At 53.9% G+C, this 57,671-nt stretch carries 54 protein-coding genes and 1 riboswitch; of the genes, 21 read left to right on the forward strand and 33 right to left on the reverse strand.

Annotated features, from left to right (window positions below):
- Positions 1-130: 130 nt before the first annotated feature.
- Positions 131-424 (reverse strand): 50S ribosomal protein L28, encoded by a 294-nt coding sequence (rpmB, locus tag J4E05_RS08100; protein WP_085588677.1) that lies wholly within the window; start codon positions 422-424, stop codon positions 131-133.
- 652 nt (positions 425-1,076) lie between these two features.
- Here rpmB and J4E05_RS08105 point away from each other — a divergent pair.
- Complete coding sequence (locus J4E05_RS08105) at positions 1,077-1,265, forward strand: hypothetical protein (RefSeq protein WP_085588675.1); 189 nt, start codon at positions 1,077-1,079, stop codon at positions 1,263-1,265.
- Between the two features lie 122 nt (positions 1,266-1,387).
- Here the strand turns inward: J4E05_RS08105 and J4E05_RS08110 are convergent, their stop codons facing one another.
- Together J4E05_RS08110 and J4E05_RS08115 are read right to left on the reverse strand one after the other, a co-directional pair.
- On the reverse strand, positions 1,388-2,002 hold the full coding sequence (locus J4E05_RS08110; RefSeq protein ID WP_349594141.1) for a glutathione binding-like protein: 615 nt from the start codon (positions 2,000-2,002) through the stop codon (positions 1,388-1,390).
- A gap of 195 nt (positions 2,003-2,197) precedes the next feature.
- A complete protein-coding gene (locus tag J4E05_RS08115; RefSeq protein WP_349594144.1) occupies positions 2,198-2,797 on the reverse strand; it encodes a short chain dehydrogenase in 600 nt (199 codons plus the stop codon).
- 106 nt (positions 2,798-2,903) lie between these two features.
- Between J4E05_RS08115 and J4E05_RS08120 the strand changes: the two genes are divergently transcribed.
- Positions 2,904-3,833 carry a LysR family transcriptional regulator gene (locus J4E05_RS08120; RefSeq protein ID WP_349594146.1) on the forward strand — a complete coding sequence of 310 codons (930 nt, stop codon included), beginning with the start codon at positions 2,904-2,906 and terminating at the stop codon, positions 3,831-3,833.
- Here the strand turns inward: J4E05_RS08120 and gluQRS are convergent.
- The 4 genes from gluQRS to J4E05_RS08140 form a co-directional block, all read right to left on the reverse strand.
- Positions 3,825-4,664 carry a tRNA glutamyl-Q(34) synthetase GluQRS gene (gluQRS, locus tag J4E05_RS08125; RefSeq protein WP_349594149.1) on the reverse strand — a complete coding sequence of 280 codons (840 nt, stop codon included), beginning with the start codon at positions 4,662-4,664 and terminating at the stop codon, positions 3,825-3,827. The genes J4E05_RS08120 and gluQRS overlap by 9 nt on opposite strands.
- Positions 4,665-4,687: 23 nt before the next feature.
- Positions 4,688-6,604 carry a cobaltochelatase subunit CobT gene (cobT, locus tag J4E05_RS08130; RefSeq protein ID WP_085588665.1) on the reverse strand — a complete coding sequence of 639 codons (1,917 nt, stop codon included), beginning with the start codon at positions 6,602-6,604 and terminating at the stop codon, positions 4,688-4,690.
- Between the two features lie 78 nt (positions 6,605-6,682).
- Positions 6,683-7,690, reverse strand: coding sequence for a cobaltochelatase subunit CobS (gene cobS / locus J4E05_RS08135; RefSeq protein ID WP_085588663.1), 1,008 nt, complete (start codon positions 7,688-7,690; stop codon positions 6,683-6,685).
- Between the two features lie 194 nt (positions 7,691-7,884).
- A complete protein-coding gene (locus tag J4E05_RS08140; protein WP_085588661.1) occupies positions 7,885-8,532 on the reverse strand; it encodes a DnaJ domain-containing protein in 648 nt (215 codons plus the stop codon).
- 171 nt (positions 8,533-8,703) lie between these two features.
- Here J4E05_RS08140 and J4E05_RS08145 point away from each other — a divergent pair, with 171 nt between their 5' ends.
- Positions 8,704-8,988, forward strand: coding sequence for a BolA family protein (locus tag J4E05_RS08145; protein WP_085588659.1), 285 nt, complete (start codon positions 8,704-8,706; stop codon positions 8,986-8,988).
- A gap of 95 nt (positions 8,989-9,083) precedes the next feature.
- Here the strand turns inward: J4E05_RS08145 and J4E05_RS08150 are convergent, their stop codons facing one another.
- The 6 genes from J4E05_RS08150 to J4E05_RS08175 all read right to left on the reverse strand — a co-directional run bounded on the left by J4E05_RS08150 (position 9,084) and on the right by J4E05_RS08175 (position 15,421).
- Complete coding sequence (locus J4E05_RS08150; protein WP_349594154.1) at positions 9,084-10,388, reverse strand: transporter substrate-binding domain-containing protein; 1,305 nt, start codon at positions 10,386-10,388, stop codon at positions 9,084-9,086.
- Between the two features lie 422 nt (positions 10,389-10,810).
- Positions 10,811-11,401, reverse strand: coding sequence for a DUF2889 domain-containing protein (locus J4E05_RS08155; protein WP_349594157.1), 591 nt, complete (start codon positions 11,399-11,401; stop codon positions 10,811-10,813).
- A 144-nt stretch (positions 11,402-11,545) separates the two neighbouring features.
- Positions 11,546-11,995: a CBS domain-containing protein gene (locus tag J4E05_RS08160; protein ID WP_085588653.1), complete on the reverse strand. Its 450-nt coding sequence runs from the start codon at positions 11,993-11,995 to the stop codon at positions 11,546-11,548.
- Positions 11,996-12,234: 239 nt separating this feature from the next.
- On the reverse strand, positions 12,235-13,509 hold the full coding sequence (locus J4E05_RS08165; protein WP_349594160.1) for an HlyC/CorC family transporter: 1,275 nt from the start codon (positions 13,507-13,509) through the stop codon (positions 12,235-12,237).
- Positions 13,510-13,670: 161 nt separating this feature from the next.
- Positions 13,671-14,789 carry a 3-dehydroquinate synthase gene (gene aroB, locus J4E05_RS08170; RefSeq protein ID WP_349594163.1) on the reverse strand — a complete coding sequence of 373 codons (1,119 nt, stop codon included), beginning with the start codon at positions 14,787-14,789 and terminating at the stop codon, positions 13,671-13,673.
- Positions 14,786-15,421, reverse strand: coding sequence for a shikimate kinase (locus J4E05_RS08175; protein ID WP_246832851.1), 636 nt, complete (start codon positions 15,419-15,421; stop codon positions 14,786-14,788). Before J4E05_RS08175 ends, aroB begins: the two co-directional genes overlap by 4 nt.
- A 394-nt stretch (positions 15,422-15,815) precedes the next feature.
- Here J4E05_RS08175 and J4E05_RS08180 point away from each other — a divergent pair, with 394 nt between their 5' ends.
- The 4 genes from J4E05_RS08180 to J4E05_RS08195 all read left to right on the forward strand — a co-directional run bounded on the left by J4E05_RS08180 (position 15,816) and on the right by J4E05_RS08195 (position 21,440).
- Positions 15,816-17,825: an antifreeze glycopeptide gene (locus tag J4E05_RS08180; protein ID WP_349594166.1), complete on the forward strand. Its 2,010-nt coding sequence runs from the start codon at positions 15,816-15,818 to the stop codon at positions 17,823-17,825.
- A gap of 22 nt (positions 17,826-17,847) precedes the next feature.
- Complete coding sequence (gene xerD, locus J4E05_RS08185) at positions 17,848-18,786, forward strand: site-specific tyrosine recombinase XerD (RefSeq protein ID WP_349594169.1); 939 nt, start codon at positions 17,848-17,850, stop codon at positions 18,784-18,786.
- A gap of 232 nt (positions 18,787-19,018) precedes the next feature.
- Positions 19,019-20,878, forward strand: a complete 1,860-nt coding sequence (locus J4E05_RS08190; protein ID WP_246832849.1) for a GGDEF domain-containing protein — start codon at positions 19,019-19,021, stop codon at positions 20,876-20,878.
- Between the two features lie 205 nt (positions 20,879-21,083).
- Positions 21,084-21,440 (forward strand): hypothetical protein, encoded by a 357-nt coding sequence (locus J4E05_RS08195; RefSeq protein WP_349594171.1) that lies wholly within the window; start codon positions 21,084-21,086, stop codon positions 21,438-21,440.
- A gap of 106 nt (positions 21,441-21,546) precedes the next feature.
- Here J4E05_RS08195 and J4E05_RS08200 read toward each other — a convergent pair whose 3' ends face one another.
- The 5 genes from J4E05_RS08200 to J4E05_RS08220 all read right to left on the reverse strand — a co-directional run bounded on the left by J4E05_RS08200 (position 21,547) and on the right by J4E05_RS08220 (position 25,245).
- Positions 21,547-22,197, reverse strand: coding sequence for a DUF459 domain-containing protein (locus tag J4E05_RS08200; RefSeq protein WP_349594174.1), 651 nt, complete (start codon positions 22,195-22,197; stop codon positions 21,547-21,549).
- Positions 22,194-23,528 (reverse strand): CCA tRNA nucleotidyltransferase, encoded by a 1,335-nt coding sequence (locus J4E05_RS08205; protein WP_349594177.1) that lies wholly within the window; start codon positions 23,526-23,528, stop codon positions 22,194-22,196. The genes J4E05_RS08200 and J4E05_RS08205 overlap by 4 nt, the downstream gene beginning before the upstream one ends.
- 54 nt (positions 23,529-23,582) lie before the next feature.
- Complete coding sequence (locus tag J4E05_RS08210) at positions 23,583-23,876, reverse strand: hypothetical protein (protein WP_085588638.1); 294 nt, start codon at positions 23,874-23,876, stop codon at positions 23,583-23,585.
- Positions 23,877-23,956: 80 nt separating this feature from the next.
- The gene (locus tag J4E05_RS08215) at positions 23,957-24,613 is read right to left on the reverse strand and encodes a CoA pyrophosphatase (RefSeq protein ID WP_349594179.1); all 657 of its coding nucleotides are present in this window, start codon (positions 24,611-24,613) and stop codon (positions 23,957-23,959) included.
- On the reverse strand, positions 24,610-25,245 hold the full coding sequence (locus J4E05_RS08220) for a DUF1285 domain-containing protein (protein WP_349594181.1): 636 nt from the start codon (positions 25,243-25,245) through the stop codon (positions 24,610-24,612). The genes J4E05_RS08215 and J4E05_RS08220 overlap by 4 nt, the downstream gene beginning before the upstream one ends.
- A 389-nt stretch (positions 25,246-25,634) precedes the next feature.
- Here J4E05_RS08220 and J4E05_RS08225 point away from each other — a divergent pair, with 389 nt between their 5' ends.
- From J4E05_RS08225 to J4E05_RS08240, 4 genes are read left to right on the forward strand one after another with little or no spacing between them, the layout of a single operon-like run.
- Positions 25,635-26,678, forward strand: a complete 1,044-nt coding sequence (locus J4E05_RS08225; RefSeq protein WP_349594183.1) for an AAA family ATPase — start codon at positions 25,635-25,637, stop codon at positions 26,676-26,678.
- Positions 26,678-27,619, forward strand: coding sequence for a DUF58 domain-containing protein (locus J4E05_RS08230; protein ID WP_349594186.1), 942 nt, complete (start codon positions 26,678-26,680; stop codon positions 27,617-27,619). The genes J4E05_RS08225 and J4E05_RS08230 overlap by 1 nt, the downstream gene beginning before the upstream one ends.
- Positions 27,616-30,459 (forward strand): DUF4159 domain-containing protein, encoded by a 2,844-nt coding sequence (locus J4E05_RS08235; RefSeq protein WP_349594189.1) that lies wholly within the window; start codon positions 27,616-27,618, stop codon positions 30,457-30,459. Before J4E05_RS08230 ends, J4E05_RS08235 begins: the two co-directional genes overlap by 4 nt.
- On the forward strand, positions 30,456-32,528 hold the full coding sequence (locus J4E05_RS08240; protein ID WP_349594192.1) for a hypothetical protein: 2,073 nt from the start codon (positions 30,456-30,458) through the stop codon (positions 32,526-32,528). The genes J4E05_RS08235 and J4E05_RS08240 overlap by 4 nt, the downstream gene beginning before the upstream one ends.
- Before the next feature lie 45 nt (positions 32,529-32,573).
- On the opposite strand, the gene J4E05_RS08245 is transcribed toward J4E05_RS08240, so the two are convergent.
- On the reverse strand, positions 32,574-33,527 hold the full coding sequence (locus J4E05_RS08245; RefSeq protein WP_085588624.1) for a LysR family transcriptional regulator: 954 nt from the start codon (positions 33,525-33,527) through the stop codon (positions 32,574-32,576).
- Positions 33,528-33,701: 174 nt separating this feature from the next.
- On the opposite strand from J4E05_RS08245, the gene J4E05_RS08250 reads away from it, so the two are divergent.
- Together J4E05_RS08250 and J4E05_RS08255 are read left to right on the forward strand one after the other, a co-directional pair.
- The gene (locus J4E05_RS08250) at positions 33,702-34,667 is read left to right on the forward strand and encodes a glutathione S-transferase family protein (protein ID WP_349594195.1); all 966 of its coding nucleotides are present in this window, start codon (positions 33,702-33,704) and stop codon (positions 34,665-34,667) included.
- A gap of 98 nt (positions 34,668-34,765) precedes the next feature.
- Complete coding sequence (locus J4E05_RS08255; RefSeq protein ID WP_349594198.1) at positions 34,766-35,524, forward strand: class I SAM-dependent methyltransferase; 759 nt, start codon at positions 34,766-34,768, stop codon at positions 35,522-35,524.
- Between the two features lie 74 nt (positions 35,525-35,598).
- On the opposite strand, the gene J4E05_RS08260 is transcribed toward J4E05_RS08255, so the two are convergent.
- From J4E05_RS08260 to J4E05_RS08295, 8 genes are all read right to left on the reverse strand, one after another.
- The gene (locus tag J4E05_RS08260) at positions 35,599-36,102 is read right to left on the reverse strand and encodes a F0F1 ATP synthase subunit B family protein (protein ID WP_085588618.1); all 504 of its coding nucleotides are present in this window, start codon (positions 36,100-36,102) and stop codon (positions 35,599-35,601) included.
- Positions 36,103-36,107: 5 nt separating this feature from the next.
- Positions 36,108-36,593, reverse strand: coding sequence for a F0F1 ATP synthase subunit B family protein (locus J4E05_RS08265; RefSeq protein WP_085588616.1), 486 nt, complete (start codon positions 36,591-36,593; stop codon positions 36,108-36,110).
- 75 nt (positions 36,594-36,668) lie between these two features.
- Complete coding sequence (locus J4E05_RS08270; RefSeq protein WP_073953291.1) at positions 36,669-36,893, reverse strand: ATP synthase subunit C family protein; 225 nt, start codon at positions 36,891-36,893, stop codon at positions 36,669-36,671.
- A gap of 61 nt (positions 36,894-36,954) precedes the next feature.
- The gene (locus J4E05_RS08275) at positions 36,955-37,677 is read right to left on the reverse strand and encodes a F0F1 ATP synthase subunit A (RefSeq protein ID WP_085588614.1); all 723 of its coding nucleotides are present in this window, start codon (positions 37,675-37,677) and stop codon (positions 36,955-36,957) included.
- 33 nt (positions 37,678-37,710) lie between these two features.
- Complete coding sequence (locus tag J4E05_RS08280) at positions 37,711-38,067, reverse strand: AtpZ/AtpI family protein (protein ID WP_245835220.1); 357 nt, start codon at positions 38,065-38,067, stop codon at positions 37,711-37,713.
- 295 nt (positions 38,068-38,362) lie between these two features.
- Positions 38,363-41,896, reverse strand: a complete 3,534-nt coding sequence (smc, locus tag J4E05_RS08285) for a chromosome segregation protein SMC (RefSeq protein WP_349594203.1) — start codon at positions 41,894-41,896, stop codon at positions 38,363-38,365.
- Between the two features lie 203 nt (positions 41,897-42,099).
- The gene (locus tag J4E05_RS08290) at positions 42,100-42,696 is read right to left on the reverse strand and encodes a DsbA family protein (RefSeq protein ID WP_246832848.1); all 597 of its coding nucleotides are present in this window, start codon (positions 42,694-42,696) and stop codon (positions 42,100-42,102) included.
- Positions 42,697-42,932: 236 nt separating this feature from the next.
- Complete coding sequence (locus J4E05_RS08295; protein ID WP_085588782.1) at positions 42,933-43,532, reverse strand: DUF721 domain-containing protein; 600 nt, start codon at positions 43,530-43,532, stop codon at positions 42,933-42,935.
- 76 nt (positions 43,533-43,608) lie between these two features.
- On the opposite strand from J4E05_RS08295, the gene mutY reads away from it, so the two are divergent.
- On the forward strand, positions 43,609-44,679 hold the full coding sequence (mutY, locus tag J4E05_RS08300) for an A/G-specific adenine glycosylase (RefSeq protein WP_349594208.1): 1,071 nt from the start codon (positions 43,609-43,611) through the stop codon (positions 44,677-44,679).
- A gap of 115 nt (positions 44,680-44,794) precedes the next feature.
- Here mutY and J4E05_RS08305 read toward each other — a convergent pair whose 3' ends face one another.
- Together J4E05_RS08305 and J4E05_RS08310 are read right to left on the reverse strand one after the other, a co-directional pair.
- Entirely contained in the window at positions 44,795-44,998 is a 204-nt protein-coding gene (locus tag J4E05_RS08305) for a hypothetical protein (protein WP_085588610.1), read from the reverse strand.
- Positions 44,999-45,143: 145 nt separating this feature from the next.
- A complete protein-coding gene (locus J4E05_RS08310; protein ID WP_139835481.1) occupies positions 45,144-46,244 on the reverse strand; it encodes a site-specific DNA-methyltransferase in 1,101 nt (366 codons plus the stop codon).
- A gap of 338 nt (positions 46,245-46,582) precedes the next feature.
- On the opposite strand from J4E05_RS08310, the gene J4E05_RS08315 reads away from it, so the two are divergent.
- Both J4E05_RS08315 and J4E05_RS08320 read left to right on the forward strand, forming a co-directional pair.
- A complete protein-coding gene (locus J4E05_RS08315) occupies positions 46,583-47,188 on the forward strand; it encodes a flavin reductase family protein (protein WP_349594212.1) in 606 nt (201 codons plus the stop codon).
- Positions 47,189-47,280: 92 nt separating this feature from the next.
- Positions 47,281-48,243: an SAM-dependent methyltransferase gene (locus J4E05_RS08320; protein WP_349594215.1), complete on the forward strand. Its 963-nt coding sequence runs from the start codon at positions 47,281-47,283 to the stop codon at positions 48,241-48,243.
- Positions 48,244-48,343: 100 nt separating this feature from the next.
- On the opposite strand, the gene J4E05_RS08325 is transcribed toward J4E05_RS08320, so the two are convergent.
- Positions 48,344-48,781 carry a GFA family protein gene (locus J4E05_RS08325; RefSeq protein WP_085588605.1) on the reverse strand — a complete coding sequence of 146 codons (438 nt, stop codon included), beginning with the start codon at positions 48,779-48,781 and terminating at the stop codon, positions 48,344-48,346.
- Between the two features lie 245 nt (positions 48,782-49,026).
- Between J4E05_RS08325 and nadB the strand changes: the two genes are divergently transcribed.
- Both nadB and J4E05_RS08335 read left to right on the forward strand, forming a co-directional pair.
- Entirely contained in the window at positions 49,027-50,673 is a 1,647-nt protein-coding gene (gene nadB, locus J4E05_RS08330; protein ID WP_349594219.1) for an L-aspartate oxidase, read from the forward strand.
- 27 nt (positions 50,674-50,700) lie between these two features.
- Positions 50,701-51,195, forward strand: coding sequence for an MOSC domain-containing protein (locus J4E05_RS08335; RefSeq protein ID WP_349594222.1), 495 nt, complete (start codon positions 50,701-50,703; stop codon positions 51,193-51,195).
- A 16-nt stretch (positions 51,196-51,211) separates the two neighbouring features.
- On the opposite strand, the gene J4E05_RS08340 is transcribed toward J4E05_RS08335, so the two are convergent.
- From J4E05_RS08340 to J4E05_RS08350, 3 genes are all read right to left on the reverse strand, one after another.
- Positions 51,212-51,868 carry a DUF4269 domain-containing protein gene (locus J4E05_RS08340; protein WP_349594224.1) on the reverse strand — a complete coding sequence of 219 codons (657 nt, stop codon included), beginning with the start codon at positions 51,866-51,868 and terminating at the stop codon, positions 51,212-51,214.
- A gap of 122 nt (positions 51,869-51,990) precedes the next feature.
- Positions 51,991-53,859 (reverse strand): ABCB family ABC transporter ATP-binding protein/permease, encoded by a 1,869-nt coding sequence (locus J4E05_RS08345; protein ID WP_085588599.1) that lies wholly within the window; start codon positions 53,857-53,859, stop codon positions 51,991-51,993.
- A 244-nt stretch (positions 53,860-54,103) separates the two neighbouring features.
- Positions 54,104-54,784: an energy-coupling factor ABC transporter permease gene (locus J4E05_RS08350; protein WP_349594227.1), complete on the reverse strand. Its 681-nt coding sequence runs from the start codon at positions 54,782-54,784 to the stop codon at positions 54,104-54,106.
- Between the two features lie 56 nt (positions 54,785-54,840).
- Positions 54,841-55,058: riboswitch (cobalamin riboswitch) on the reverse strand.
- 206 nt (positions 55,059-55,264) lie between these two features.
- Between J4E05_RS08350 and J4E05_RS08355 the strand changes: the two genes are divergently transcribed.
- Genes J4E05_RS08355 through rsfS form a run of 3 tightly spaced genes read left to right on the forward strand, consistent with a single transcriptional unit; the run spans position 55,265 to position 57,604 of the window.
- Positions 55,265-56,551, forward strand: coding sequence for a glutamate-5-semialdehyde dehydrogenase (locus tag J4E05_RS08355; protein ID WP_349594229.1), 1,287 nt, complete (start codon positions 55,265-55,267; stop codon positions 56,549-56,551).
- On the forward strand, positions 56,551-57,159 hold the full coding sequence (locus J4E05_RS08360; protein WP_085588594.1) for a nicotinate-nucleotide adenylyltransferase: 609 nt from the start codon (positions 56,551-56,553) through the stop codon (positions 57,157-57,159). The genes J4E05_RS08355 and J4E05_RS08360 overlap by 1 nt, the downstream gene beginning before the upstream one ends.
- A 55-nt stretch (positions 57,160-57,214) precedes the next feature.
- Entirely contained in the window at positions 57,215-57,604 is a 390-nt protein-coding gene (gene rsfS, locus J4E05_RS08365; RefSeq protein WP_085588592.1) for a ribosome silencing factor, read from the forward strand.
- Positions 57,605-57,671 lie beyond the last annotated feature (67 nt).

Genomic DNA, 57,671 nt, shown 5'->3' on the forward strand with positions numbered 1-57,671 from the left:
ATGCCGATATCCTGAAACGCAAAACAGCCGGAACACAGGGTTCCGGCTGTTGGCGGCCTTTCGGCAAATTTCAAAAAAGCAAAAGGCCCGTCAGAAACGGGCCTTCATACTTTATCAAAGCAAGGTTGCCTTAGGCAGCTTTTGCTTCAGCAGCTTTAACGATCTGACGCTTAACTTTAAGCAAATCAACATCCAGCTTTGTATTCGCGGTGCCGATCAGATATGCATCCAGGCCACCACGTTTTTCGATGGTGCGGATTGCATTGGTGGTCAGACGCATGCGAACCGAACGGCCGAGCGCTTCGCTCAGCAGCGAGGTCTGCTGCAAGTTCGGAAGAAAACGACGTTTGGTACGATTGTGGGCGTGGCTCACATTCATGCCGACCAAAACGCCTTTGCCGGATACCGGGCAGCGACGTGCCATGACCTGATCTCCTGGTCTAAAATTTCGCAAAAGGACGCTTGGCCTGAACATGCAGGCCCGCGCTTGGAGCCGGGTTAATACTGCCTCAAACCAGTGCCGTCAAGCCTCTTCCACGTATTTCGTCGACATTCGCACCGGAAATATTTGTTTGCGTGCCAGATTGCATTTTTTGGCCCTTTTGGCCGCATTTTGCCCTGCCCGACACGGATTATTCCCGTCATTCTTCGCAAAATCGGGGCATTATTTTTTTTAGCCAGCCCCCAGAACCGCAATTTTATTTGGTCCTGAACCGGGATTCGCAAAACCACAACATTATGATTCACCCGTCCCGGCAAAATACGGCGCGGTTTATGTTTCCAAAGGGCGGCTTATACACGCAAGCAAAGACACCTCATATATATAACGCCCGCCAGCCGGTCAGATGCCTTCTTAAAATTCCTGACACATCTTCACGACGGAGGGTCTGAAACCCGATTGGCACCTTTACATATATTAAGCTGCCAATCCCTTCATCAGGACAAAGACCAGGCAACCAGCCCGCTGCACGGCGTATTGATCCTTGTCAAAACAGTTTTTCATCACCAGTGCTAAGGTAATGCAGATTTTAAGGAGCCTGTCCGCGACAGGCCCGCGCTTGGGGAGCAATGCTTACATGAAAACCGATTCCAAAGTTGCCTTGCCGTTAATCGGCATTTTGCTGGTCGCCGTTATCGGCCTGGTACTGTATCTGAGCGGTTTTGTTCTGGCCGCCCTTGGCATTTCCATTGCCTCGGCATGGATTTACGTAGCCCTGGCGCTGGTTCCGGTTGCGTTTCTGGTGTTGCTGGATTTCAGCCGTTAAACCAGCACCCACGCAATCAACCCATTATAAAGCAGCCTGCCGACTTCCCGGCAGGCTGCTTTTTTATGCAAAAAATCGACAAAGCGGGGAAAAACCCCGTAAAGGCAACATTGCAGAACCGTTTATTCTGCAAGCAAGCCTTCAGCCCGCAAAGCCGCCAAAACAGAAGGGCGGCTGCGCATTCGGTCGCTAAAATCACCGACATGGGGCCAGCGGAATATATTTAGCCCCGATATTCCTGCCCAATTGATGGCAACAAACAAATAGGCATCAGCAACGCTAAACGCGCGGCCCAGTAAATATTTACGGCCATCGGAAAAAAGCGTTTCGTATTTTTCAAATTCAACTGCCAACCTGGCAAGGGCGGCATCGCGCGCGACAATATCGGTTGTTTTTTGATGCAACGGCGCAAACTGAACATGCAATTCGCGTTCAATTTCGGCCAGCAACACATCCATTTCCGCACGACGGGGGGACCCTGGCTCCGGTGAAATGCCGGTTTGCCAAAAAGTATCCGCCACATACGACAATGCAGCTGCGCAATCGGTAATCAGGCGCTGATCGGGAAGTTTAAGGGTCGGTACATTGCCATCAGGATTGATGGAAAGGAAGTTCTCGCCGGTCTCGGTCTTGTTGTTTTTAGGATTAATCCTGACGAGGTTAAAATGCTCCCCCGTTTCTCGCAGTGATATATGAGTCGAGAGTGAGCAAGCCCCCGGCATGTAATACAATATCATCTTGGCACGTCTCTTGGCTTTATACGCGACAACCTGTCCCCCAACAGCCGCCAACTATCGCGCTATAAATGGAATACCAGATGATAAACGCAAGGGTTAGATCCGAAACCACGGCAATTTTACGAAAAAAAACGCGCCCAAAGCCATTTGGGGCGCATTTTCTTCCGATTTAACCAGCTTCACCAACCGCTATCACTAAAAAATCTCGAAAACCTGGCCGGTCTGAAGCCCCTCAACCGACTTTGCATAACCAAGGGCAGCACGTGCCGCAGGAACCGGGTTGTGCCCCCGGAAAAACGGCCCGTACCCTTCCATCGCCTCGCTAATCACACCGGGGCTAACCGCATTTATCCGCAAGCCCGGTTTCATTTCAATCGCCGCTGCGCGAACAAAACTTTCCACCGCACCATTCACCATCGAAGCCGAACTTCCATACCGAATCGGATCTTTGGTCAAAACACCGGTTGTCAGGGTAAATGACGCGGTATCGGCGACATAATCACGCCCGATCAACACCAGGTTTACCTGCCCCATCAGTTTGTCATTAATGCCAATGCGGTATTTTTCATCATCCATTTCGGCAAAATCACCGAAATGCACTTTGCCCGCCGTCGACACAACGGCATCCACGGCACCTACCTTTTTAAAGGCATCCCGGATGCTGGCCGTGTCACAAATATCGATCTGGATATCGCCGCTGGTGCGCCCGGCCGTAATAATATCGTGGCGCGCGCCCAGTTCGGTCGCAACGGCTTTGCCAATCGTGCCCGAGGCACCGACAAGAAGAACCTTCATCGTGCTAATCCTTTTATCTGTTAAAAGACGATGACGAAACCTTCTCACATGTTTATTGGATCGATAATCTGGCAATTTTCAAACACATTGTTTATATAATTAAACAATGAAACAGTATCTAACTGAAATGCACAGCTTTGCCGCCGTTATCGAATATGGCGGGTTTACAGCAGCAGCAAAGGTTTTAAAGGTATCGAAAGGCCTGATCAGCCAGCATGTCACCCGGCTTGAAGAAGCATTGGGAACACAATTGCTGTTTCGCACCACCCGCAAGCTGGAACTGACGGAAACCGGCACAGCCTTTTTAGTTTACTGTCAGCGCCTGGGCGAAAATGCCGAGGCCGGTTTTGAAGCGGTTGAAAGCCTGCGCAAAAACCCGACCGGCACCGTTCGCATCACCGTGCCAGTATCATTTGGCGAGATTTTCCTAAACGACATCATCACCACATTTCAAACCCGCCATTCCGATATCACCATCGAACTGGAGCTGGAAAACCGCTATCGCGATTTAAAATCGGACCCGGTCGATATGGCGATCCGGGCAGGTTTAGCCAGCGACCCCGACCAGGTTGCCATTCCTTTGGGGCAATTATCCGAACTGGTCTGTGCCAGCCCGGCCTATTGGCAAATGACACCGCCCGTCACAACGCCAAACGACCTGCGAAACCATAATTGCATCAATAATTTCCATTACTGCACAGACAATCGATGGCTGTTTTTTGGCGAAGACGGCCCACAATCCATTCTTGTTCGCGGCACCTTGCGCCTTAACCACTATCCCCTTATCCGTAATGCGGCCTGTCAGGGCCTGGGGGTGGCCCGCCTGCCACGCTATATCGCCATGCAGGAAATTAGCGCAGGCAGGCTGGAAACACGCTTAAACGCCTATACATCGCCGCAAAGCCCCATCAGCCTTGTTTATCCCTATCAGGGGGCATTGCCGCTTAAAAACCGCCTGCTGATTGATTTTATCCGCGACTGGTTTTATGCCCGGCCTGATTTGCTGGAAACCGGTAAACGTGCCAGCTTAAAATGACTCAATCCTGGTCAATATATCGGCAACAGAAATACCCCGCTCGCGCATGGATCGCAGGGTTTCGGATTTATCGCGTTTGGCAAACCGTTTGCCATCCGGCCCGGCCAACAATTTATGGTGGTGGTATTCGGGCACGTCATAGCCCAGCAATTCCTGTAACAGGCGGTGCAGGTGGCTGGCAAAAAACAGATCCTCGCCGCGTGTGACCAGCGAAATGCCCTGCAAATGGTCGTCCAGTGTCACCGACACATGATAACTGGTCGGTGTATCCTTGCGGGCCAGGACCACATCGCCAAAAATTTCCGGTGTCGCCACCTGGCGACCTGCGGCGCGGTCATGCCAGTATAACCGCTTACCCACCTGTTTTATGGCCCGCCCCATATCAAGGCGCAGGGCATAGGAATCCCCGGCAGCTATTCGATCCGCACGTTCCGACACACTTAAATGGCGACAGGTGCCTGGGTAAAGTGCCCCATCCGGCCCATGCGGGGCATTGCCAATCCGGGCGATTTCCGCCTGAATTTCCTTACGCGTACAAAAACACGGATAAAGTAAATCCCGATCCGTCAAACGGTCCAGCACCGCCTGATAATCGTTGAAATGTGCGGATTGAACCCGTACCGGCGTTTCCCAGCTCAGGCCCAGCCAGGCAAGGTCTTGATAAATAGCCTCAATATATTCCGGGCGGGCGCGGGTTTGGTCGATATCCTCGATCCGCAATAAAAACCGGCCCTTATCTCCGGCTTTGCGGGCGGCAAACAGGGCCGATGCCGCATGGCCCAAATGCAAATATCCGGTCGGGCTGGGGGCAAAACGGGTGATCTCACCCATTTTACCAGCCCCGTATATTTGTATTACCAGCGATCCTTGTCGCCATGTCCCTTATCCTTGGCCGTATCGGCCGCCACATGGCGCAGCGGGCGTTTGGGGCCACGTTTGGGTTTTTCATCAAACAGATCGGAAAGTTCGCGCAGCATGGTGCCGCCCAGTTCTTCCGGGTCGTTAATCGTCACGGCGTGCTGATAATAGCGCGTTACGTCATGGCCAATACCAATCGCCAGCAATTCCACCGGCGACCGGGTTTGAATCCAGTTGATCACTTCACGCAAATGCCGTTCCAGATAGTTGCCCGAATTCACCGACAGTGTTGAATCATCAACCGGCGCACCATCGGAAATCACCATCAGGATGCGGCGTTGTTCATTGCGCGCCAGCAAGCGTTCATGCGCCCATAACAGGGCTTCACCGTCGATATTTTCCTTTAGCAACCCTTCGCGCAGCATCAAACCAAGGTTTTTGCGTGCCCGGCGCCACGGCGTATCGGCGGCTTTGTAAATAATATGGCGCAAATCGTTCAAGCGGCCCGGTTTGGGTGGTTTGCCCGCCTCAACCCACGCCTCGCGCGATTGCCCGCCTTTCCATTGCCGGGTAGTAAAGCCCAAAATTTCGACCTTCACCCCGCAACGTTCCAGTGTGCGTGCCAGAATATCGGCTGACAGGGCGGCAATGGTAATTGGCCGGCCGCGCATGGAACCGGAATTGTCGATCAGCAGAGTGACGACGGTATCGCGGAAATCGGTATCATGTTCGAGCTTGAACGACAGGGGTGTGGAAGGCATGGCAACGATACGCGCCAGTTTGGCCGCATCAAGAATACCTTCTTCAAGGTCAAAGTCCCATCCCCGGTTTTGCTGTGCCATCAGGCGGCGTTGCAACCGGTTGGCAATGCGCGAAACAACGCTTTGCAAGGCCGCCAACTGCTTGTCCAGCATCGCGCGCAACCGGGCCAGCTCCATGCTTTCGCACAGTTCATCGGCAAAAACGATTTCGTCATATTCGCGCGAGAACGGCTCGTATCCGCGCTCTACCGGTTCGTTGCGGCCATCAAATTCCGGCTGTTCGCCCGGCCCGGCAGGCTGTTCTTCCTGCGATTGTGCCTCAAGCTGCTGGTCGTCAACATCGCCCTCGCCCGCTTCAGCATCGTCAGCGCCGCTTTCCTGCTGCTGATCATCACCGTTCGGGTCGGTTTCGTCGCTGTCGCCCTGCTCGCCGCCCTGGCTTTCCTGTTCGTCATCCGGGGCGTCATCGCCATCTTGCTGGTCCTGATCATCGCCTTCTTCTTCGGGCGGCTCTTCAAGCAAGTCGTCTTCTAACGACAAATGATCCAGCAAACGGCGCATCCCGCGCGAAAACGCTTCCTGATCGTCTAGCATATTACGCAAATCAGAAAGGTCGCTGCCGGCCTTTTCCTCGATCTCGGCGCGCCACAAATCGATCAGGTTCCGGGCGGAATCCGGGGCTTTTTCACCGGTGAACATTTCACGCGCCAACATGCCAATCGCGTCGGCAAAGGGGGCATCTTCACGCGCGGTCAGGCGATGAAAGTTTTTCGCCTTGCAATCGGCATCTTCATGGGCGCGCAGGTTTTTGCGCACACCGGGAAAATAACGCGAGCCAACGGCTTCATAACGGGCGGTTTCCAGGGCTTCGTAAACGGCCTGGGCCTCGGCACTTTCGGGCATGCGTTTTTGATGCAGGGCCGCATCATGATGACGCAACTTTAACGCCCAGCCATCGGCAACACCGCGCAAATCGGCCACTTCATCCTTGGGCAGGGCCTGTTTGGGCATGGGCAGGCGAACATGTTCGCCATAACCACCCGGGCGCCCGCCTTTGACAAAGCCGACCTCCAGATCATTGCGACCGGCCAGCGCGCGAAATGTCGCCGCCGTGCCGCGCAGAAATCCGGAAAGCGCCTCGTCGTTTTTCATCGCTTGCAGTCTCGTATTACTGGGGTTTCGGGCGTTGCATCACAGCTGGCAACGAACCTGAAGTCAGGGATGGTGCGTTTAACGCACCATCACATTGATTGCACTTTGCGGCAGTTCCTCGCCAAAGCAACGCTGGTAATATTCGGCCAGAATAGGCCGCTCTACCTCGTCACAGCGATTAAGGAAGGTCACGCGAAACGCATAGGCCACATCGTTGAAAATTTCAGCGTTTTCAGCCAGCGTAATCACGGTACGCGGGCTCATCACTGTTGAAATATCACCCGAGACAAACCCCTGACGGGTCAGGTTGGCAAGGGCCACCATCGCCTCGATCTTGCTGCGACCTTCGGGATTGTCAAAGCTGGCAACCTTGGCAGCAACAATGTTGGTTTCATCGGCAACCGACAGATAATTCAGCGTCGCAATGATCGACCAGCGGTCCATCTGGGCCTGGTTGATCTGCTGGGTGCCATGATAAAGACCGGTGGTATCGCCCAGGCCAACCGTGTTTGATGTGGCAAACAGGCGGAAAAACGGGTGCGGATGGATTACCTTGTTCTGGTCCAGCAGGGTCAGCTTGCCGTCAACTTCCAAAACACGCTGGATCACGAACATCACATCGGGGCGCCCGGCATCATATTCATCAAAGACCATCGCGACCGGGCGTTTCAGGGCCCAGGGCAAAATGCCTTCGCGAAATTCGGTAATTTGCTTGCCGTCGCGCAGAACGATGGCGTCCTTGCCGATCAGGTCAATACGGCTGATGTGGCTATCAAGGTTCACACGTACGCATGGCCAATTTAGCCGCGATGCCACCTGTTCGATATGGGTTGATTTACCTGTGCCGTGATACCCCTGGATCATCACCCGGCGATTGTGGGCAAAGCCCGCCAAAATCGCCAATGTGGTATCGCGATCAAAACGATAGGTCGAATCACTGGCCGGGACATGTTCGCTGGTCTGGCTGAATGCCGGGACCATCATGTCGGAATCAATCCCGAACGCCTCACGCACGGAAATTTTGGTATCGGGTGCATCCAGCGGATGTTCTGCTGCACCACCGCTCGCTTCGTAACCTTGGCTCATAAGTACTCGCGCATTTTGGGGCCGGTTGGTCCGGCCGAATGTGTCATCTTTGTCATTAATAACGATTAAGCCGCCGCGGACAAAGGAAAGATACCGAAAAATTTCCCTTCATCATAAAAAGCCATGCCATATGCCATCCGCAACGCTGATCCCGGATACATAATAACGCCATATCGACAGGCAAGCTGGCAAACCTAGATCGAAACGCGTGCCTCAAGATCACGGATATAAGTCATCAGGCTTGAATACGCGGCACTGATGGTTTTAAACCGCTCTTCGGCGCGTTTATCCCCGCCATTGGCATCAGGATGATATTTTTTCGAGAGTTGTTTGTATTTGGATTTAAGTTCGTCCTTGGAAAACGGCCAGCCCAGATCCAGCGTTGCCATCGCCATTTGCTGTTCGCGCGGCATTCCCAGCGCCCCGGCCTTGCGGGCGGCTTCTTCCGCATTGCGTTCGCGGCGGTTGGCATTGGGGTCGCCCCCCGGCCCATGATGGGTTTGTTCGCCTTCTTCGTTAAAAAAGCCAAAACCATCGGCAAATTTGAAATCGAACGGTTTTTTCGCCCCGCGAATATGGCCAAACCGCCAGGTCGGGCGTTGCCAATGGGCATCGCGGCGCACATGTTCCTCGATGTCATCGGCCTTCATGCCGCTGAAATAGTCCCAGGATTTGTTGTATTGCCGCACATGCTCCAGACAAAACTGATAATACGTGCTGAGCTTGCGGTCCTTGGGGGCACGAAACTCCCCATGCTCCGCACAGCCAGGCCAATCGCACTCTGGCAAATCGGGCTCGCTAAAATACAACGTCTTGCGTTTGTTTCGTTGCGCTCTGTTCATGGAGGTTTATATGTTCGGAACATTCATGGGACGCAATATCATATGTGCCGATTACGAATGATAAAAGGATTGAAAAAATTTCCGGTGGTTGCTTCGCCACCCAAAAGAACGCCAGAGTTTTGCCAACGGTAAAGCAAACAGGCCATCCTTCCAACAATTAGAGAATGTTACATGCAAGTTGCCCAGCAAATTCGCGATATCATCACGGCCCGGTTTAACCCGGCCAAACTGGAAATTATTGACGATTCTGCCAAACATGCCGGTCATTCCGGTGCCGACCCGCGTGGCGAGTCCCATTTTTCGGTATTGATCGTTGCCGATTGTTTTGACGGCCAAAATCGCGTGAACCGACAACGCATGGTTTATAATGCCCTGGATGACCTGCTTAAAAACCGGGTCCATGCCCTGGCCTTAAAAACAATGTCCCCTGCCGAATGGGCCGACACTGCCAAATAACACCGGCTTCATCGTGTTCAAATAAGGTTGATGCGTAACCCCGGCCCGTTTTGCAAATTACCGCGCCCCTTTGGTGGCGCAGGCAGTGGCAGGTATCAGTCTCTGGTGGACAGGGCCGCGGTTACATCCAGCCCAACTGTCAGGGCCCCTAACACCTCGCCATTTTTCGGGTCTGTCACCGGCATGGTTATTTGCGACAAAAACTTTGATGTCGACGGATCATAATAAATATCGGCGATTTGCACCGGGCTGGCGGCATTATTGCTGAAAATAGCGAATTTGGCTTCGCCCGACTGGTCATAGTTGCTGGTCGGGCTCGACATGCCAACAATCAGCCCGTTCTGATCAAAAATAAAGGCCTCGGCAAAGCGGACGTCCCGATTGCGATAGGCCCGTTGCAAATAGGTGGAAACATCGTTTTGCAAGATATCCGCAGCCAGCCGGGACGCGGTTCCATTGGCACTTGCTTCACGCCATTCCCGGTCCAGGTCCGACACCTTGTCGCGATTGACAACATTCACATGCAAAGGGTCCTGAAATTCGCCCCGGTCGCGCAGGGCATTAATCAATGCAGGTGCCCGCATAATCTGGCGAATTTTCTCAACTTCATCATTCATGATCTGGTCGCGCTCGTGATTTTCAAGTTTGACCACGGCAGGCTCGCAAATATCCAGCGCCCGGTTTAAATTACGCAGGGTTTCCGGGTGCGTTTTGGTATAGGTGCGGGCAAAATACATTACCAGCGGCATATAACTGGCAAAACGTTCGGTGAAATCATCGGCATCGAGCTTTAATTCGTCACGTGCGCGGGCAAAGGATTGCTGATCAATCAACGCAAAATCAACACGGCCCTTTTGCAATAACGCAATCAGCGAGCGCAGGGACGGCACATGGACGACATCCCGATACCCCTGATCAAGCGTCCATTCGGCCTCGTTTGACCCAAGAACAGCCCCAACCGTTACCTTTTGATCGGGATGGGGAACACGCAACTGGCCATCTGTAACACGATGGCGCGAAACCCAAACCCACTTTTCCAATGCCAAAGGCGAGGTCGGCTCGGCGTAACTTGCCATATCGGACGACAGGCGCGACAGGAAAAATCCATCTGCCTGGCCCTTTCGGACCATATCGCGGTTGCGCTGGCGGGGGGCCAGGGTAATGCCGTATTCGATGTCGATTTTTTGAAAAGCACAATCCAGCAAACGCACCGTCGTGCCGGTCAATGCGCCATTATCGAGTTCCTGATAAGGCGGCTGCAAATTAGTCTGAAGTACCAGAAAATGTTTGCCGTTATGGTCCGCTTTGGCACGATGGCATCCTGCCACGCCCACAACGACAATTCCCAAAACGAACAGAACACAGTGCTTTAAGCCCGAACAGAGCGATTTCCCGCACATTTCACGTGTCCGTCGAAAGATACCCACCCGCGCCAAAACCGCCCCCAATAGCAATTCACCCCGCAATACCTATACGATATTGACAAGAAGAGGCAGAAAAACAACCCCTTTAGGGTAGCATGACTAATCTACAGGATAGTAAGCTCAACAAAACCTCATAAAATATGCATCGTCGCCGCGTAAAAAGCCGCCTGCACGTTTCTTTAATCCCTGAAAATTATTCTTTAACGCCCCTGTCGGGGACGGATCGGGCCGAGTCTCGGCAGTGCCCTCGTTAAACAATTAAGGCGGGCGCGTTTATGGGGGAATTAAGGGATAAACCGCTTTGTCATCAGACAGCCGATAGACAAGGAGGCCGCGGTGACAATGTGTATAACTTGAAGTTCTCAACCGTTACCCACATCCATACCCGTATTGTTGCCTCAATTTTCATCCGGGCCGGTATAATTATCAGGTGCAATCCGTTTCACAGCCGCCCCGTCACTGCGCCAGCCATGACAACTGTTTACCAGCGGACTTTGCCGTTTGCGCGACGGGGCCTGCCCGTCTTGTGCCTGGCGTTGCTGTTTTTCTTCGGCTTCGCGGGCACGGATGGGAAAAATGGTTTGAAAAGCCGTGGTTGCCACCGGCCCCATTAATTCGGTCAGGTGCGTACAGCCATATATACCGCCAACACGTTCACGAATTTGGCGCTTAAGGCCGGGGCCAATTTTAAGACCCACCAGTTTTTCATAATTGGGGGCGATTTCACCACAGGCCGCAAAAGGAGCATGATCCGTAACCGCTTCTGCCGCCTTGATCACCATGTCATTGCCAACTGTAATGCGCAGCCACATCTGGTGGATTGGCTCGCCGGGCGGGATTTCACCCCGATCATGGTTGGCAAAACCATAGGTTTTCACATCGGTAATATGTCCTTCAATATCCCACAGGCCATCGGCACGCCGGTAGCCGGTGCAGGTTATTTTTCGGGTATGGATATGCTCTCGCGGGGCGGGCTCTGACAGGGGCATTTCTCTCTCCTTTACGTAAACGTAAAGACAGAACCAGCCTCTGTGTCAACATGGAAACGCACCCCGCCCGGTCAAGTTTGCTTCCTGGGCCGGAAAACGGGCCACAAACCCTCAACATGAACGGTAAAATGCCCGTGACCAGCCCTAGGCAACGCCGTAATCAGAACCGAAAATGAACTTTTCCCGGTCGCGCACTTCGTCTTCCAGGCCAGCCTTGACCACGTTAAACAAATCGCGGATCGACACCATGCCAACAACCGTTTCCCCATCGAGCACAGGCAGGTGGCGATAGCGATGCGCGCTCATCAAAGCCAGGGCATCCTGGGCGTTATCATCAGGGCGCAAGGTATCGGGGTTGGTTGTCATCACATCAGCAAGGGCGGTTTTTGCAGGGTCAAGCTGCTTTGCAACCACCCGGTTCACCAAATCGCGCTCGGTAAAAATGCCGGAAAGCCGGGCGGAATTATCGACGATAAGCACGGCGCCAATTTTGCGTTCCGTCATCAATAAAACCGCATCCATCACGGAATCGGCAGGGTTCAGGGTGGCAAGGGATTGTTCCTTCACGAGACCCGGTACGATTTTTGTGTCCATTTTGTCTCTCTATGCGGTTTGCTGTTGCCATTTCATGACATCAGTGGTGACCGGCATATAACCGGTGCCGATGCCATCATGCCAATTTTAACCTATAAGTAGAACATTTACGACCATTTAACGCGCCATCATGTCTTTATCAAAACCGCAAATGCCACAGCCCGCAGCATTGCTGCGGGCTGTGGTGCATTGTAAACAAGGTTTGATTGCCTTGGCGGGGATGAATGATGCCTGTAGCGTCAGCTTTCATCCGTTGCGGGCACACTATCACCCAGCCGCAATTTAACCCGTGTCACCTGGTTTCGCACCCGGCGCAACACTTCAAATTCCAGCCCGTGAAACCGAAACAGCTGTCCGACATCGGGAATACGGCGGGTTTCATAAAGCAAAAGCCCGGCAATGGTCGCGGCTTCCTCGTCGGGCAGACGCCAGCCAAACCGGCGATTCAGGTCGCGAATGGTGACATCGCCGCGCACAATAACCGACCCGTCGGCCTGGGGTTGCACCCCCACCACCTCAACATCGGTTTCATCGGCAATATCGCCCACAATTTCTTCCAGAATATCTTCAAGCGATACGACACCTTCAAAGGCACCATATTCATCGACAACGATGGCAAAATGTTCGTGTCGTTCCTTAAATGCCTTTAACTGGTCGGCAAGGGTGGTGGAATCGGGAATAAACCATGGCTTGGCGGCCAGTTCGCGAACGGCCTGGGCGTTTTCCGGTTTATTGCCCCGCACAATTGCCTTTAACACTTCACGCGCATGCAACACGCCAACAATGTTGTCAGGGTCATTTTCATAAATCGGAATGCGCGTATGCGGACTGGCCAGCACCGTTTCCAGAATTTCATCCATCGAGCGCGAGACATCAATCATCTGCACCTTGCGTCGATGCACCATAATTTCCCAAACGCCAACATCATCAAGGTCCAGAATACCATGTAACATCGCGCGTTCGGCCTGATGATCGCCAATCACCTCGTCATCGGCATGCAGTTCAATCGCACCCCGCAATTCGCGCTCGCTATCCATGCCCGGGCCGTCACCACCGCCAAACAAATGCATGGTTGCCCGCACGATCACCTGAATGCTTTCCGTGACCGGGGCAAAAAGGGTGACCAGAAATTTCATCGGCCGGGCCACGCGCAACGCCATGCTGTCGGCATGTTTCAGCGCATAGGTTTTCGGCAGAATTTCTGCAAAAATCAGCACCAGGGCCGTCATCGCCGCCGTGGCATACACCACGCCATTGGGGCCAAAGGTGGCAATCATCACCGATGTTGCCATGGCCGATGCCAGAATATTAACCAGGTTATTACCCAGCAAAATAGCCCCGATCAGCCGTTCCTGACGTTCACGCAACCGGTTAACGATCCCGGCGCGGACATCACCATCCTGTTCCTTGTGATGCATGATCGAACGCGATGCTGCCGTCAGGGCCGTTTCCGACCCCGAAAAAAACGCCGACAGCATCAACAGGATAAAAATCACGATAACCGTGATTGTCATTTGGTCCCCTCGTTATCAAAAGAGCAACAATGGCCCTTCAACTTCAGCCCAACAATTTATCACCCCTGCCAGCTGCGATCACTAACGCTGACAGGAACAATCGATAAAGCCATCAGAAGCAACCGGGCGTATCGCATCAGGAGAAACACCCTGCAACCTGATTATCGGTTCTCGCATGACCGCGATATCGCAGAACGCATTTTGCCGACATCCATTTCGCGCGATGTAAATGCCTTGCCAATGCCCCGGGTCATGACAAATGTGATCTGACCGTCGCGAACTTTTTTATCGCGCGACATATGGCTGATCAACCGGTCCACATCCCAATGTACGCCCGAAATTTCGGCGGCCCGCACCGGCAGACCAACATTTTGCAAATGCGCAACGATCCGGGTTGTGTCCTGTGCCGGTGCCATGCCCATTGCGGCACACACATCATGCGCAATCACCATACCCATCGCAACGGCCTCGCCATGCAGTAAACGCCCGTCATAGCCCAGTTCGGCTTCAAACGAATGGCCAAAAGTGTGCCCGAGATTCAGCAACGCACGTTTGCCGTTTTCCCGTTCATCCTGCGACACGATCCGGGCCTTGGCAGCGCAACTGCGCATCACCGCCTGTTTGCGTTCCTCGCCATCCTTTGCGATAACCGCCGATGCATTTTCTTCCAGCCAGCTAAAAAATTCCGGGTCATCAATCAGGCCATATTTGGCAACCTCGGCATACCCTGCCAGAATTTCGCGTTTGGGCAGGGTATCAAGCACGGCTGTATCGGCCAGCACCAGCCGCGGCTGGTGAAACGCCCCGACCAGGTTTTTACCCGATCTGGAATTAATGCCGGTTTTACCACCAACCGAGCTGTCGACCTGCGACAGCAATGTTGTTGGAATTTGCACAAAATCCAGTCCGCGCAACAGCGATGCCGCGACGTAACCGGCCAGATCGCCAATTACCCCGCCGCCCAGCGCAATAATCAGCGTTGACCGTTCAATGCCAAGGGCCAGCACCTGTTCGACCACACTTTCAAAGGTGGCAAAACTTTTCGATGCTTCGCCCGCCGGAACCACAACACAATGATGCGCAATTCCAGCCTGATCAAGGGATGCCTGAACAGTTGGCAAATGCAGCTTTGCAACAGCAGCATCCGTAACAATGACCACCCCGGCCGATCTGGCAAACGGGGCAACATATGTGCCGGTATCAGGCAATAATCCGCTACCAATTACGATATCATAGCTGCGCGCCCCCAGATCGACGCGAAGGATTTCTGCACTATTCAAGGTTTCAACTTTCCATTGTCGCCAAAGGCCCCTGCCAAAGCAGCAAGAACCCCGTCGCGGGTATCCTCTTTCGAGGCATCGCCACAATCAAATGTTACATCGGCACCGGCATAAACCGGGTAACGCGTTTCAATCAGATCCGCCAGAATCTGGCGTGGATTTCCACTGTTTAACAACGGTCGATGCGGGCGCCCCGCCGTACGCTGCACCAAAACATCCAGATCGGCACGCAGCCAGACCGAAACACCTTTTTCCAAAATCAGTTTACGGGTTTGCTCACGGATAAAAGCCCCGCCACCGGTCGCCAGAACAACCGGTTCACCTTCCAGCAAACGTGCAATCACACGTTCCTCGCCATCGCGAAAGGCATCTTCGCCATACAGGCGAAAAATATCGGCAATCGAACAGCCGGCAGCTTCCTCGATTTCGCGGTCGGCATCGACAAAAGGCAGGTTAAGCGTTTTGGCAACCATACGCCCGATGCAGCTTTTACCAGCCCCCATCAGGCCGACAAAAACCAGTGACCGATTCCCTAGCCCGGCACCAATCTGCGCTGTTATATCCGTGTGCAAACCCGAATCGGCACTTTTGCTCTCCATGACCGGTTTGCAATCCTGTTTTACCATGTTCATACGGTCCCTTGACCGCTTGATACGTGTTGACACTGTTGTGTAATTCTTTAGGGCACGGTTGCGCGGAACGCAAGCAAACCGCATGTCGAATTTGCGATCAGTATGCCCAACTTCACCCTGATCGTAAAATTGACATGCAATTATTAACGTTCTCGGCCCTAGACTGCCTTGGTCCTGCCGAATTAGGATGTAACCAGTTTTTCGCAATATGGCTGATATCTCGGTCAGAACACCCAAAACAAAGCTTGAGAGCCCATGAAAATTCTATCCCGGATCATTCTGTTTCTGATTATCGCGGTTATCGCGGGCGGCGCCATTTTCCTTGTGACCTGGGATATACCGGCACCGACATCGCAAATCGAACAACCCATCCCTGATTCGAGGTTCAACTAAAATGCGTTCAGGCACCACCAGAGCCTGCGTCTTTGCCTGCCTGACCGGGTTGGGCGCGTTGATGCAGGTGATCCCCGCCCAGGCCCAGCAAGGCCCCGTTCCGTTGTTTTTGCAAAATCGCAACGCCGATACCCAAACCCCGCCGCAAGACGGGGCACCGGCCAACGGCACAGCAACAACTGCACCGGTACAAGGCGGCGAAACTTCGGGTGGTGCCACAGGAACAAGCATACCGCAGGGGCCAAACGGTGTTTTTGGCTGGGGCAATAATGCCTCTGGCCAAAACTACCCGACGGACCCGGACGCGGTACAAACGCTTGAACTAAACGCTGTTGATGCCGAATCGGTCGGGATACTGGATCGCAATTCGGGCGGGCTGGGTGTTGACATGTGGTCTGGCACCAGCCGTCTTACCGCCGCCCGCCTGATTGATGCCCTGCCCGACCATCCGGCCAACCACGCCATGCGCAATCTGGAACGGCGCATATTGCTAAGTATCGCGGCCGCCCCTGCCGACCACAAGGATATCAGTCTTCTGGCGCATCGCATTGCCAAGCTGCAATCAATGGGGGCTTACGGGGATGTTGCCCGTTTAATCAGTGTCACATCGCGCAATCAGCCTGAGGCGGAACTTGCCCAGGCCGAAATCAACGCGCTGCTGGTTACCGGCCAGCTTGACGATGCCTGTGCCGCGATTGACGGGTATGGCACACAGTTCGACACATCCTTCTGGTTAAAGGCAGCCGTTTATTGCCAGCTTCGCGCAAAGAACAACTCATCCGCCAGCTTTAGCACCGATCTGGTTCGCGAGGTTGAAGGTGAAAGCGACAAACTGTTTTTTGCCCTGAACAAGGCCATTCGCACCGGCAGCAATGTATCACCCGACCTGTTGGTTAACTTGCGGCCGCTTGACGTTGCAATGCTGGAACTGACCAAACAGGGCCTGCCCGCAAGCCTTTTGCAAAACGCCGATGCACCGACCCTGATCGCATTTGTCAAAAGCGCCAACACCGCGACCGATTTAAAGCTGGAAGCAGCCCGCCTTGCCGAACAGCAGGGATACATCACAACCGACGAACTCGGCGCAGTATACAACAGCATTACATTCAGTTCAGTTGAACTTGAAGGTGTGCTTGATGATGCCAGCGAACAGACACCCGCCCGCGAATATGCCAAACTTTATCAGGCCGCGGCCAAATCCGATGTCCCGGCCGCACGGGCCGAAATTCTGGCCCATATGTATGATAATGCGCGCAACAATGGCGATTACGGCCAGGTTGCACGTCTATGCGCACCCCTGCTTGAAGATATTCCCATCAATAACGATTTTGCCTGGTTTGCTACCGATGCCATTGCCGCATCAATTTACAGCAACGACCTTGAACGGGCGGGCGGCTGGCTGGCGCAGGCCAAAGCATCAGCCAATGCCGGTAATTCCATTGAAAGCCGCCTGATCGTGCTCTATCCCGCGCTGGTTCTGTCGGGGTTGGAAGATACCGGTACCACCGATGGTGCCGCGGGCAACGGCCCCGATTCGGCACCTAATTACGGGTTAGGGGGGGCTGTTAAACCAACCCCGCCCATGACCGAAAATGCACCGACATCGCAAGCACAGGCCCGCCATCGCGCCCGCATGGATGAGTGGGCCGAACAGCAAATGGCACGCGACGACCAGGTTGAGGCACGTCATGACGCCGAACAGGTCTATAGCCTGTTTGCCGCTTTTGGCATCGAGGTTCCCGAAAAATTCTGGGATAGCCTTCTGGTTCAACCCTATGTCGTTTCGGGTGCGGTTCCCAATGCCGGGGTGGTTCACACACTGGCACAGGCGGCGCGCGCCAATCAGCGGGCCACTGTGGCGTCACTGGTGGTTATTGCCAATGGCGGCATCGGTGCCGATTTGCAAAACCCGGTATCGCTTGGCCAATCGGTGAATGCCCTTAACATGGTGGGGCTGGATGGTGACGCCCGGCGCATTGCCGTTGAAATCATTATGGAAAGTGGCCTGTAAACGGCCTTTGGCAAAGGATAACATGGTGACACACCCGCGCGATTCCCGGCTTGTTTCCGACTTTCTGGAAATGATGGCGGCCGAACGGGGAGCCAGCCGCCATACGCTTGATGCCTATCGCCGCGATCTTGAAGATTATCAGGCGTCGTTGCATGGTGCGAAAACCGATATGTCACAGGCCCAACCTGATGATGTACGCCGCTATCTTAATGAACTGGCCGATGCCGGGCTGGCAGCACGTACGCAGGCCCGGCACCTGTCTGCGGTGCGGCAGTTTCATAAATTCATTTACGGCGAAGGCATTCGCAACGACGACCCCGCCGCCCATATAGACAGCCCGCGCCTGGGGACGGTTCTGCCCAAATTTTTAACCACCGGCGAAATCGACCGCCTGATCAAAACCGCCAACCAGCAAGAAGGCATCAAGGGCATCCGCCTTTTGACAATGGTGGAATTGCTTTATGCCACCGGAATGCGGGTAAGCGAACTGGTTGAACTGCCCTTTAGTGCCGTTGCCCGTGATCCACAAATGCTGATCGTGCAGGGCAAGGGTAACAAGGAACGGCTGGTTCCCTTGTCGGCCCCGGCCAAACGGGCACTGATTGATTATATTAAAATCCGCGACGCGTTTATCCCGCTCGATCATGGCGGACAACCGGGAAAATCGACCTATCTGTTTCCATCCCGGGGCAAAACCGGTCATCTCACCCGACAAATGTTCTTAAACATGATCAAGGATCTGGCCCTTAACGCCGGGATTGAACCATCGCGGGTATCGCCCCATGTGTTGCGCCATTCCTTTGCCAGCCATCTTTTGGCCAACGGGGCCGATTTACGCAGCCTGCAGCAAATGCTGGGGCATTCAGATATCTCCACAACACAGATTTATACGCATCTGATCGAGTCCCGATTGCGCGGGCTGGTACAGGAACATCACCCGCTGGCGCATCGAAAGCCCTGATCAACACACGCAAGCCGCGTGATGCCCGTTTAAACATGGCCTATCAGACAATACCAAGGTATAATAAATTCAGACCTTATACGGGCAAATTTTACGCTTGGCTGATGTTGTCATATATTCGTCATTCAACTGTCATCAGACTGATACCAATAGTGCGCTACCAGCATGGTTATTGCAGCCTGACCTAAATAACAGGGTTGCTCAATAATCCGCTGCGCGAGGGTAAATGAGCGTGACGCTCAGATCCGATAATACCACCGTTCCAATGTCCACTCCTGCGCATCGGTTAGTGCCGCGCGACTGGCCCCACATCATTGAAACGATAGATTTCGCCTTTCAACCGATTATCAGCACCCATACCGGGCGCGTTTTCGGATACGAAGCCCTGTTGCGTAACTGGGCCGAGGCGGGCTTTACATCAATACAGGATGTGTTTGATACCGCATGGGAAACCGGCGTTCTTCATAGCGTGGACATGCAGTTTCGCGCTGTTGCCATCAACAAATTTGCCCGTCTGCCTGGTGCCGGTAAACTAAAACTGTTTTATAATTTTGACAGCCGCGTTGTCCGCACAACCGATTACCGCCCGGGGCAAACTGTCGAACTTCTAACAGCGGCCGGGCTGGAACCAGATGCGATATGTCTGGAGATTTCCGAACGCCACGACATCAGCCACGCCCATAATTTTCAGGATATCCTGCTGCGTTACCGGGCGCAGGGTTTCAAGGTTGCAATTGATGATTACGGCAGCGGCTTTGCCCAGATGCGCGCCCTTTACGAATGCGAACCCGACATCATCAAAATTGACCGCTTTTTTATTGATGGCATGGACAAGGACCGGCGCAAGGAACTGTTTGTGACCCAGATTACCGGTTTTTCACATTTGATAGGCGCCCAGGTTGTTGCCGAAGGTGTTGAAACACTGGAAGAACTGATGTGTTGCCGTCGAATTGGCTGTGATTTCATTCAGGGATTTTTTGTTGCAAAACCGTCTGTAATCCTGCCCGAACGCACAGACATCATCCCGGAAATTGCCGATGTTCTAAACCGCCACCGTCGTCAGGGCGATCATGACGGCGAACTGCTGCGATCCTTCATGATCGAGGCACAGGCCGTTCCTGACACCATAAAACCCAACGACATTCTGGATTTTTTCCAGAAAAATGCCGATTCAACCATTGTCCCGGTGATCAACCGCCGCGACGAACCGGTTGGCATTATTCGCGATTCCGATTTCAAGGCATTCATCTACACCCCGTTTGGCCGTGAATTGCTGCAAAACCCGTCCAACCGCGCCTATATGTCACGGTTTTTGCGCCGTTGCCCGTCAGCCGATATTCGCACCAGCCTGTCGGAACTGCTTGAAACCTTTGTCACCGCCGACACACTTGATGGTTTGATCCTGACAGAAGATGGCCGGTATCTGGGTGTGCTGGACCAGCGTGCCCTGTTGCGTGCGGTCAACGAACGCAACACCCTGAACGCCCGCGATGAAAACCCGTTAACCCGACTTCCCGGCAACAGCGCCATTTATCGCTATGCCGCCAATGCCCTGTCACATCCCCGTCGGCGCCGTTTTGCGGTTTATTTCGATTTTGACAATTTCAAACCGTTTAACGATCGCTATGGTTTCCGCCAGGGTGACCGGGCAATTTTATTGTTCAAGGATATTCTGGGCAAAGCCCTAAGCCAGAATGCATGGTTCATTGGACATATCGGCGGTGACGATTTTTTTGCCTATGTACAATCAATCGACTTTGAAGAAGCCGTTTCTGCCGTGCGGCGTGCGCAGGCCATGTTCGACGAGGAAATCAAAAGTTTCTACGATCCGAAAACCCGGGAAAACGGCTTTTTGCAGGGCAAAGGGCGCGACGGCATTGATAAACATTTTCCACTTATGACGGTAAGTGCGGCGTTAATCCGGGTGCCGCCGGAGCGCACCGATATCACCCTGGACCATATTTCAACCGAAGCGGCAAAACTGAAAGATCTGGCCAAAAACAGCCCGGATCGCTTTGCCAGTTCGATCTATGAAAATGACGATTCGGATAACGAAATCAACCCGGCGTCAGAAACAAACGAAACATCCTGATACCGCGGCGAAAACACAAACAACGGCACGAAAAATAATCTTTTAATATCAAATCATTAACCAGCATGAATCCAGGCGTTCGCCAATTGATCACCCTGTGTTGCCTGACGAAAAAAAACGCTTCCCTCTAATGACGGCTTGATTATGATGTCTGGCTTGTCAGATTGAATTTCAATCGCTGTTTTTCGCGGATACGCTGCACGCCATGATCGGCAAAATTGGTTCTGGATATAACATTGCTGTTCCTGCGGCCCTGCGCCCTGTTGCGCCGGTTGCCGAACGTGCGGCGCGTGGCGATTTTGACAAAACCATCGACCAGACGGGCGCAGCCGTCACCCCGTCATCGCAACGCGATACTGTTGCAGACGATAATGGCGCGCAGCCGCAACCACGCCAACCTCAAAATGCCCTTGCCAACACCGCGTCAAATGCCTATTCCGCCGTCACCATCGATGCGGATGAGCCCCAAAATACGGCAACCGGTTATGGCAATGGCGGCAAAATATCCAATCTTACCGCCCTTTCCCAACCCCGGGGCAGCATTGTCGATTTGATCGCGTGATCAATTAATCGCGGTCGGGCTGCATCTTTTTTACGTTGCTATATCGGCCCCCTGTAGCGGCCACCAGTTCCGACAAATGGCTGTCACATATAGCGATGCGGCAAAATCAGCCATTCATTGCAAAAACATTGCGCCAGCCCTGCCACTGCCAAATCATTTCGGCCAACAAATCATAGCCCGCTGTATCAGGATGATACCCATCGCCCCGGCGCAGGGCGCGTTGCCATGTTTCATCATTCCGGGTGCGCTCAAACACATCAAAATACGGAATTTCCAATCCGCGTGCGGTTTCTGCAAACAGCTGGTTTAAACCTTCCAGTCGTTCATTCACGATCTTGCTGGACCGCCCGCCATCAATAACGGCCTGGGGACCAACCCACAATGTCGGGGCCATTTCACGTGCCCTGGTCATGATATCGGTTGCATTGGCAAGGGATTGGGCATGGGAAACCCGCATTGTGGTCTCCTCGCCGCGTTCCTGGGCGTGGTTGGCATCATTCAAACCAAAACAAAATACCAGTACTAGCGGAAATTCATCCGCCTTGCGGCGCGTGGCATCGTCGTACCAGCGGTTCTTTAAATCGCTGCTGGTTTCGGCACGAATGCCCAAATTATAAATCGTCGCATCCAGCCCGATATCGTTTAACAAACGTTGGCCCAGGCGCATGGGCCAGCCGCCCTTTTGCGCATCGCGCACCCCGTTAACCAGACTATCGCCAAAAAAACAAACCCGATGGCCAATAATACGATCTGTCATTCTCTCTCCTCGGGCGGGTTGTTCTTCGTATCCTGATCGGGAATATGGTCAGCCATATAGGCCATTAACGCCGCGTGATCCGGCGTCATATCATGTTCCAGCCAGTATTCCTCGGCCAAACGCAACAATTGCCCCATCAACGGGCCAGGCGGCACCAGTTTGGCCGCCAAAATATCGCGGCCCTTTACCGGCAATTGCGGGGCTTGCCAGGCGTGTGCCTGCGCCAGCATGTGTTGCCAGCGGGCGTTTTCACCCGGTATTGGCCGCGCCGATAAAGCCGCACGTTCCCCCCACGCCATAATTACCGCATCCCGAAACGCCTCAGCCCCCAAATGATACAAATGGCGGCGAATGCGTTTATCATCCATCACGTTGTCAATCAGACGAAAGCTGGCGCTCATCAATGAAAACCGCTCAACCTCGTCGTTGGATAATCGCAAGGATCGGGCAAACCGGGCGGCGTGGGCAATGGCTTTGTCACCGGTTTCTGGCGATGTAAAAAGTGCGGCCATCCGGCGTAACGGGTCTATGCCAATTGCCGGGTCGGCCAAAGCCGTGGTTTCAAGCCATTCAACAATACGAAGCCGCGGAATGTTTGAAAGTTCGGGCAAAATAACCGGCAACACCGAAAACCCCACCATATCGCCGATGGTCGCGGCGGGGTTTTTGGCGCGCAGCAATTTAAACATTTCATCGCGAATACGTTCGCTGGAAATATCACGCAGGCCAATGGCCCCTTTACGGCAGGCTTCCGCCCCGATCGCATCCAGGGGCGGACGGCCAAAATAGGCAAAAAAGCGGAAAAACCGCAAAATGCGAAGGTAATCCTCGGCAATACGATCTTCAGCAACACCAATGAAACGCACCTTGCCAATTCGCAAATCGGCTTCGCCATCAAACGGGTCATAAATGGTGCCATTCGGGTCACAATACAGGGCATTAAAGGTAAAATCGCGGCGTTTGGCATCTAACAGCCAGTTATCGGTAAAGGCGACCTCGGCATGGCGGCCATCGGTGGTCACATCCACCCGCAAGGTGGTAATTTCATAGGAATAATCATTAATAACGGCGGTAACTGTGCCGTGCTGCAACCCGGTCGGAATAACCCGGATACCCGCCTTTTCCAAAGCAGCCATACAGATATCGGGTTTTAAATCGCAGGCAATATCCACATCCCCCAAATCGCGCGCCAGCAAGGCATCACGCACAATTCCGCCGACATAACGCGCCGTTCCGCCCTGTTGTCGCAGGGCTGAAAACAATTGCGCTGTTTCGGCGGCGGCCATCACACCATAAGGGGCCAAATGGCCAGTGGGTTCGAACTTTGTCATGCGTATTCTTGCGTGGGATCAAACAGGGACATAACGGCTGGAAACCGGTTTTGGTTATTCCGGTTTTTTGGGTTCAAAATAGCCCGGCGTAATAACACCGTCTTTTAATTCCGGCGCATGATAAACAGAATCGGGTGAGGACCCGCTTGTCAGGGCGGTAAAAACCAAAATGCTTCCGGCGAGAAAAACACCAATAAAAAACAGTAAAAGCCAGGGGCCCTGATCCCACGGTGGAATAACTTCGTGTCCCTCGCGGATCGCCTTGGCACGGGCGTATTTCAACCAAAGTGAATAAATCACAAACGGCAAAATAATCGGCAAACCAATCTGGATAATTTCGCGCAGCATGGCAGCTTTCTTTCTAAATTATCACAACGGCATCAATGGCACGCCATGGCCGCAAAGCCAAATCATTCGGCCCGATAATGCTATTTTACTGTTGGCCGGGTCACATCTTGCGAATGGGCGCGTAACACATCGCTAAAATTCACCAACATTCCTGCCGTTGCCCCCCAAATATAATATTGCCGATAGGGAATGGCAAAATAACGCCGTTTTGCCCCTTCAAAATCCACCGTTTGCAGTTTCTGGTTACCGGGTTCAAGAATAAAGGACAATGGCACTTCAAAAACCTCGTCCACCTCAAACGGGTCTGCAACAATATCAAAGGGCGGGGTAATGATGCCAACAATTGGCGTCACCTGAAAACCGGTCACGGTATAATAATCGTTCAACCGGCCAATCAGGCGGATATGGCGCCGATGCAACCCGATTTCCTCTTCGGTTTCACGAAGAGCCGTTTCTTCCAGATCGGCGTCCTCATCTTCCTTGCGGCCACCGGGAAAACTGATTTGCCCGGCATGTGCCTTTAAATGCGCCGTACGCCGGGTTAAAATAACCGACAATCCCTCAGTTCGCTGCACCAGCGGCATCAATACCGCCGCCGGGCGGGATTTAAGCTCTCCCTCGGCGAAGGCGCGCGCCCGTGACCGGGAACCGGGAAAATCAACCGCGTGGTCGCCTACACGCAATTCAAGGGCATCACGCGGGGCCTTTAAGGCCGCCATAATATTTTCAGGTGTCATACGTCATCATTCTCCACGGTACCGATTTTAAAGAACCGTCCGTGGCTGTAAACGCCAATCGCTGTTTGGGTGCTATCAGGTGCGGTAATTTCTTCGGCCCAATCCACCAGTTGATAAAAACTGGCGCGGTTCAAACGGGCCTCAAGCCCGCGATCCAGTGCAATATAGGGCGATGGCTCGCCTGTTTCGGGGTTTTCCTCAACACGCAAGGGGTGGTTTTCGTCAAGTTCAACCCACTGGTCAATATTGGTCCGCATTCGGATAATGTCGGTTTTGGCTACAGAATCAACCTGGTCCGTTGGCCCGGTATTGATACTGGTTTCGCTATTCACGCTATCGCGAACGACCTCCACCACAACAAAGGCGGCATCTTCAACCTCGATGCGTGCCATTTCAGCCGGGGTCACCAGCCAGTGCCCGCCATCTTCGTCGCGCTGTAAAACGGTGGAAAATAATTTAACCAGCTCCATTCGGCCAATCGGCCCGCCTTGATAATACCATGTTCCATCACGATTTATGGACATGGGAATATCACCGCATATTTGTGGATGGCGGCCGGACGGCGGCTTGCCACTACGCAGACGTTTCCACAGGTTTTCGGCAAGATCGACAGTTTTATCGTTTTGGGTCATGCTATACACTTACGGTCAAGGTTTCCAACATACCCTGATCAGGGTCTTGGCCTATTAATATGATAACAATGGCAACCGTTATGATAGCGAAATACAAGGAAAAGCTCGCAGAGCGTAACGGATTTCCGGTCAGACGACCTGGCGACGGTGTTCGCAATTATAACGGTTGTCCTTCAGGACCGAGCGGGTTTGCGCAGGCTGTCTTGTCACAAAATCGGGAAATATCTACAACTTTTCACGATTTTTCTTCGCCTATCGGCACAATTCCGACCGTCCATTGCAATCATATTAATAGGTCATAACCTTAAGCTAGTTTACGATCCGGGAATTGCCAGTCTGTGTGACAGCCCGATAGTGCCAATGCAACAGAGGATGCAGAATTTACGGCCATGACAAACACGCAGCACTTTCCTGAAGAATTCGGCATGTCGCGCGCCAGCAGCCTCGAACAGGATGCCGCCCGCCTTGATGCCTGTGTTGTCCGTCTGGGCGAAGCCCGCGATATGATCGCGTCCATTATCTTTGGCCAGGACGACGCCGTTGACCAGACATTGATCGGCATTCTGGCCGGTGGTCATGTTTTAATGGTCGGTGCGCCCGGTCTTGGCAAATCGCTAATGGCGCATACCCTTGGCAAGGCATTGGGCCTGCTTGACAAACGTGTGCAATTTACCCCCGACCTGATGCCTGCCGATATTTTAGGGTCTGAAGTCCTTGAAGACGGGCCGGATGGCAAACGGGCCTTTCGCTTTATCAAGGGGCCGGTTTTTTGCCAGCTTTTGCTGGCTGATGAAATCAACCGCGCCAGCCCGCGCACGCAATCGGCCTTGCTACAGGCGATGCAGGAACGCGAAATTTCGGTCGCCGGTTACAGCCATGCCCTGCCCATGCCCTTTCATGTGCTGGCCACCCAGAACCCGCTGGAACAGGAAGGCACCTATCCCCTGCCCGAAGCCCAGCTTGACCGCTTTTTGCTTGAGGTTCGGCTGGCCTATCCCGATCAGGATGCCGAACGGCGCATTGTTGCCCAAACCACGGGCAGCCAAATGAATCGTCCCCGCCAGATTTTGCATACCGATGAACTGATCGAAGCACAGGGCTTTGTGCGACGCCTGCCAATGCCCGACCGCGTGCTTGATACCATTATTACCCTGTGCCGGGCCTGCCGCCCCGAAAGCACAAGTTTTGACGATATCGCCAATAATGTTGCCTGGGGACCGGGCACGCGCGCCGCACAATCGCTGTCGCTGGCTTGTCGGGCGCGCGCCATGTTGCAGGGGCGGTTTGCCCCGTCGCTTGACGATATTTCAGCATTGGCAGTACCGGTTCTACGCCACCGTTTCGGGCTGACATATGGTGCCCGCGCCGACGGTTTTTCGGCCGCATCCCTGATTACCGATGTTTTATCTAGAATAAGGGACCAACAAGCATAATGGTGCCTGCGCGCAATTTGCCCGATCAGATTGCCGCCGCCCGTTCACTGGCGGCGCGACTGCCGCAACTTGTTGACGAATCCAGGCGGCTGGCAACAGCCCTGCGCAGTGGCCTGCATGGCAACCGCAAGGTTGGCCCCGGCAGCGATTTCTGGCAATTTCGCCCCTATGTTGCAGGCGACCCCGCCGGGCAAATCGACTGGCGTCGATCTGCGCGCAGCGACAATACCTTTATTCGCCAAACTGAATGGCAGGCCAGCCACACCTACTGGATCTGGCCGGTATTTAGTGTTTCGTCTTTCTGGTCATCTAACAATAAAAACCAGCCCAAGGCAGACCGCATGATGGTTATCGCCCTGGCCCTGGCTGATTTGTTATTGCGAAACGGCGAAACAGTTGGCGCGTTTGACCTGCCCCATACCCGTATCACCACGCACGACCAACTGGTAAAACTGGGCCATGCGATGCTATCTGCCCCGGCCAATATCGACAATGATGGCACCCACATTCACCCTGGCCGTAAACACAGCGTGCTGATTTTGGCCGACTTTCTTGAATTTGCGACCCCGGACCGCTCGCCAGCGGCCAGCCTGCGCCGGTTGGCGCATAACCAGAATGACGGGGCGCTTATTCAGGTTCTCGACCCGGCCGAATGCCTGCCCGATTTTGCCGGGCGCATTAATTTTACCGATAACGACGACAACATCATTTTTCATAGCGAAAAATTTGAAGACCAGCGCGACGAATTTATTCGCAAAAGCCAAAAGTGGCGCGCAAGAATTCGTGACGCAACAATGGCCTGCCAGTGGCTATATGATTTGCACGTCATCGACCAAAACCCAAGCCAGACATTGCTGGCCCTGTATCAGCACATAACAGAACGCCCCGACAATGGCGGTGCCATGGCTCCACGCACGCCACGCACAGGTCAGCGCCCATGATATTTGGCGCGATCACGTTTTTATACCCTGCCCTTCTTGCCGGCTTATTATTATTGCCGGTTTTGTGGCTGATCATTCGTAGCGCCCCGCGCCGCCCGCGCAGAATTCATTTTCCGGCTGCCCGTTTGTTACTCGGTGCCACCAATAACCGTCGCAATGCCGAACGGTCGCCGTTATGGCAAACAATTTTACGCAGCCTGATCCTGCTGGCGCTGATTTTGGCAGCGGCCCACCCGGTGTTAAACAAAACCGACTACGCCCCTGAAAACGGGGCCATGCTGGTGATGGTTGATAACAGCTGGTCCAGTGCCGCCAACTGGCCCCAATACCGGCAAGGCATGAAACAGATTGTTAATCAGGCCCGGTTAAACAACCAGTCTGTTTTCATCGGAATTACAGCCCCCGAAGCCGCTGGCGCAAACAGCACCGATCTGCCCCCCTTGCAAGGGCCGCTTTCCCCGCACGATGCCCAAAACGCATTTGACCGGCTGCAACCCCACCCATGGGCACCGGCCTACCCGTTGCTGGCAACCCAAATTGCCGGGCGGCAGGATATTACCAACGCCATTGCCAGCGCCATTCTGTTAACCAACGATATTGATGAACCGGGTAAAGCCAGCCTTGCCGAAGACCTGTCAACGGTATCACCATTGATTGTTGTCCACCCTGCTGCCAACCCCGATAACGGCACGCTTGCCATCACGGCGCTGACCCGCAACCGCAACGGCATGGCTGTTACCCTGGGTCACACCCAACAAGCGGACAGTCGCCAAACCACACTGGTTGCCCGCAATGACCGGGGCCAAATTATTTTGCGCCATCCCGTAACCATAGCCGCACAAACCGCACATACCGATATCGAGGTACCCTTACCGGGCGATATTGCCAACGCAATCCAGACGGTGGGCCTTATCAACGTCGAAAGTGCTGCGGCCCTGTTTCAAACCGGCGCAAAATGGCAGCAACGCAAAGTTGGTATTGTTGTCAGTTCGGGCGAAGGGCCCGTATTGCTGTCAGACAGGTATTTTTTCCTCGACCGGGCAATTTCGCCTTATGCCAATGTTACTTATGGCACCTTGGCAAGTTTACTGGCCGACACCCCTGATGTTCTTGTCGCCACCGGCAATATAGCGGGCCTGGGCAGCCAGCAAGGGGCGTTAACACGCTGGATTGACAATGGCGGAATGCTGGTTCGTTTTGCCGGTGACGCCACCAGCAGCCCGGATGACCGTTTTTTGCCCGTCACATTACGCCTGGGCAACCGGGATTTTGGCGGGTCCATGTCGTGGGAACGCCCCAAACATCTTGCCCGTTTTGAAGGAAACAGCCCGTTTTTTGGCCTGTCCGTTCCCGAGGAAATAACCGTAACCCGGCAATTACTGGCCGAACCCGACCGCGATATTGTTGAAAAAACCTGGTCCCGCCTGACCGATGGAACGCCATTAATCACAAGTATTCCCCAAAATGCGGGTCGCATTGTTTTGTTCCACGTCACCCCGTGGGCGGACTGGTCCAATTTGCCAATGTCGGGGTTATTTGTGCAAATCTGGCAGCGCCTGTTACCGCTTGCCAGCCCGGATGAACAATCTTCATCGCAAATCCGCACCCTGCTTCCGCCGCAATCCATCCTTGATGCGTTTGGCCGCGCCCATCAGCCCGACCCGACCGTACTGGCCCTGCAATCAGATCGTGACATGCCGACCCCGCGCCACCCGCCGGGGATATACGGGCAAAACGGCCAGGCTGTTGCGCATAATCTCGGCCCACATATTGGCGGGCTCGACAATCCGGTTCGCTGGCCCGATCAGGTTCAAATCAAAACCCTGGCCGACGACACGCAGGTTGATCTGGCGACAATTTGTATATTTGCGGCATTCTGCCTGTTTTTAATCGACACCCTGATCGTCATTTTAACCAGCGCAACCAGCCGGTTTCAGGGGCACAGGCGGGGGCGGAAAATAACCCGTGCCCAGGCACAGGCACAGGCCGACAAAAACAGGGCCATGGCACCGTCGCCACAAACAAAGTCATCGTCGACAAAAACCTTGACCCTGCTGGTTCTTGTCCTGGCAGGGGCGGCGCTAACAACCGGGTTGGGCAATATAGGGCAGGCCCATGCGCAGGAAACAACACCCCTGCAGGATTTTCAGGCCGCACTGCACCCGCGCCTGGCCTATATGCATACCGGGGTTGCCGCAATTGACAGGCTAAGCCATGCCGGGCTTTCAGGGCTAACCGACATCTTGCGTAAACGCACGGCGGCTGACCTGGCATCACCTGTGATGGTTAACCCGCAAAGCGATGATCTAAGTTTTTACCCGCTTATTTACTGGCCCCTGGCCGAGGGGCAGGCCGAACTTTCCGCCTATGGCCGTGAACAGTTAAACCGTTATCTTGCCAATGGCGGCATGGTCCTGATCGACAGTCGCGACCGGGAAGTTGAACCGGCACGGTTACGCCGCCTGCTTGAGGGTATTGAAATTCCCACATTGGCGCGGGCACCGCGCGACCATATCGTATTTCGCAGCTTCTATTTGCTTGATCAGGCCTATGGCCGGTTTGATGCCGCATTATGGGTTGATGCCCGCCCCGACCCGCGCCTTGACGGCGTATCATCGGTGTTGTTTGGCGGCAATGACTGGGCGGCATCCTGGGTCAGCACCCGGCTGGAGCTTGAACAATATGGTACGGCCACCAGCAACCCGATAGACGACATTTCGCCGCGCCAGCACGAATTAGCCCTGCGATTTGGCGTTAATCTGGTCATTTATGCCCTGACCGGCAGCTATAAGGGGGATCAGGTGCATTTGCCTGCCATCCTTGAAAGGCTGGGTCGATGATCAGCTTGCAGGATTTTCAGATCAATCCGTTGATCACGCCCGGGTGGCTGGGCATTTTGGCCCTGATTGCCATTGGCCTTGTCATATTATGCCTGATGCTGCGGTTGCGCGGTGGTATCTGGCGTGCGGGCATGATGGCCCTGTTATTAATCGGTTTGCTGGCCCCCCAATTTACCGATCAGTCACGTGAAAAACTCAGCGATATTGTGCTGGTTCTGGCTGACCGTTCCGCAAGCCAGCAACTGGGGAACAGAACCGTCCAAACCGATCAGGCAATCGAGGCATTGCACCAGAAATACGACAATGACCCCGATATTGACCTTCGGGTCGAAAATGTAGCTGGCGAAACCCGAACCGACATGTTCGCCGCCCTTGACCGGCTGTTGGGGGGCATTCCGCGCGAAAGGCTGGCCGGGGTTGTTATGATCACCGATGGTCAGGTTCACGATGTCCCCGTTAGCCTGCATCTTGATGCCCCGCTTCATGCCCTGATCACGGGCACCCGGGACGAACGTGACCGCCGCCTGCAAATGCATCAGAATGTGGATTACGGCATTGTCGGCAAAGATGCCGAATTCATTGTCGAGGCGATCGACCCCGATATAACCGCGGGTAACCCGATAAGTGTGACCCTGCTGCAGGAAGACGGCACGGTGCGCCGGTTTAACGTTCCTGCCAATCAGAAAACATCCATTACCATTCCCATCACCCATGCCGGGCCGGTGATTGCCGAGCTGCGTATGGCTGCCCTTCGCGATGAAGCCGATACCACCAACAACCGTCTTATTCTGGAAACCACCGGCGTTCGCGACCGGTTGCGGGTTTTGCTGTTGTCAGGCGAACCACACCCGGGCGAACGCGCCTGGCGCAATTTGCTGCGCGCCGACCCTGGCGTTGATCTGGTTCATTTCACTATCTTACGCCCACCTGAAAAAGGCGACGATACCCCGATCAACGAACTGGCTTTGATCCCGTTTCCTATCCGCGATCTGTTTGAAGTTCGCCTTAAACAGTTTGATCTGGTTATTTTTGACCGTTACCAGCGCCGCGGGGTGCTGCCGGTGCAGTATCTGGAAAAGGTTGTTGAATATGTTCAGGGTGGCGGTGCGGCATTGGTGGTGGCCGGACCGGAATATATTGCGCCCGATGGCCTGGCCGATACGGTGCTGGGGCAAATGATGCCGCTTGATGCCACCGGCCGTATTCTGGAACAGGGATTTATTCCCACGGTAAACGACACCGGAAGGCTGCATCCGGTGACGTCGGCCATTGCCGGGCCACGTCAGGCGACCCATCGCTGGGGGCACTGGTACCGGCAAATTGAAACCCGGCAAACCAACGCACAGGCCATGACGGTGATGACAGGTATTAATGACCTGCCCTTGTTAACCATGTCACGGGTGGGCGAAGGACGGGCAGCAATTTTAACCAGCGACCAGATGTGGCTGTGGCAACGCGGCCACGATGGTGGCGGCCCGATTGCCGAATTACTGCGCCGGTTGTCGCACTGGTTAATGAAGGAACCCGCCCTGGAAGAAAACACCATCACCACCACCCGGTCAGCCGATGGCGCATCGCTTGATTTGACATGGCGTAAAATCGGGGCAGCCCCGCAAACGGCAACCGCAATCGACCCGGTAACGTTAAGCGCAATCAATGCCCCGTTTACCCGCCAGTCAGATCAGACATGGCAGGCAAACATACCCATTGCGCAACACGGCCTTATCCGTATTACGGCCCGGGATGCCAAAGGAAAAAGCCAGACCGCCCTGCATGTGGATCGCGATGTTTTAACCAGTGAACGGCGCAACACCACATCTACAACCGAAATTCTGGGTAAAATTGTTGCCGCCAATAACGGCTATATCGGCCGCATTGAAAACGGCCTGCCCGCGTTTCGCCGGGTCACCCGCGATAGCAGCTGGAACGGGCCAAAATGGGTCGGAATGGTCCAAACTGAAAGCTACCGAACCCTTATTGGCACAACAAACAATCTGTTACCCTTACCCGCCCTGGCGATTATCGGGGTGATTTTGTGCCTGTTTGGCTGGCGGCGCGAAACACGCTAAATGCCCGGGTTTCTGTATCCGCCATCAGGCTTCATCCATGGTCTTCTATTGGCGATTGTCATCTTTCTTCAGGGTCGCGCAGGGACCGCGCATTTCGGTGGCCAACCCGGCATTAAACCGTTCAACCAGAAAATCGATAAACAGGCGCACTTTGGTCGGCAGGTGGCGGCGCTCGGGGTAAACCGCATATATGCCGCCCCCAAGACGCGTTGAATATTCCGTCAAAACCGGTACGAGCTCGCCACTATGCAGGGCATCGGCAATGATAAATTCCGGCTCGGACGCAATCCCCAAACCCCGTTTGGCGGCAACGGCAGTAAATTCGCCGTTATTGCACCATAAAACAGGGTTCACGCGCACACTTGTCTTTCCATCGGGTCCTTCAAATTCCCAAATATTGGGGTTGGGAACGTTGGTATAGGCAATAACATCGTGATCGCTTAAATCGCCAGGATGTTTGGGCATACCGTGTTTTTCAATATAATCGGGTGATGCCACCAGCTGACCATGGAAAACAGCCAGCTTGCGGGCTATCATATTGGCATCAAGCTGACGTGCGACCCGCACGGCCATATCAAACCCCTCGGCCACCAGATCAACCATATGGTCGGCAAGATGAATATCCACCTTCAGGCCGGGGTAAAGCAGCATAAAGTCGGCCACGACATTCGGCAAAAACCGCTGACCAAATGTCAGCGGGGCAGAGATACGCAAAATACCGCGCGGGGTGCCACGCAAATCGGTCAGGGCATGTTCAGCGGTTTCGATTTCTTCGACCACGCGGGCGCAATGCAAATAAAATGTCGATCCGGCATCGGTCAGGCTTAACCGGCGCGTCGTGCGATTTAACAGACGAATGCCAAGGCTGTCTTCCAGTTTGGTCACATGTTTACTAACGGCGGATTTGGACATGCCAAGTTTGCGTGCCGCCCCGGAAAAACTTTGTTCTTCCACTACCCGGGCGAAAACCGTCATGCCATCAAGATTACCAATAAGCATCGCATCATCCTTGCTTTACCGCCTGCGTCACGCCAACTGTTGCGCATTTGGAAACAAATTAATGTCACATCACCCCATTGCCTTCAACTTGGAAAACGTCAAGATTGTAAACAACACAAACCAAACTTAATGGCCGGCGCTGTTTTGCCCCTGGCCACGACAAAGGAAGCTGAAATGGGATTGTTAATTGACGGTGTATGGAAAGACCAATGGTACGACACCAAATCCACCGGCGGTAAATTCAAACGCCAGGACAGTGCCTTTCGCCATCAGATTTCATCCGATAACACCGGCCCTTTCCCGGCTGAAAAGGGCCGCTATCATTTATATGTATCCTATGCCTGCCCCTGGGCTCATCGCGCCCTGATCTTTCGCAGTCTGAAAGGACTGGAAGACATGATATCGGTTTCGGTGGTGCATTGGCGCATGCTGGAAAATGGCTGGGAATTTTCAGCCAAAGACGGCCTTGGCGATGACCTTGGCGATCGCGATTTCATGCATCAGGTCTATACCGATGTCGATCCGAAATATACAGGCCGGGTCACAGTGCCAGTGCTGTGGGACAAAAAAACCGGGCAGATTGTAAATAACGAATCGTCCGAGATTATCCGCATGCTCAACACCGCCTTTGACGGGTTGGGCGCAACCCCGGGCGATTATTACCCGCAACATCTGCGGGCCGAAATTGATGCCGTAAACGAACGCGTTTACAACGATGTAAATAACGGCGTTTACAAATCGGGCTTCGCCACCACGCAAGATGCGTATGAAACCGCCGTCACATCGCTATTTTCAGCGCTGGACTGGCTTGAAAACCGTCTGGATCAACACCGCTTTCTGGTTGGCAATCACTTGACCGAGGCAGACTGGCGCCTGTTCACCACCCTGGTGCGCTTTGATCCGGTTTATCACGGCCATTTCAAATGCAATATCCGAATGTTGAAAGACTATCCCAACCTGTGGACCTATACCCGCGATCTTTATCAACATCCCGGTATCGCCGAGACGGTCCATTTTGATCATATCAAGGGCCATTATTACGAAAGCCACACCATGATCAACCCGACCGGGGTCGTGCCGCTTGGCCCGGATCTGGATTTTACCGCCCCGCACGACCGCCTAAAACGATTTGAAAGTTAGGGTGTCGCGCCAAACACCCTAGCCACCTGACCAACTTGCACCTTGCCATCAAACAGGTCACAAAGTTTACCTCCCGACCTGTTTGATGGTGACCGACAATGCCTTCGATCCAGAATATCTATGATGATCCCACCTTCCATGAAGGGTATCGTTCCCTGCGAGAATCCGGTACCGGCTTAAACGATGTTCTGGAACAACCGGCCCTGCGGTCCCTGTTACCCAAAAGCCTGACCGGGCTGGATATTCTCGATTTGGGATGTGGTTTTGGCGATTTCGCCCGTTATGCCCGCCAACAACAGGCCGCTTCGGTAAGCTGCATGGATATATCGGCCAAAATGCTGGCCGCAGCACAGCAAATGACAGACGACACGGCAATCGTCTTTGCCAAAGGCACAATTGAAAACCTTGCAGCAACCCCCTTTGCCAACAGCCAGTTTGATTTGATCGTGTCGTCACTGGCACTACATTATGTGGCTGATTATCGGGCTGCACTTTCAGATATTACAGCCCGGTTAAAGCCTGGCGGCAGATTGCTGTTTTCGGTTGAACATCCAATATGCACCGCACTGGCTGCCCAGAAATGGCACCAGGATGAAGCGGGAAACGACCTGTTCTGGCCAGTGGATAATTACCGCGACGAAGGCCCAAGACATACACGATGGTTTGTTGACGGTGTGATCAAGTATCACCGCACCACTGAGTCTTACGTCAACGGACTGCTTGATGCAGGCTTACAGATAATTCGGCTGCTGGAACCGGAACCGCAAAAAGAAGCGACCGATGCCAAATGGAACAACCACCGTCGGCGTCCGCCCTTTTTATTACTGGCCGCCCAAAAGCCGCGACCGCGATGGTAAAGCCGAACCCGTGAACGAAAAAACCCCCAAGGCACGAACCAAGGGGGTTTTAACTTTTGAAATGCGGACCTGAATTAATTCAGGCGGCCTTTGATTTCAGAAATCGCACTATCAACCAGTTCATCAGCCTTTGCGCCGGTAACATTTTTTGTCACCATCGCGAGGGTCGCCTGCGTGGCGATTTCGGCCACATGGGCACGAACTTCTGCCACAGCCTGGGCTTCCAGGTTGCTGATCCGGTCCATGGCTTGCTGTTCACGGCGCTTGAGCGACGCTTCAAGTTCGGCCTTGGCATTAACCAGCATGCGGTCCGCTTCGGACTTGGCATGGGCGCGGATTTCGTCGGCCTCTTTAAGGGCTTCGCGCTGCTTGGCCTGATATTTGGCCAGAAGCTCCTGAGCTTCTTCACGCAGGCGCTGCGCTTCGTCAAGTTCGTTGGAAATCTTGCCAGCGCGTTTATCAAGCGCTGCCGAGATCGCCTTTACAACCTTGTAGCCGCCAAAAATGACAACAAACAGGAACGCAAAGGTAACCCAGGTTTCCGGATTGGTGAAGAAACTACCGTGTTCTGCTTCCATGGCGTTTATTCCCCAATCACTGCCGCAACCGCATTTTCAGCGGTTTTGGTCTGAACCTTGACACCGATCAGCTTTGCAGTTGCTTCGCGGGCAATATCAGCCGCGGCTTCAGACACACCGCTCAACGCGGTTGTCTTGGCTTGTGCAATCCGCTTTTCGGCGGCGGATGTCTTTTCAGACAGCTTCCTGGCCATTGCTTCGGTCTCGGCAGCCTGCTGTGCAGTTGCCTTTTCCGATGCTTCGCGAATATCGGCATGGGCGGCATCCCGGGCTTCTGCCAGGGCTGCTTCATACCGTGCGATGGCGGCATCGGTTTCGTCTTTCAACGCCCGCGCCTTGCCAAGATTGTCTTCAATAGTCTTGTGACGGCGTTCAAGAACGTCACCAACTTTTGGCAGGGCAATTTTCGACATCAAAATATAGAGAATGGCGAAAACAACAACCAGCCAGAAAATCTGGGACGGGAACGACGTAATATCAAACTGCGGCATAGCCTACTCCCGAATTCAACGACGCCGGCGAGAGTTCACCCTCGCCGGGCCGAGTATTCGCGCAAAAGGCGCCGATTAGCCGAACAGAACGATCAGCGCAACGACGAGTGCGAACAATGCAATAGCTTCGGTAACGGCAAAGCCGATCCAGCCATAAAGTTCAACATCAGCTTTGGCAGCCGGGTTACGGCCAACAGTTGCGATCAGGCTCGACCAAATGTTACCCACCCCGATACCGGCACCAATCATACCAATAGCAGCCAGGCCAGCACCGATCATCTTTGCAGCATCGAGTTCCATAACTTCACCCTTTCGAATTTCTTAAAGGCAATAAGAAAAGATCACACCAGTCCACAGCACATCAGTGCATGTGGATTGCATCATGGAGATAGATGCAGGTGAGAATTGTGTAAACATAGGCCTGAAGCGCGGCAATGCCGAACTCCAGAACGGTAATCCCCGTCAGCATCGCAAAAGGAAGCACGCCGAATATGCCGATAAGTCCGACGAATCCACCAATCACTTTCAACATGATATGGCCGACCGTCATATTTGCGAACAGTCGGATAGCCAGGCTGAACGGACGAGAGAAATAGGAAATGATTTCGATCGGGATCAAAATGATCGCAGTCGCTATCGGGGCACCTTCCGGAAAGAACATACGCAAATAATGCGTTCCGTGGCGCGCAAAGCCGATAATCGTCACACCGACAAAAATCACCAGAGCCATCGCGAAAGTCACGATAATGTGGCTCGTGAAAGCAAAGCCGTGCGGGATCATACCAAGAAGGTTCCCGAACAGCACAAACATAAACAGCGTGAAAACAAACGGGAAATACTTGCGCCCGGCGGTTCCCACATTATCTTTGAGCATGTTGGCGACGAATTCATACATCACCTCGGCAGCGCCCTGCCAGCGACCTGGCACCAGTGCGCCACGACGCATGCTCATCGTCATAAATCCCGTTACGAGAACGGCTGCGATCACCATCCAAAGGGCGGAATTGGTGAAGGAAACATCAAAGCCACCTACCGAAAGATCGGCCAACGGCTTGATTTCAAACTGCTCTAGCGGTCCAGCCACCGTAATCCTCGCTCAATCTTGTCAGGCCAAGGATTATTCCTTGTCCCCCTGCTTGGGCTTCCCCATCGCGCGCCCAAGTCCAATGGCACTATCATAGCCTTTGGCTGCGCGATAGGCGTTAAGTCCCCCGGCACCTGCCCCAAGAATGACAAAAAGGACAAGCAACAAAGGCATCGTATTAAAAAACCGGTCCAGTCCCCAACCAATCAGCAACCCGACAACAACAGCAGCGATCATTTCCGCTGATATCCGCATGCCGAGCGCCATGCCCGCCGATGAACTTTTCCGGCCTCCCGAAACCGGGCCTCGCTTTTCTTCACGCCGCCCGGCAACTGCCGTTAATTTGCGATCCAGTTCGGCTAACGAAGCGCGATCTTTTTCTTCGCTCATCGTAACGAACTCCGCTGTAACAGCCTTGCTGGCAACACAAGGAAAGGCGCGGGCAACATACTTAGCCCCCCATAGGCTGTCAAGCCGTAAAACCCGGATGCTCGCAGCATGGAAAACCCCACTTAACAAATTGAAAAATAACAATTTTTAACAAAAAACAGCCCTAACACCCTCTCAGGTGTGTTCGGGATCACTCTTGCTACACCCATGCCCGGAAACAACCCTCACCACCTTGCAACCGGCGGTTTCCCTAGGTTAGAGGACATGAATTGGCGTATTTCAGGCCCTGTTCACCCTAACTGGTTAAATCAAGCTCATGCTGTTCTTTTTGCGAATAAACTTCGGCCTGACGCAAATCAACCGATACCAGCGACGATACACCCCGTTCTGCCATCGTCACACCAAATAAACGATTCATCCGGGCCATCGTCATGCGATGATGGGTAATCACCATGAATCGCGTATTTGCATGACGGCCAATTGCCTCAAGCAACCGGCAAAAACGGTCTACGTTGGCATCATCAAGCGGGGCATCAACTTCGTCCAGCACGCAAATAGGGGCCGGGTTGGTCATAAACACGGCAAACAGCAACGCCATTGCGGTCAGGGCCTGTTCGCCGCCTGACAGCAATGAAAGATGCTGCAATTTTTTACCCGGCGGCGATGCCATGATTTCGAGGCCTGCATTTAACGGATCATCGGCATCGGTCAGCATCAAATGCGCGTGCCCACCGCCAAACAAACGGACGAACAATTGCTGGAAGTGCTTGTCGACCTCCTCAAACGCCTTGTTAAGGCGCTGACGGGCTTCCCGGTTAAGCTGGTTAATGCCATTGCGTAACTTGTCGATGGCGGCCAGCAAATCGTCGCGCTCGGTGACCAGGGTATTTTTCTGTTCTTCCATTTCGGCCAGCTCGACCTCGGCACGCAAATTAACTGCGCCAAGGTTTTCGCGTTCACGCGACTGGCGGCCAAGCCGGGCTTCAATATCGTTTTCAGCAGGCAGGTCTTCGTTCTGGTCCAGCATGGCAAGCTCGGCCAACTGGTCAGGCGTTGCATTCACCCGTTCGCGAATACGTTCGATCAAATCGCGGCGGTGTTGTTCGGCCTGCTCCAGCAACGCCTCGCACCGCACCCGGCCTTCTCGGGCATCGGCCAGTTTTTGTTCCGCATCTTTCAAATGCTGGTCGGCTTCGCGCTGGGCGGTTTCGGCATTTACCAGGGCGTCGGCACTGTCCTTGCGGGTTTGCTCGGCAAAGGCAATACGGTCGGTCAAAATAGCGCGGCGTTCCTCGATCTCGTCGGGCCGCAGCTCCAGTTCTTCCAGTTCCATTTGCGCTTCTTCCTGGCGTTCGCGCAATTGGGCTACACGGTCACCCGCGCCCGATGCCCGCTCGTTCCAGGTGGCAATTTCATTTTCCACAAATTCCAGCCGCTTGCGCCGCCCCGACATATCGCGCTGCATCCGCTCAAGCTGGCTTCTGGCTTCCATCTGATCGGCGCGCGCATCGGAAAGATCAGCGCGCTTTTCATTTAGCGCGGCCTTAATTTCAATCAACCCTTCACTGCTTTCCTGCGGGGTTGCGGCAAGCTCTTCCTGCTCGGCGATCAGTTCATCAAGATCCTGACGGGTGCGGTTAACCACCTCTTCCGCGCTTTGCAACCGCCCTTCAATGGCACTGGCATCGCGTTTGATGTTGGCAATTTCTTCACGCGCCCGCGCAAGCTGGCTGTCGGCTTTGCGCGCCGCACGGTGGGCTTCCTGTTCGGCACTACGGGCTTCGGTAATCTGGTCGTTCAGGCGTTCCACATTTTCACGTGCCGTTTCGGCCCGTTCCATGCTTTCCTCGACCACATCGTTCATTTCATCGCGTTCGGCGCGCAATTCTTCCAGCCGGTTCCGCTGGCGCAGACGGGCTGCCGCCGCCAGTTCCGCCCCGGCCAAAATGCGATAGCCATCCCACCGCCACAATGCACCATCACGCGATACCAGCCGCTGCCCGGTTTTCAAATCCTTGCACAGCCAGTTCCCCGTGGAGTCGTCTTCAACAACGCCAATTTGCCATAAACGCCGGTTTAACAATGCCGGTGCCTGGACAAATTTTGCCAGGGCCTGAACATTATCAGGCAAAGCCGGGTCATCGGGCAAGGGGTCAACCCCGGCCCAATGGGTTGGGGATTCGATGGCATCAGGCGCATCAAGGTCTTCACCAAGGGCCGCTGCCACCGCCAATTCCAACCCGCCCTGTACCGTGATCTGTTCGATCATCGGGGTATATTCATCATCCGCGCTGGTTTTAACCAGACTTTCCAAACCATCAATTTCCGCGATCAGGCGGGTTTTACGCGCCTCAACATCACGCTGGGCATCGCGGGCGTCATTTTCGGCAATTTTGGCGGCATCTTCACGGTCATGTAACTCTGCCAGGCGCATTTCGGCGTCTTCAATCGCCATTTTGCGCTGCTCAACCGTTTCCTCGCATTCTTCCAATGCCATTTCGGCATCTTCAAGGGCATCACTAAAATCGGCCTCGACCCGAATATCATCAAGTTTCGCGACCGCTTCGTCATAACGATCCGTCAAACGAATACGTCGCGCGCCCAGTTCCGACAGGCGCTGCTGAACTGATTTTAACCGTGCATCCTCGGCGGCGGCCCGGGTGGTCAAATCATCAACTGCAGTTTCAAGTTCTTCGACCCGCAAGGCTTTTTCAGCAGCACGTTCACGGGCATCGTCGAGTTCGTCATCCTCGCCGCCCTGGGCTTCGCTTAAATCCTCGCGTTCACGTTTCAGCTTGTCCAATGCCCCCTGGGCATCATTGGCCAATTCCGCCTCGCGCGATAAATCGGCGTCAATTTGCTGAACACGGGCGCGCAATTGCGCCATCTGCGTTTCAATTTGCTGTTTGTCCTTATCCAGTCCTTCGCGCTCGATCATCAGGCGCTGCAAGGCAGCACTGGCTTCGGCTTCCTGCTTGCGCAAATCGGGCAGACTGGCGGCAATATGGGCTTGCCCGGTGGTCGCACGGGTGACTTCGGCGGTTAAATCGCGAACGGCAGATTCCCCGGTCACCAGCAACTCGCGGGCATCCTGCTGGCGTTTCGCCGCTTCCTGCCAGCGAATATGAAACAGCAGGGCTTCGGTCTGGCGAATACTTTCGCTAAGTTTGCGATAACGTTGGGCCTGCCGGGCCTGTTTTTGCAGTGATGAAATCTGGCTATCAAGGGTAACCAAAACATCTTCAAGACGTTCAAGGTTCTGATCGGCACTTTTCAGGCGTAACTCGGCCTCGTGACGGCGCGAATGCAGGCCGGTAATCCCGGCGGCTTCTTCCAGCACCAGGCGGCGCTGCGATGGTTTGGCCCCGATCAGCGCACCAATTTTGCCCTGCGACACCATGGCATTGGACCGCGCGCCGGTTGCCGCATCGGCAAACAGCAACTGCACATCGCGCGCGCGCACATCCTTGCCATTCACCTTGTAGTTAGAGCCACCACCCCGTTCGATACGGCGCACGACTTCAAGTTCTTCATGATCATTAAACATCGCAGGCGCACGACGTTCGGCGTTATCAAGCACCACCGCCACTTCGGCCACATTGCGCGCCGGGCGGGTGGATGTGCCGCCAAAAATAACGTCGGACATATCCGAGCCGCGCATTTGCTTGGCCGATGTTTCGCCCATCACCCAGCGCAGGGCTTCAACCAGATTGGATTTGCCACAACCATTCGGGCCGACAACACCTGTCAGCCCGTCTTCAACCAGCAATTCGGTTGAATCGACGAAGGATTTAAACCCCGTCAGTCGTAGCGACTTGAATTGGACCAATCAGTTCCCCTGGCCGATACAGGCCCGTGTGTTTTACCGGCGCATTCCATAACGCGCCGGTAAATCATGTTTCAATCTTTTATCACAGTTCGCCATAAGGCGACCTTATGGCGAACTGACCAGGCACGACAACGCCGCGCAACATATATAACGATGACCGGCCAGATACCGCATTGATTGGCTTCAATCAATGCCACCTGGTTTTAGTTGGTCAGATCATCAACCTTGTCGGCAAAGAATTTCAAATCCTTTTCACCGGAATAGGTTTTACCATCAATCAGGAAAGTCGGCGTTGCGTTAACGTTGTATTTCTGTTCCGCTTCCAGGCGCGACCCGACAATACCGTTAATCAGTTCTTCGTCGGCCAGACATTTGTCAACCGTTTCACCATCCATACCGGCAAACCGTGCAACCTGTTTGATGCCTTCTATCGGATCGTTACTACGCGCCCAGGTCAGCTGCGATTTAAACAGCAATTCCAGCACGCCAAAATAACGGTCATCGCCCGAGCATTGCGCCACGGCAGAGGCCCGTACCGCAACCCCGTCCAACGGGTAATCACGATAGATCCATTTTACTTTGCCGGTATCGATCAATTCTTTTTTGACCTCGGGAAATACCTCGTTGGCAAATCGTGCGCAGTGCGGGCAGGTGAAGGATGCATATTCAACAATCGTCACCGGCGCGTCTTCTGCACCCATTACATGTTCTTTGTATTCGGTGGCATGTGCCCCCTGGGCAGTCAGTGCCGCCAGAGAAACACCAACCACTGCAACAAGGTATTTAAACGGCTTAAGCAAGGAAACCTCCGATAAAACAAACTTTTGCGATTACAAGCCGGTTGCGGGCGTTAAGTCAACACAGCCCCCAAAGTTGCTGTTGAACCAACGAGTCGCAAACATCACCCGCAAATGGGGCAAATCCGTGTTAAACTTTTGCAGGGAAATGATTCGACAAAAGCTGACACCCGATGCACATCGCACACATATCAGCAGCGGGGAAATTCAACCCAAAGGCCGCAACATTGCGTCTCTGGTCATTTTTTTCCCGCCCCGCTAACATGACGACCCAAACGCAATAGCACTTCCCGCAGGGCCGGGTCTTCGATTTCATTGATCACTTTTTCGCTATCCTGGCGAATGGGGCCTTCGGGCACGTTAACCGGGCGACGTACCCGGGCTTCGGGCCGGGAAATATCACCCTGCATCATTTTAATGCGTTCCACCGCCCGATAGCCAAAATAGGTATTCACGCGGTCAATGATTTGCGGCATCCGGTGCTGCAATTCCAGCGCCATTGGCCCCGATACCCGCACCATCAGGGTGCCACCGCCAGCATTTTCACCCCGCGGCGGGCTATAGCGCACCGGAATCGTACAATCTTCCAGTGCCGGGCCAACAATTTCGCCCCAGTGCAAAAGAATTTCGGCCTGAAAAAAGCCGCGTTTGCGTACCAGTGGGCGGGTCAGGTTTGATAAAATAGGTGCCACATTGCGCAATCCGGCGCGCCGGTCCTTATACCCCATCGGCGTAATGTTCTGGCGTTTCTTAACCGCGTTTTTTGCCCCCACACGCGTGCCCCCCTGATCCGTGCCAGATGCGCCAAACGTATTACTGCTATCTTTTCTCTTGCTCATCGCGGCTTCTTCCGTAGGGTTCGCAGCAACTTTATCGCCGCTTTCGCCAATTTGCTTAACATATCACGGAAACGCCGTGCATTTCACTGACCAAGACATCACCACACTGCGTCGCACCATGCTTGACTGGTATGATCGCCATCATCGCACCTTGCCGTGGCGCTCGGAACCGGGGGATTTGCCCAATCCCTATCACGTGTGGCTTTCCGAAATCATGCTTCAGCAAACCACCGTGATTACAGTGGGGCCGTATTTTGCTGCCTTTCTGGCCCGCTGGCCAACGGTGACCGACCTTGCCAACGCCGAACTTGATGACGTTTTACACGCCTGGCAAGGATTGGGATATTACGCCCGGGCGCGTAATTTGCACAAATGCGCCAAGGTGGTTGCCAGTGAATATCAGGGGCATTTCCCCGATACCGAAGAAGGCCTGTTAAAACTGCCCGGTATTGGCCCCTATACGGCTGCGGCCGTGTCGGCGATTGCCTTTAACCGGCCATCCAGCCCGGTAGACGGCAATATTGAACGGGTAATTTCACGGTTATTTGCCCTGGAAACACCACTTCCCGACGTTAAGCCTGAAATTAAGGAAAAAACTGCCACCCTGACACCGCCGGACCGCCCCGGCGATTACGCCCAGGCGTTAATGGACCTTGGCGCCACGATTTGCACACCGCGCAACCCGGCCTGCGGCATATGCCCGTGGCAGGCATTTTGTGAAGGGCGCAAAACCGGCATTGCCCCGGATCTTCCCAAAAAGCGCAAAAAACCGGCCAAACCCACCCGGGTTGGATATGCCTTTTGGGTTCAACGTGACGATGGCAAAATCCTTATCCGTCGCCGCCCCGAAACCGGCTTGCTGGGCGGTCTGTATGAAGTGCCCGGCAGCGAATGGCGCGCCATTGACACACCCGACACACTGATGCGCGACCAGGCCCCGCTAACCGCCACCTGGCGCGAATTAAGCGGCACAGTCGGGCATACTTTTACCCATTTTCATCTTGATATCACCATTCTCGCAACCCGGTTTGACAACAGCACAGCGATTGAACCCGATGGTGTCTGGACCAGCATTGACGGACTGGCTGATTTTGCCTTGCCCACCGTGATGAAAAAAATCGTCCGCCATGCGTTAACGCACCTGTAAAAAAACGGATTGAAACCAAAGGCCGGTTTCAATCCGTTTCAAGGCGATATTTCCCGCAACAAAAAGGCCCGCAAACGGATGCGGGCCTTAATATCAAAGCAAGTACAGGCAAAAATCAGGCGGTGATATCAACGATCTGGCCACGCCCAGTGCTTTCAAGCGGTTTTGACTGCGCTTCCTGGGCCTGTGCGGCCTGCTCGACGCGCTGTGCAGGCGGGGCCTGCAAATCATTTCCACCCGTTTCGGCGATCGGGGCAGCGGCCTGCTGAATCTGCACGGGATTGGGTACAGGAGTTGCACCATAACCACCAATCTGCATGATATTCTCCGATCTGCTAAACCTATCAACCCCTGATATATAGCAGAAACCACCGCAAAACAGAAAGACCGAAACGCGCAATGCTGCGTTTCGGTCTTCACATTTCTGTCAGAACAACTGCTTTTTCGGCCCGAAAACCAAAAAATCAGGCTGACATCTGGCCCATTTCCTTGCGCAACTGACTGCGCAAATTATCAATCGAAACCAAACGCCCATCACATTTGTAATGCCAGTAAGTCCATCCATTACAAGCCTGTGCGCCCTGCACCTGGGCCCCAACCTGATGGATCGATCCTGCCGCATCCTTATGCGCAATCGATCCGTCAGCCCGGACAAGTGCCGCCACATTGCCGCGGTTATCATAAATTTTCTCGCCCGGCGCCAAAAGGCCCCGTTCGATCACCGCGCCAAACGGAATACGTGGCAAAGACCGCTTTGACTCGGTCAGTTCCAGGCTTTCCCCATCCAGCATCTGGACCTTGGCAATACGTTCACGCGCTGCCTTGGCATAGTCTTCTTCGCGTTCCAGACCAATAAAATGGCGCCCCAAACGGCGGGCTGCCGCACCCGTCGTGCCGGTGCCAAAAAACGGATCAAGCACAACGTCACCCTGGCGGGTGGTTGCCATTAACACACGCTGCAACAATGCCTCGGGTTTCTGGGTCGGGTGAACCTTTTTACCCTTGTCATCCTTCAGGCGTTCCCCGCCCGAACAAATCGGCAGCAACCAGTCGGACCGCATTTGCAGGCCTTCATTTAACTGCTTCATGGCTTCGTAGTTAAACGTAATGGCCTTTTGCTCGGCATTTTTGGAACACCACAGCAATGTTTCATGCGCATTGCAAAAACGTTTGCCCCGGAAATTGGGCATCGGGTTGGTTTTGCGCCAAACAATATCGTTCAGCACCCAATAACCGATATCCTGCATCACCGTGCCAACACGGTAAATATTGTGATAGGAACCAATCACCCAGATCGCACCGGTGTCTTTAAGCACACGCCGTGCTGCGTTCAGCCAGTCCCGACTGAACTCGTCGTAATGGCGGAAACTCTCGAATTGGTCCCAATGATCGTCCACTGCATCAACCTTGGTATTGTTGGGACGCAGCAGATCACCACCCAGCTGTAAATTATAGGGCGGATCGGCAAAGATCAGATCAACCGATTTTTCCGGCAGGCTGTTCATCAGTTCGATGCAGTCGCCTACCAAAACCTGATCAAGCGGTAAAGTTTGCTTCTTTGTCATAATGCCTTCACGGTTCCCCCTTGAAACTTGAGGAAATCATGAGCGCAAAAAGTTAACAGACTCCGAAAATTATTGCGGAGTCGCGATACTTTGAATGGAATTTCAGTTGTTTAGACAATCTTAACTGATAACCGTCAAAAGACTGGGGAATTTTGCTGATCAAAGCCGATTCGCCAGACTGGAATCCGCAAATTAAGAAAAATCAGGCTGCGACGCGAAAAACCAGCAAATGTGCAGAGTCCCGTTGCGTTGCAAAATATTTGGGCCAATTATTTGGCAATTTTTCTTCTCTAGCCGCGAATTGCGGCAAAAATCGGAATTTGAAACAAGGAAACCAGATGTTTTACGAACCGGGAAAGACCGCTCACAATCTTCCGCATGATCCGTTCAAGGCCTGCGTTGTGCCCCGCCCCATCGGCTGGATATCGACATTAAGCCCCGAAGGCCACGCCAACCTTGCACCCTATTCATTTTTCAATGCGGTTTGCGGCAATCCGCCAATGGTGATGTTTGGTGCCAGTGGCGCATCCCGCGACAGTGCCGCCAATGCCCGCGCGACCGGCGAATTTGTAGCAGCCATCACGCCAAAATCCATGTTGCGTGAAATTAACCTGTGTTCGGCCCCGCTTCGCGCCGATCAGGATGAATTTGACCATGCCGGACTGGAAAAACTGCCCGCCTCTGTTGTTAAACCGCACCTGATCAAGGGGGTACCGGTTCATATGGAATGCAAGGTTTTCCAGATTGTGGACCTGCCCAGCCCCAACCCGGAAAAACCCAACACCATGGTTATTGGCACGGTGGTTGGCATTCATATTGACGATACGGTTATCGTAAACGGCATGGTCGATATTACCCTGTTTGAGCCCCTTACCCGCCTTGGCTATCAGGAATACGCCACCATTTCGGAAACCTTTACCGTCCGTCGCGAGGATTTCTGGTAAACCGGCACCTGTTGTCAGCGAGAGCCAATGTTTCGGTGGGGTATGAATATTTGCTGCTTTTACCGACCTGAAAAGCGCGGTAAAAGCAGCCCATGACAGACATTTTTTCCGCACCCGACGGCATCGATGCCGTAATCGAACCCATGAACGCCACCGGTTATCTGGCCGCCGTGGGGTTCGAGGAACAATTGCGCCAGGAACTGGGCGACGTGATCGAAACCCACGACCGGTTAATGTTTGCACCCGGCCCCGAAAGACGGGTGTTCTGGGCGCAAAATGTGTGGCGCAACCCGGTTCGTATTGCCATTCCCTCGATCAAGGGGGCGGCCAAAATTTTGCGCTTTAACCAGCGCAACTGGGCCATGTTCAAGTTTGACCATTTTTCACGTGCCAAACTGATCGAAGCAAACCTGCCCCATGTGTCGGCCAAACGGCAGGTTTTTGGCGACAATGCCCCGACGGCGCCATTAGGGTCCTGGGCGCTGGTCGACCCTGATACAATCATTGCCGCCATGGATTGTTCCAGCCCGTGGAAAAACGGCGAAATCGAATTTGAAGAAGACAAAACCACGCCGCCCAACCGCGCCTATCTGAAACTGTGGGAAGCCTTCACCCGGTTGGGCATCATGCCGCAAGCAGGTGACATGACGATGGATCTGGGCGGTAGCCCGGGTGGCTGGACCTGGGTTTTGCACGAAACCGGTGCGTCGGTTATTTCGGTGGACAAAGCCAAACTGGACCCGCGCATTGGCACCTTGCCCCGGGTTGATTTCCGTCAGGAAAGTGCGTTTGGGCTGGAGCCGGAAAAGATCGGTCATATCGACTGGTTATGTTCGGATGTAATCTGTTACCCGGATCGTCTGTTTCGGCTGGTTAACCAGTGGATGGATGCAGGCATGGCCACCAACTTTATCTGCACCATCAAAATGCAGGGCGATACCGACCACGCCGCTGTTACACAGTTTGCCGATATCCCCGGATCAAAGGTAGTGCATTTGTATAACAACAAACACGAACTGACCTGGATGAAAGTGCCCGGCATTACTGACCAATAATCGCCCGGCGATACGGCCCGCCGGGCAATACCGGCCAACATTTAAAACGCGGATCGTTTAATGGTGACAATCCGCTTTTTATATTGCGGGAATGGTGCCATTAATCATCGTGATCAAATGCCGGAATGGATGTATCAAGCGGGTAATAATCGCCCTTGAACGCGCAAAAAATTTGCGATTTGGTTTTAATACCCGACGGACCATCCAGCGTTCCCGGCGTCAGGGCAATGTTTTTAGACCGAACTACCCGCCAGAACAGCGCCGATCCACATTCCTTGCAAAACCCGCGGTCAGTTTTTTCCGACAAACGATACCAGCGCAATCCTTCATCGGCGGTCAACTGCAATTCGTCCTTATTGACCGAGGCATAGGCACTGACATGCCCGTGCAGCTTGGCGCATAAATGGCAATGGCACAGCGTCGCATCCTCTATGTCACCATGCACCTGATAACGTACTGCGCCGCAATGGCACCCACCGTGATGCTGTGCCGTACCGGTATCAACGCTTGTCCGTTCCTGCTGGTCATTATCAGTCATGGTTACTATCCTTTGTCGCGCGAAACACAGTCAGATGAAAACAGCTATTGCCACGTTATGATGCTGCACCTTAAGCCCATATTCAGGGCAAAAAACAGGCAGTCGCAAGGCGATGCCGGATCATTCCACAATACAGCCCGTCGTCAAGTATGTTGCAATAATGTTTGAGATTGCGCGCACACAGTCCTATTCTGCCGCGTTGGCGGGGGCAACAATGCGAACAACCCTTCACATGATGGGAAATTATGACCGATCTTTCTTATCACTATGATGTACTTGTCATTGGCAGTGGTGCAGCCGGGTTAAGCACCGCGCTTAAAGTTGCCCCGCATGTCAAGGTTGCCATTTTGTCCAAGGGCAAAGTTGACGAAGGTTCAACCAATTATGCGCAGGGTGGCATTGCCGCCGTGCTTGATGCCGCAGACAGCATCGAAAACCATGTCGAAGACACCCTGAATGCCGGGGCCGGTTTGTGCAAACGCGAAACTGTTGAATTTGTTGCCCAAAATGCACCCGCCGCGATTAAATGGCTGGATGAACTGGGCATTGATTTAACCCGCGACCCCGAAGGTGGCAATGATCAGCCCTTTCACTTGACGCGCGAAGGCGGGCACAGCCACCGCCGCATTGTCCATGCCGCCGATGCCACGGGCCGTGCGGTACAAACGACCTTGCAAAAACAGGCGATTGACCACCCCAACATTGATATTTTTGAAAACTACCTGGCGATTGACCTGGTTACCGACCGCAAGCTGGGGGGCGAAGGCCGCCGCTGTGTCGGGGCCTATGCGCTGGATTTAAAATCGGGCCGGGTGAAAAGTTTTAATGCCCGAACCGTGGTACTGGCCACCGGTGGGGCCAGCAAGGTGTACCGGTTCACATCCAACCCCGATGGGTCCACCGGCGATGGCATTGCCATGGCATGGCGGGCCGGTTGCCGGGTAATGAATATGGAATTTAGCCAGTTTCACCCTACCTGCCTGTATCATCCGCAGGCCAAATCGTTTCTGATTTCCGAAGCAGTACGCGGCGAAGGCGGCAAATTGCTGTTGCCCGACGGCACCCGTTTCATGGACCGGTTTGACGAACGCGGCGAACTGGCCCCGCGCGACATTGTGGCCCGCGCGATTGACCACGAAATGAAACGTCTGGGCAGCGATTGTGTTTATCTGGATATTTCACACAAGGGGGCGGATTTTATCCGCGAGCATTTCCCGACGATTTACGAAACCTGCCTGGGTTTTGGCATTGATATGACCCGCGAACCGATCCCGGTGGTGCCTGCTGCCCATTATACCTGCGGCGGTATTTTGACCGACCTTCGCGGACGAACCGATTTGACCGGCCTTTATGCCATTGGCGAATGTGCCGGCACCGGCCTGCATGGGGCCAACCGGCTGGCATCCAATTCATTGCTGGAATGCCTGGTATTTGGCGAAGCCGCATCGCGCGACATTATCGAGGCCCTGCCCGTTGATGACCGCTTTACAGATTTGCCGCCGTGGGATGAAACCGGCATTACCGATTCTGACGAAGAAGTCATCGTTGCCCATAACTGGGAACAGTTGCGCAACGTGATGTGGGATTTTGTCGGTATTGTTCGCACCACAAAACGTCTGCAACGCGCCCAGCACCGTATTGATTTGCTGCTGTCTGAAATTGACGAATATTACGGCAATTTCCGCGTTAGCAACGATTTGCTGGAATTGCGCAACCTGTCGGTGGTGGCAAAGCTGATCATTCAGTCTGCCCTGTGGCGCCGCGAAAGCCGGGGCCTGCATTACACCACCGATTACCCCGAACGCGATGATACCGGCGCCCCGCGCCAAACCATTCAGGTGCCCGAAAACTTTGCCGGTCGCTGGGTGGTTTCGGGACAATGGAAAAGCTGATCACAATATAACGGATCCTTCACCACCATGACGTCATCCAACGCCAACAATAACGCGATTGCCCAACAGCCGATGACGGGCACGCTTTGCGGCATCGCCCGCAAAGCCGCCCCTTATGCCAAAATGGAAACCCTGGACCTGATTTCGGTATCGGTGGAACTGGGGCTGGATGGCGATCATCGTGGTAAATTAAAAAAGCGCAAGGTCACTGTAATGGCCAGGGAAGACTGGCAGGCCGCCTGTGCCGATATTGACCGGCCCGACCTGGACTGGACAGTAAGGCGGGCAAACCTGCTGGTTTCCGATTTTTCCCTGCCGCGACATGTTGGTGCCCGTTTTGCCATTGGCGATCTCGTTTTAGAGGTATCTGGCGAAACCGACCCGTGCAAACGCATGGAAGAAGCCGCACCCGGCCTTGAAAATGCCCTGCGACCTGAATGGCGGGGCGGGGTTACCTGCCGTGTCATTACCGGGGCGGAAATTGCCATTGGTGCGCCTGTACGTTTGCTAAACGAACAATAAGCGCCACAACAAATGCTTACGTAAAATTTGACGGTGAACTACCACCATTCACCGCCCCCCAAAGCAACCATTGCTTTAATTGCGATGGCGAAAAATCAAACAGCGCATCAAGGCCCGTATAGGGATCACCGGCAATTTTCAATATCCGGGCAAATGCAGGTTCGGTTTTAACCCCGGCCTGTTTGAGGGCAATAATCCGGTTGTGAAACTCCGCATCCAGCATATCGAGAATACGGGCTTCAACCACCATATGGCGAAACCCGTACTGGTGGTGTGCCGGTTTGTTGGTGGCAAAAATTTCCACCTGTTCGGGCTTTTGGTTCGGGCACGAGATCATAAACTGCACCACCACCGCTGCGCCCACATGGCGGGTTGCCGCACGGTTATAAATGTGAAAACCGTCAAAATGTGAAAATCTGCCGGTGCAAACAGTGGCAAAGCCGTTCAAATCATCGGTATTGACCAAAATATCAATGTCAGACGCAGGCAAACCCAGCCCCAACGGGATTGTCCCGGCAATGCAGGCCCCATACCCCGATAAGACCGGCCAAACGCCGCCATCAACAAGCCCTGCTGCGCAATTTTGCCCCCGCAACCCTGCCTGTGCGCGTTGCAAGCCCTGTAATCGGGTAAAATCCTGCGCGCGCAGCCCTGTCTGCCACCCCGTAATCATCTTTTTCCTGCGCCAGCTAAAACACCACCACCATGTTACCACACATGCAGATAGCAATAAAAAAGTGGGCCCGCAATTTTGCAGCCCCGCCCTTTGTTCAGGCCATAAATGTATGGCCTTGCCTATTTGGGTTTTGTTGCGGCCTCGGTGGCACCGGCATGGGCCAAAATTTCTTCGGCCTGGCGGATTTCCTGTTGTTGCGCCCACATTTCGCCATACAGGCCGTTTTGTTCCAGCAAATCATGGTGGCGGCCGCGTTCGGCCACCTTGCCATCGCGCAACACAATAATTTCGTCGGCATCGATCACGGTGGATAAACGGTGCGCAATAATCAGCGTGGTATGCCCGCGCGATACGTCGCGCAGGGCTTGCTGAATATCCTTTTCCGTTCGGGTATCAAGGGCTGACGTCGCTTCGTCGAAAATCATGATTTTCGGGCGTTTTAGCAACATCCGCGCAATCGAAACCCGCTGTTTTTCGCCGCCCGAAAGTTTCAGGCCACGTTCACCAACCATGGTTTTAAACCCGTCGGGCAAGCTATTGATGAAATCACGAATGCTGGCAAGGCTGGCAACATTGTCAATTTCGTCCTGCCCGGCACCGGGGCGACCATAGGCAACGTTATAGGCAATGGTATCGTTAAACAGCACGGTATCTTGCGGCACAATGCCAATGGAGCGGCGCAACGACCCTTGAGTCACATCGCGCACATCCTGCCCGTCAATGGTGATACGCCCGCTTGAGGCATCGTAAAAACGAAACATCAACCGGGTTAATGTTGATTTACCGGCACCACTGGGGCCAACCACAGCAACTGTCTTGCCTGCCGGCACCTCAAAGCTGACCCCTTTTAGAATTTGCCGGTCTTCGTTATAGGCAAAATGCACATCTTCAAACCGCACCGTGGCTTCCTGACACACAAGATCACGGGCACCGGGGCTATCTTCCACTTCCTTGCCAACATCAAGCAGGGAAAACATGCGTTCCATATCGGTCAGCGACTGTTTGATCTGGCGATAGACAAATCCCAAAAAGTTCAGCGGCATGTAAAGCTGTAACAGATAGGTATTTACCAGCACAAAATCGCCCACGGTCATATTGCCGTTTTTAACGCCATTTGCCGCCAGCAACATGTTTAAAACCAGGCCAACCGCAATAATTGCCCCCTGACCAATATTCAGCTTCGATAACGATTCCTGCGATTTGACGGCGGCAACTTCATATCCGCGCAAGGCATGGTCATAGCGCGATGATTCATGCGCTTCGTTATTGAAATATTTGACCGTTTCATAATTGATCAGGCTGTCAATCGCCTTGGTATTGGCTTCGTCGTCGCGCATGTTCATTTCGCGGCGATATTTCATCCGCCATTCGGTCACGATCAGGGTAAAGGCAATATAGATGATGATGGTCACAAACGTGATCAGCGCGAACCAGACATCATAAAGAACCCACAAAATGACCGACACCATCACGATCTCAAGCAGGGTCGGCAGGATGTTGAACAGCATGAAGGACAGCAAAAATTCAATGCCCTTCACCCCGCGTTCAATGGCACGCGACAGCCCGCCCATCTGACGGTCGAGATGAAAGCGCAACGATAACGCATGTAAATGTTCAAACACGCTTAGGGCCGAATTGCGAATGGCGCGCTGGGCAACCTTGGCAAAAACCGCATCGCGAATTTCACCAAAGGCCGAGGATAACACCCGAACCAGGCCATAGCCGATAATCAGACTGACCGGCACCGTCACCAAAGCCGCAACATCACCATTGGCAGCAGCCTTGCCCCCGCCCAGTGCATCAACAGCATATTTGTATAGAACCGGCACATACACATTGGCGACCTTCGCCCCGACCAGGAACAAAAGCGCGACCACAACGCGAATTTTCAGTTCCTTTTCGCCCTTGGGCCATAAATAGGGCAGAAAGGTTTTGATCACGCCCAGATCGGCGCGGGCCGACGATTCTTTTGCACCGGTTTTTTTCACGTCTTAATCCTTGTTGAACCCGTCCCCGATGTGGGCAATGCCGCAAAACGCCAGCACAATGAACCATTTCCCCAAACCCACCTTCCACAAATGGCCCGTATTAGGCAATTTGGCAAGCACATGAAGGGCAACATATTGTGTGAAACATCGAAACAACGGCCCTGCCTTAACACAAAAAGGGCATTTCCAGCCCAAGCCGGAAATGCCCCAACGTCAAAGCCAAAATTAAAACCAAAGTGGCCTGCTAGTTTGCCGCGCAATATAACCGGCGCTCGAACAGCCCGCTATCGCGAAAACGATACAGGGTTTTAACCGCCGCCAGAATAGCCAGATCAATAAGCGGTTCGACCAGCACAACCGTCATATAGGCCGCCCCAAAACTGGCAACATGGCCGACATTTTCCATGCCAAAGCCCTGACCATAAAAGGCCCAGAAACCAACCCAGCACACAATCCCGCCCTGATAGGACGTTGAAAGCACCAGCGCCTGCCAATATGAAACATCCTTATAGGCACGTTTGCGCGGAATAACCTTTTCCGCCAGCACACCCATTGCAAACAATGGCACCAGAAGCGTCGTCAGGTTCATGCCGTATTGCGGCAGATCGAACGGGGCAAAGAACACCCCCTGCACCAGCAAACCCAACGCCAGACCGATGGCCGCCGGGGCCGCGCCGAAAATCAGAAACAGGGTTGATCCCAAAATCAGATGAACTTCCGACACCCCGACCGGGTGATGGGGCAGTACCTCGAAAAAGAAAAAAACCAGCGCTGTGGTTATCAGGCTGCGCACCAGAAGCGAGCCAACACCATCGCGACGTGCGGTATCGACTGCCATTTTCATGGCCATCCCCACCGCACCGGTTGCTGTGGCATAGCTTAATGCGATTTTGGCGCCGTCAACGACGCCAGGTTCGATATGCATAATATAATCCTTTCTTGCACCCACCGTGCATGAACAGGCCAGTTTTACTGATCCTGTCAGTGACAAAAATTCGGGCAGGTCTCCTGACTTGTGCCGATTGTTGCCATTCCGTCTTCCCGGGGGTGAACCCCAGTGACATCAAGGAGGCAACCGGCACTTACAGTTGCGGGGGCAGTTATGGATTTGGCAGGTTGCCAGGCAAATTACCGCACCATATTCCCTATTATTCCCCATCAGTCACACCAATGAAGAAACCCGAAGCATCACGGTAACAGACGCGGCCCAGTACCGGTATGAAATATCACCCGCAAAAAGCGAAAATCCGACATAGTTTGGATCCGTAATAAACCGCAGCCGCAAACAGCACCAAGGTGATTGCAGTTGTATGCGGGGCGGACTATGTTGCTAATTTGTTGACGATTTTACAATTTAAGACCGCACCGCCCCAAACCAGCGGTGCCCACAAACGGAAACGGGACCATGACGGCACTTGCCAGCACTGAAAACCAGGACATTTCACACCTTATGCTTCGCATCGGCATTGCCGCACGCGATGCTGCCTTGATTCTGGCCCAGGTCCCGTCACAGCCAAAAATTGATGCCCTGAATTATGCCGCACGGCTGATCCGCGAAAATGCCGATAAAATTCTGGCTGCCAATGCGGTTGATATGGAAGGCGGGCGCAAAAAAGGCCTGACGGCCGCCCTGCTGGATCGGTTGGAACTTACCCCGGCCCGCGTTGAAGCGATGGCAAAGGGTGTTGAAGACGTTGCCAGACAAAACGATCCCGTTGGTCGCGAAATGGCACGCTGGACCCCGGAACATAACGGGCTGGATATTGCGCGCGTGTGTGTGCCGCTTGGTGTGATTGGCATCATTTATGAAAGCCGCCCCAACGTCACGGCCGATGCCGCCGCCATGTGCCTTAAATCGGGCAATGCCGCCATTTTGCGCGGCGGGTCGGAAAGCTTTAATTCGTCGCGCGCCATTTTTGATTGCATGAAACAGGGCGTGATCGAGGCTGGCCTGCCCGACGCCTGCATTCAAATGATCCCGGTGACCGACCGCGCGGCGGTTGGCGAAATGCTGAAACTGTCGGATTATATTGACGTGATTGTACCGCGCGGGGGCAAATCCCTGATCCAGCGCATCACCGATGAAAGCCGTATTCCGTTGTTCAAACATCTGGAAGGGCTGTGCCACACCTATATTCACGCCAGTGCCAACCCTGCCAAAATTAACGACATTGTGCTGAATGCCAAAATGCGCCGGGTGGGGGTTTGTGGCTCGACCGAAACCGTTTTAATTGATCGTGCCGTTATTGGCACTCTGTTACCCGCCCTTGCCGATGCCCTTGCCAAAGCAGGCTGTGAAATGCGTGGCGACGACACCGCCTGTGGTCTTGATGCCCGCATCAAACCGGCAACCGAGGCTGACTGGTCAACCGAATATCTTGATGCGATTGTGTCGATCAAAACCGTTGATGGCGTAAAAGATGCCATTCACCACATTAACCATTACGGGTCACACCACACCGATGCCATCCTGGCCGAAGACAGCGCCGCGACCGAGGCATTTTTAAACGGGGTGGATAGCGGCATTGTCATTGTCAATGCATCAACCCAGTTTGCCGATGGCGGCGAATTTGGCATGGGCGCGGAAATTGGCATTTCGACCGGCAAGTTGCATGCACGTGGCCCGGTCGGAGTCGAACAATTGACCAGCTATAAATATGTGGTGCGTGGCACCGGGCAAACCCGCCCGTGATGAGCGTTCGCATTCCGCGCCGTCACAATGCCCCACCCCGAGTCGGATTACTGGGCGGGTCTTTCAACCCCGCCCACGAGGGCCATTTGCATATTTCACTTGAAGCGTTAAAGCGATTGCATCTTGACGAAGTATGGTGGCTGGTATCGCCGCAAAACCCGCTAAAGTCCCGTCAGGGCATGGCCGGGCTGACGGAACGCTTTGATTCGGCACAAATGATTGCACAACATCCCCGCATTGTTGTTTCTGCAATTGAAACCCAGCTTGGCACCCGTTATACCGCCGACACACTTGCAGCCTTGCAACGCCGTTTTACCCAAACGCGTTTTGTCTGGCTGATGGGCGCTGACAATCTGGCACAATTTGATCGCTGGAAGTTCTGGGAAAAATTGATGTATTGCGCGCCCATTGCGGTTCTTGATCGCGAGGGTTATTCTAATAAAGCATTGCGTGGCACCGCAGCACAGCGTATGGAACGCTGGCGCATTGCCGCAGAAAAGGCAGGTTTGCTGGCCGATATGGAAACACCAGCTTGGGTTTACCTGCCGATACGGCGCCATCCGGCTTCCTCTACGGCGATTCGCGCCGAAGGCCGATGGCAGGTTTGACCTGTGGATGTTTTAATTTCCGCGTGATGGCGGCGAACATCCACCCTAAATTAAGGTGGCGACAATAATTACCGCGAAACAACGCCTGACACCGAGCGAGTTGCTTGCTCTTATTCAGGAAACACTGACGGACGACAAGGCCGAAGATCTTGTCACCATTAATCTTACCGACAAAACAGCCATGGCTGATTATATGATCATCGCATCAGGCTCCAGCTCGCGCCGGGTTGCCTCGATGGGGGAACATATTGTTGAAACCCTGAAAAGTTCAGGCCAGGGCCGTGCGCAGGCCGAGGGCACCGAACAGGGTGACTGGGTTCTGGTGGATGCGGGTGATGTGATCATTCATTTGTTCCGCCCCGAAGTTCGCGCCTTTTACAACATCGAACAGATGTGGGGCGTTGAAAACCCGGCCTTGAAACAACAAGCAGCCCGTCTGTACTGATTGGCTGCGCCTTGCTGTCGCCCGGCGCATTCCGCCGGGCCATCAGCCCTTTGCCGCTTGGGGCAAC

The sequence above is a fragment of the Thalassospira sp. NFXS8 genome, assembly GCF_040148805.1.
Taxonomy (GTDB): Bacteria; Pseudomonadota; Alphaproteobacteria; order Rhodospirillales; family Thalassospiraceae; genus Thalassospira.

Excerpts from the sequence above, each read along its gene's own strand:
- rpmB (WP_085588677.1), bottom strand. The coding sequence starts at position 424 with ATGGCACGTCGCTGCCCGGTATCCGGCAAAGGCGTTTTGGTCGGCATG.
- J4E05_RS08105 (WP_085588675.1), top strand. The coding sequence starts at position 1,077 with ATGAAAACCGATTCCAAAGTTGCCTTGCCGTTAATCGGCATTTTGCTG.
- J4E05_RS08110 (WP_349594141.1), bottom strand. The coding sequence starts at position 2,002 with ATGATATTGTATTACATGCCGGGGGCTTGCTCACTCTCGACTCATATA.
- J4E05_RS08115 (WP_349594144.1), bottom strand. The coding sequence starts at position 2,797 with ATGAAGGTTCTTCTTGTCGGTGCCTCGGGCACGATTGGCAAAGCCGTT.
- J4E05_RS08120 (WP_349594146.1), top strand. The coding sequence starts at position 2,904 with ATGAAACAGTATCTAACTGAAATGCACAGCTTTGCCGCCGTTATCGAA.
- gluQRS (WP_349594149.1), bottom strand. The coding sequence starts at position 4,664 with ATGGGTGAGATCACCCGTTTTGCCCCCAGCCCGACCGGATATTTGCAT.
- cobT (WP_085588665.1), bottom strand. The coding sequence starts at position 6,604 with ATGAAAAACGACGAGGCGCTTTCCGGATTTCTGCGCGGCACGGCGGCG.
- cobS (WP_085588663.1), bottom strand. The coding sequence starts at position 7,690 with ATGAGCCAAGGTTACGAAGCGAGCGGTGGTGCAGCAGAACATCCGCTG.
- J4E05_RS08140 (WP_085588661.1), bottom strand. The coding sequence starts at position 8,532 with ATGAACAGAGCGCAACGAAACAAACGCAAGACGTTGTATTTTAGCGAG.
- J4E05_RS08145 (WP_085588659.1), top strand. The coding sequence starts at position 8,704 with ATGCAAGTTGCCCAGCAAATTCGCGATATCATCACGGCCCGGTTTAAC.
- J4E05_RS08150 (WP_349594154.1), bottom strand. The coding sequence starts at position 10,388 with ATGTGCGGGAAATCGCTCTGTTCGGGCTTAAAGCACTGTGTTCTGTTC.
- J4E05_RS08155 (WP_349594157.1), bottom strand. The coding sequence starts at position 11,401 with ATGCCCCTGTCAGAGCCCGCCCCGCGAGAGCATATCCATACCCGAAAA.
- J4E05_RS08160 (WP_085588653.1), bottom strand. The coding sequence starts at position 11,995 with ATGGACACAAAAATCGTACCGGGTCTCGTGAAGGAACAATCCCTTGCC.
- J4E05_RS08165 (WP_349594160.1), bottom strand. The coding sequence starts at position 13,509 with ATGACAATCACGGTTATCGTGATTTTTATCCTGTTGATGCTGTCGGCG.
- J4E05_RS08175 (WP_246832851.1), bottom strand. The coding sequence starts at position 15,421 with ATGAACATGGTAAAACAGGATTGCAAACCGGTCATGGAGAGCAAAAGT.
- J4E05_RS08180 (WP_349594166.1), top strand. The coding sequence starts at position 15,816 with ATGCGTTCAGGCACCACCAGAGCCTGCGTCTTTGCCTGCCTGACCGGG.
- xerD (WP_349594169.1), top strand. The coding sequence starts at position 17,848 with ATGGTGACACACCCGCGCGATTCCCGGCTTGTTTCCGACTTTCTGGAA.
- J4E05_RS08195 (WP_349594171.1), top strand. The coding sequence starts at position 21,084 with ATGATCGGCAAAATTGGTTCTGGATATAACATTGCTGTTCCTGCGGCC.
- J4E05_RS08200 (WP_349594174.1), bottom strand. The coding sequence starts at position 22,197 with ATGACAGATCGTATTATTGGCCATCGGGTTTGTTTTTTTGGCGATAGT.
- J4E05_RS08205 (WP_349594177.1), bottom strand. The coding sequence starts at position 23,528 with ATGACAAAGTTCGAACCCACTGGCCATTTGGCCCCTTATGGTGTGATG.
- J4E05_RS08210 (WP_085588638.1), bottom strand. The coding sequence starts at position 23,876 with ATGCTGCGCGAAATTATCCAGATTGGTTTGCCGATTATTTTGCCGTTT.
- J4E05_RS08215 (WP_349594179.1), bottom strand. The coding sequence starts at position 24,613 with ATGACACCTGAAAATATTATGGCGGCCTTAAAGGCCCCGCGTGATGCC.
- J4E05_RS08220 (WP_349594181.1), bottom strand. The coding sequence starts at position 25,245 with ATGACCCAAAACGATAAAACTGTCGATCTTGCCGAAAACCTGTGGAAA.
- J4E05_RS08225 (WP_349594183.1), top strand. The coding sequence starts at position 25,635 with ATGACAAACACGCAGCACTTTCCTGAAGAATTCGGCATGTCGCGCGCC.
- J4E05_RS08230 (WP_349594186.1), top strand. The coding sequence starts at position 26,678 with ATGGTGCCTGCGCGCAATTTGCCCGATCAGATTGCCGCCGCCCGTTCA.
- J4E05_RS08235 (WP_349594189.1), top strand. The coding sequence starts at position 27,616 with ATGATATTTGGCGCGATCACGTTTTTATACCCTGCCCTTCTTGCCGGC.
- J4E05_RS08240 (WP_349594192.1), top strand. The coding sequence starts at position 30,456 with ATGATCAGCTTGCAGGATTTTCAGATCAATCCGTTGATCACGCCCGGG.
- J4E05_RS08245 (WP_085588624.1), bottom strand. The coding sequence starts at position 33,527 with ATGCTTATTGGTAATCTTGATGGCATGACGGTTTTCGCCCGGGTAGTG.
- J4E05_RS08250 (WP_349594195.1), top strand. The coding sequence starts at position 33,702 with ATGGGATTGTTAATTGACGGTGTATGGAAAGACCAATGGTACGACACC.
- J4E05_RS08255 (WP_349594198.1), top strand. The coding sequence starts at position 34,766 with ATGCCTTCGATCCAGAATATCTATGATGATCCCACCTTCCATGAAGGG.
- J4E05_RS08260 (WP_085588618.1), bottom strand. The coding sequence starts at position 36,102 with ATGGAAGCAGAACACGGTAGTTTCTTCACCAATCCGGAAACCTGGGTT.
- J4E05_RS08265 (WP_085588616.1), bottom strand. The coding sequence starts at position 36,593 with ATGCCGCAGTTTGATATTACGTCGTTCCCGTCCCAGATTTTCTGGCTG.
- J4E05_RS08270 (WP_073953291.1), bottom strand. The coding sequence starts at position 36,893 with ATGGAACTCGATGCTGCAAAGATGATCGGTGCTGGCCTGGCTGCTATT.
- J4E05_RS08280 (WP_245835220.1), bottom strand. The coding sequence starts at position 38,067 with ATGAGCGAAGAAAAAGATCGCGCTTCGTTAGCCGAACTGGATCGCAAA.
- J4E05_RS08295 (WP_085588782.1), bottom strand. The coding sequence starts at position 43,532 with ATGAGCAAGAGAAAAGATAGCAGTAATACGTTTGGCGCATCTGGCACG.
- J4E05_RS08305 (WP_085588610.1), bottom strand. The coding sequence starts at position 44,998 with ATGCAGATTGGTGGTTATGGTGCAACTCCTGTACCCAATCCCGTGCAG.
- J4E05_RS08310 (WP_139835481.1), bottom strand. The coding sequence starts at position 46,244 with ATGACAAAGAAGCAAACTTTACCGCTTGATCAGGTTTTGGTAGGCGAC.
- J4E05_RS08315 (WP_349594212.1), top strand. The coding sequence starts at position 46,583 with ATGTTTTACGAACCGGGAAAGACCGCTCACAATCTTCCGCATGATCCG.
- J4E05_RS08320 (WP_349594215.1), top strand. The coding sequence starts at position 47,281 with ATGACAGACATTTTTTCCGCACCCGACGGCATCGATGCCGTAATCGAA.
- J4E05_RS08325 (WP_085588605.1), bottom strand. The coding sequence starts at position 48,781 with ATGACTGATAATGACCAGCAGGAACGGACAAGCGTTGATACCGGTACG.
- nadB (WP_349594219.1), top strand. The coding sequence starts at position 49,027 with ATGACCGATCTTTCTTATCACTATGATGTACTTGTCATTGGCAGTGGT.
- J4E05_RS08335 (WP_349594222.1), top strand. The coding sequence starts at position 50,701 with ATGACGTCATCCAACGCCAACAATAACGCGATTGCCCAACAGCCGATG.
- J4E05_RS08340 (WP_349594224.1), bottom strand. The coding sequence starts at position 51,868 with ATGATTACGGGGTGGCAGACAGGGCTGCGCGCGCAGGATTTTACCCGA.
- J4E05_RS08350 (WP_349594227.1), bottom strand. The coding sequence starts at position 54,784 with ATGCATATCGAACCTGGCGTCGTTGACGGCGCCAAAATCGCATTAAGC.
- J4E05_RS08355 (WP_349594229.1), top strand. The coding sequence starts at position 55,265 with ATGACGGCACTTGCCAGCACTGAAAACCAGGACATTTCACACCTTATG.
- J4E05_RS08360 (WP_085588594.1), top strand. The coding sequence starts at position 56,551 with ATGAGCGTTCGCATTCCGCGCCGTCACAATGCCCCACCCCGAGTCGGA.